30 protein-coding genes are annotated in these 55,028 nt (G+C 69.3%); 21 read left to right on the top strand and 9 right to left on the bottom strand.

The annotated features are described in order from the left end of the window. The first annotated feature begins 155 nt into the window (after positions 1 to 155). Positions 156 to 12,575 carry a hypothetical protein gene (locus ACZ4O3_RS42245; protein ID WP_467727685.1) on the top strand — a complete coding sequence of 4,140 codons (12,420 nt, stop codon included), beginning with the start codon at positions 156 to 158 and terminating at the stop codon, positions 12,573 to 12,575. Between the two features lie 181 nt (positions 12,576 to 12,756). Further along, positions 12,757 to 13,170: a hypothetical protein gene (locus ACZ4O3_RS42240; protein WP_467727684.1), complete on the top strand. Its 414-nt coding sequence runs from the start codon at positions 12,757 to 12,759 to the stop codon at positions 13,168 to 13,170. Between the two features lie 770 nt (positions 13,171 to 13,940). Here ACZ4O3_RS42240 and ACZ4O3_RS42235 read toward each other — a convergent pair. Both ACZ4O3_RS42235 and ACZ4O3_RS42230 read right to left on the bottom strand, forming a co-directional pair. After that, positions 13,941 to 14,594 carry a helix-turn-helix transcriptional regulator gene (locus ACZ4O3_RS42235; protein ID WP_467727682.1) on the bottom strand — a complete coding sequence of 218 codons (654 nt, stop codon included), beginning with the start codon at positions 14,592 to 14,594 and terminating at the stop codon, positions 13,941 to 13,943. Between the two features lie 127 nt (positions 14,595 to 14,721). Next, complete coding sequence (locus tag ACZ4O3_RS42230; RefSeq protein WP_467727680.1) at positions 14,722 to 15,516, bottom strand: SDR family NAD(P)-dependent oxidoreductase; 795 nt, start codon at positions 15,514 to 15,516, stop codon at positions 14,722 to 14,724. Positions 15,517 to 16,054: 538 nt separating this feature from the next. On the opposite strand from ACZ4O3_RS42230, the gene ACZ4O3_RS42225 reads away from it, so the two are divergent. The 4 genes from ACZ4O3_RS42225 to ACZ4O3_RS42210 all read left to right on the top strand — a co-directional run bounded on the left by ACZ4O3_RS42225 (position 16,055) and on the right by ACZ4O3_RS42210 (position 18,108). Further along, positions 16,055 to 16,339 carry a hypothetical protein gene (locus tag ACZ4O3_RS42225; RefSeq protein ID WP_467727678.1) on the top strand — a complete coding sequence of 95 codons (285 nt, stop codon included), beginning with the start codon at positions 16,055 to 16,057 and terminating at the stop codon, positions 16,337 to 16,339. An 18-nt stretch (positions 16,340 to 16,357) separates the two neighbouring features. After that, the gene (locus tag ACZ4O3_RS42220) at positions 16,358 to 16,942 is read left to right on the top strand and encodes a prolipoprotein diacylglyceryl transferase family protein (RefSeq protein WP_467727677.1); all 585 of its coding nucleotides are present in this window, start codon (positions 16,358 to 16,360) and stop codon (positions 16,940 to 16,942) included. A gap of 273 nt (positions 16,943 to 17,215) precedes the next feature. Next, complete coding sequence (locus ACZ4O3_RS42215; RefSeq protein WP_467727675.1) at positions 17,216 to 17,596, top strand: hypothetical protein; 381 nt, start codon at positions 17,216 to 17,218, stop codon at positions 17,594 to 17,596. 131 nt (positions 17,597 to 17,727) lie between these two features. After that, positions 17,728 to 18,108 (top strand): hypothetical protein, encoded by a 381-nt coding sequence (locus tag ACZ4O3_RS42210; RefSeq protein WP_467727674.1) that lies wholly within the window; start codon positions 17,728 to 17,730, stop codon positions 18,106 to 18,108. Between the two features lie 397 nt (positions 18,109 to 18,505). Here ACZ4O3_RS42210 and ACZ4O3_RS42205 read toward each other — a convergent pair whose 3' ends face one another. Then, complete coding sequence (locus ACZ4O3_RS42205; RefSeq protein WP_467727673.1) at positions 18,506 to 18,946, bottom strand: SsgA family sporulation/cell division regulator; 441 nt, start codon at positions 18,944 to 18,946, stop codon at positions 18,506 to 18,508. 372 nt (positions 18,947 to 19,318) lie between these two features. Between ACZ4O3_RS42205 and ACZ4O3_RS42200 the strand changes: the two genes are divergently transcribed. After that, entirely contained in the window at positions 19,319 to 21,577 is a 2,259-nt protein-coding gene (locus ACZ4O3_RS42200) for an ATP-binding protein (protein WP_467727672.1), read from the top strand. Positions 21,578 to 21,927: 350 nt separating this feature from the next. Here ACZ4O3_RS42200 and ACZ4O3_RS42195 read toward each other — a convergent pair whose 3' ends face one another. Further along, positions 21,928 to 25,998, bottom strand: a complete 4,071-nt coding sequence (locus ACZ4O3_RS42195; protein ID WP_467727670.1) for a carboxypeptidase regulatory-like domain-containing protein — start codon at positions 25,996 to 25,998, stop codon at positions 21,928 to 21,930. Positions 25,999 to 26,494: 496 nt separating this feature from the next. On the opposite strand from ACZ4O3_RS42195, the gene ACZ4O3_RS42190 reads away from it, so the two are divergent. Then, a complete protein-coding gene (locus ACZ4O3_RS42190) occupies positions 26,495 to 26,770 on the top strand; it encodes a WhiB family transcriptional regulator (protein ID WP_467727668.1) in 276 nt (91 codons plus the stop codon). A gap of 72 nt (positions 26,771 to 26,842) precedes the next feature. Here the strand turns inward: ACZ4O3_RS42190 and ACZ4O3_RS42185 are convergent, their stop codons facing one another. Next, the gene (locus tag ACZ4O3_RS42185; RefSeq protein WP_467727666.1) at positions 26,843 to 27,496 is read right to left on the bottom strand and encodes a DUF6461 domain-containing protein; all 654 of its coding nucleotides are present in this window, start codon (positions 27,494 to 27,496) and stop codon (positions 26,843 to 26,845) included. A gap of 605 nt (positions 27,497 to 28,101) precedes the next feature. Between ACZ4O3_RS42185 and ACZ4O3_RS42180 the strand changes: the two genes are divergently transcribed. The 9 genes from ACZ4O3_RS42180 to ACZ4O3_RS42140 all read left to right on the top strand — a co-directional run bounded on the left by ACZ4O3_RS42180 (position 28,102) and on the right by ACZ4O3_RS42140 (position 41,326). Next, positions 28,102 to 29,064: an AraC-like ligand-binding domain-containing protein gene (locus tag ACZ4O3_RS42180; RefSeq protein WP_467727665.1), complete on the top strand. Its 963-nt coding sequence runs from the start codon at positions 28,102 to 28,104 to the stop codon at positions 29,062 to 29,064. A gap of 8 nt (positions 29,065 to 29,072) precedes the next feature. Beyond that, the gene (locus ACZ4O3_RS42175) at positions 29,073 to 30,143 is read left to right on the top strand and encodes a helix-turn-helix domain-containing protein (protein WP_467727664.1); all 1,071 of its coding nucleotides are present in this window, start codon (positions 29,073 to 29,075) and stop codon (positions 30,141 to 30,143) included. Positions 30,144 to 30,393: 250 nt separating this feature from the next. Further along, positions 30,394 to 35,412 carry an amino acid adenylation domain-containing protein gene (locus ACZ4O3_RS42170; protein ID WP_467727663.1) on the top strand — a complete coding sequence of 1,673 codons (5,019 nt, stop codon included), beginning with the start codon at positions 30,394 to 30,396 and terminating at the stop codon, positions 35,410 to 35,412. Beyond that, positions 35,409 to 36,671, top strand: coding sequence for a condensation domain-containing protein (locus ACZ4O3_RS42165; RefSeq protein WP_467727661.1), 1,263 nt, complete (start codon positions 35,409 to 35,411; stop codon positions 36,669 to 36,671). Before ACZ4O3_RS42170 ends, ACZ4O3_RS42165 begins: the two co-directional genes overlap by 4 nt. Positions 36,672 to 36,750: 79 nt before the next feature. After that, positions 36,751 to 37,959, top strand: coding sequence for a cytochrome P450 (locus ACZ4O3_RS42160; protein WP_467727659.1), 1,209 nt, complete (start codon positions 36,751 to 36,753; stop codon positions 37,957 to 37,959). Positions 37,960 to 38,247: 288 nt separating this feature from the next. After that, positions 38,248 to 39,246 carry an alpha/beta fold hydrolase gene (locus tag ACZ4O3_RS42155; protein WP_467727658.1) on the top strand — a complete coding sequence of 333 codons (999 nt, stop codon included), beginning with the start codon at positions 38,248 to 38,250 and terminating at the stop codon, positions 39,244 to 39,246. Positions 39,247 to 39,260: 14 nt separating this feature from the next. Beyond that, on the top strand, positions 39,261 to 39,740 hold the full coding sequence (locus tag ACZ4O3_RS42150) for a cupin domain-containing protein (protein ID WP_467727657.1): 480 nt from the start codon (positions 39,261 to 39,263) through the stop codon (positions 39,738 to 39,740). A 292-nt stretch (positions 39,741 to 40,032) separates the two neighbouring features. Continuing rightward, on the top strand, positions 40,033 to 40,824 hold the full coding sequence (locus ACZ4O3_RS42145) for an SDR family NAD(P)-dependent oxidoreductase (RefSeq protein WP_467727655.1): 792 nt from the start codon (positions 40,033 to 40,035) through the stop codon (positions 40,822 to 40,824). Positions 40,825 to 40,855: 31 nt separating this feature from the next. Next, positions 40,856 to 41,326, top strand: coding sequence for an N-acetylmuramic acid 6-phosphate etherase family protein (locus tag ACZ4O3_RS42140; RefSeq protein WP_467727653.1), 471 nt, complete (start codon positions 40,856 to 40,858; stop codon positions 41,324 to 41,326). Here ACZ4O3_RS42140 and ACZ4O3_RS42135 read toward each other — a convergent pair. The 3 genes from ACZ4O3_RS42135 to ACZ4O3_RS42125 form a co-directional block, all read right to left on the bottom strand. Continuing rightward, positions 41,277 to 41,480: a cold-shock protein gene (locus ACZ4O3_RS42135; protein WP_467727651.1), complete on the bottom strand. Its 204-nt coding sequence runs from the start codon at positions 41,478 to 41,480 to the stop codon at positions 41,277 to 41,279. The genes ACZ4O3_RS42140 and ACZ4O3_RS42135 overlap by 50 nt on opposite strands. Before the next feature lie 189 nt (positions 41,481 to 41,669). Continuing rightward, complete coding sequence (locus ACZ4O3_RS42130; protein ID WP_467727649.1) at positions 41,670 to 42,341, bottom strand: nucleotidyl transferase AbiEii/AbiGii toxin family protein; 672 nt, start codon at positions 42,339 to 42,341, stop codon at positions 41,670 to 41,672. Next, complete coding sequence (locus ACZ4O3_RS42125) at positions 42,338 to 42,694, bottom strand: hypothetical protein (RefSeq protein WP_467727647.1); 357 nt, start codon at positions 42,692 to 42,694, stop codon at positions 42,338 to 42,340. The genes ACZ4O3_RS42130 and ACZ4O3_RS42125 overlap by 4 nt, the downstream gene beginning before the upstream one ends. Positions 42,695 to 43,079: 385 nt before the next feature. Between ACZ4O3_RS42125 and ACZ4O3_RS42120 the strand changes: the two genes are divergently transcribed. The 4 genes from ACZ4O3_RS42120 (at position 43,080) to ACZ4O3_RS42105 (ending at position 46,837) form a co-directional block, all read left to right on the top strand. Further along, the gene (locus ACZ4O3_RS42120) at positions 43,080 to 43,742 is read left to right on the top strand and encodes a hydrolase (RefSeq protein WP_467727646.1); all 663 of its coding nucleotides are present in this window, start codon (positions 43,080 to 43,082) and stop codon (positions 43,740 to 43,742) included. Between the two features lie 49 nt (positions 43,743 to 43,791). Then, positions 43,792 to 44,361, top strand: coding sequence for a DoxX family protein (locus ACZ4O3_RS42115; protein ID WP_467727687.1), 570 nt, complete (start codon positions 43,792 to 43,794; stop codon positions 44,359 to 44,361). An 84-nt stretch (positions 44,362 to 44,445) separates the two neighbouring features. Continuing rightward, positions 44,446 to 46,140: an MFS transporter gene (locus tag ACZ4O3_RS42110; protein WP_467727645.1), complete on the top strand. Its 1,695-nt coding sequence runs from the start codon at positions 44,446 to 44,448 to the stop codon at positions 46,138 to 46,140. Between the two features lie 430 nt (positions 46,141 to 46,570). Beyond that, entirely contained in the window at positions 46,571 to 46,837 is a 267-nt protein-coding gene (locus ACZ4O3_RS42105) for a hypothetical protein (RefSeq protein WP_467727643.1), read from the top strand. 110 nt (positions 46,838 to 46,947) lie between these two features. Here the strand turns inward: ACZ4O3_RS42105 and ACZ4O3_RS42100 are convergent, their stop codons facing one another. Continuing rightward, positions 46,948 to 54,921 carry a hypothetical protein gene (locus tag ACZ4O3_RS42100; protein WP_467727641.1) on the bottom strand — a complete coding sequence of 2,658 codons (7,974 nt, stop codon included), beginning with the start codon at positions 54,919 to 54,921 and terminating at the stop codon, positions 46,948 to 46,950. Between the last annotated feature and the right edge of the window lie 107 nt (positions 54,922 to 55,028).

Genomic DNA, 55,028 nt, shown 5'->3' with positions numbered 1-55,028 from the left:
ACAACGAACTCAACACCACCCGCAACCACACCACCACCCGCACCACCACACCCGCCACGGGGCGTGTCGCCCCGTCGAGAGTCGGGCCGGAAGGGCCGGACGACCTCTTCCACATGCGACCCGTAACCGCCGCGGACGGGTACGGCGGTGCCGCCGTGCACGGCATCCCCCCAGAGGACATCACGGCGAAGGACATGACCGGGGATGTCGCCGCCGAGGACGGCGGCTGGCCCGGCGCCTCCCTGACCACCCACCCCATCACCACCAAAGCCGACTTCGACTCCGTCCTCCACCGCACCCCCGGGACGGCACCCGCTGGTGGGGCGACCTCCCGAACCACCACCGACCCGAGCACCATGTCGCGCCCTGGCACGAGCAGCACCTCAGGTGGCGCAGCTCCCCCCGCTGACGGCGATGGCGCACAGACCCCAGCGAGAGCCCACCGCCCCGTCGAACAACACGGTATCCGCACCACCGGCGGATCCGGCCCGTCCCGCACCACCGCAAGAACACCCGCAGCCACGACCACGAACAGCCCCAGCCCCGAAGCGGACCCCAATCTCGACCGCACCAGTCGGGGCGACGACAGCCCCACCGGCATCGGCCACCTCACCCGTGACGGTGGTCTGCCCGGTTTCGAGACAAAAGCACCCTTGGGCGACAAAACCTTGCCCTCTGGCCCCTCCAACGAGGCGGGCCCGGAAATGCCACAAGTCCGCTCGGCCCCGCTCATGCACACCTCTGCCAGCAGGTCCCGCACCGTGCGTGGCAGACGCGTGGCCGCGGATGCGTTCGACAGGCTCCACAGTTGGTACAGCGAGCAGTTGGCTGCGTCTGGAGACAGCACGCTCAGGCGGGTCATCGAGACCGCGGCCTACAAGGCCGGACATGTGTACGGCGACAGTGTCAGGAACGCCATCCTTGACGTAGCACACCGCGTGGGCGAGGACGGGCTGAGCTACACCGAGAAGCTCAGCCAAGCCCTCGAAAGTGTCGCGGACACCCTCGAGGAAAGTCTCGGAGGTCAGGACAACACCATCAGACTTGCTCAGATCACCACTGGCTTCATCCTCGTCGGTGGCCCTGCCCATGTACGCGATCAAACGATTGCAGACCTTGATCGGGCCGCTATCGGCCCTGGCATCATCGCTTCCGGTCCTGCCGACGCGCCTTCGAAACGGCCCGCCTGGGCGATCACAGACGCCGCGACAAGAACGGCGGCGGGATCATCCGGCATGCCCGCCACACCGCCAGGCGTGGGTCACTTCGCGTCGAGCATGAGCCCGACGGACCTCACAGAGGCGCAACGACTCGAGCGAATGCTGAACGACGAGTTTCATATCCGTTTGGATTCCGGAGCCGGAGTCTGGGCAGTGCTGGCGGACAACCCGGGCACGCCGGTCAACGAGACGGCCAAAATCCAGGCACTACCTTGGGGCCTGCAACAACTGCAGCAACTGGTCGATGCCTTGAGGAACTACGAACCACTCCTCGGCCCCCGGCGGCGCGCCGAAAGGGCCCCACAAGAGGTTCACACTGTTGGACTGGTGACCAGCGGAATACACCAAAAGGCGGCAGAGCCTCGCATCCTGGGACAGTTCTTCCCGAAACAAAAATTGATCAACTTCTACGCCCAGAGCAACTCGACGAACGCGCCGGGTCGGCTTGCAGGGATCGCCGTTCACGAACTGTCTCACGCCCTGGCCGAAAGAGAATATTTGTCTGTATTCAAAGAGCGATTCCGGAACGGAGTAGAAGATCCACTGGAGGACGGGCTGGAAATCGCAGCAACCCCCAGGAGGGACTTCGAACTCACCATCACGGCTTTCCTGACTCACCAGTACTTCTGGAGGGTGAAGCCCAAACATGCGGCTGCAGTCAGGGAGCTGATCGTAAATTACCCTGACGTATTTCGTCGAGTAGGAAACGAAACGCCATCACAGGCGGGCAAACGCATCGCGGCAGCGCTCGATCACACCGTGCAATGGTTCGGCACGCGGGCAGGCGCTTGGACCCCGGACGGAAGGCGAAACGAGGCAATAGAATCGCCGATCACCGACTATGCGAAAACAAACGCTTCTGAGGATCTCGCCGACACCAACAAGTTTGGCCGCTACGCACCTCAATATCTGCGGGAAAATGCACCACTCCGGGCCAATTTCGTATCCTGGATGAAGAGCGACTGGTCCACGATCGGAAGATTTGGCAGACTGGCCGCCGCCGTGATCCAAATGGATGGTTCCACAGGCGGGACTGCCAGGATCTACGCACGTGCCGCAACCGCGGTTGCGGCACGGAACAGAGAATTCGTTCCTGACACGCAAGAATTCATGAACCGGTTTTCTCGATTGTCGGGACAGCCGGATGATGAGGTCGTCGCTCTTCTGGCGGGGCAGGACTGGTCCGGTTACCAGGTTGCGGACGGGCTGAACCTCGCAGTGGCGACGTTGGGAGTACGACTTCGGCTGCCCAACAGTATCGGTGATTTCGTTTCCGATCTTGAGATACATGCGGCGTTGGAGCGACAGGCCCTGGCCGGATATCCCGAGCCGGAGCCGCAGGAGGTTGCTCAGGAGATTGCCCATCAGCACGCGCTTGCGGCGCGAATGTTCGGGGAAATATGGGACCAGAGGCTGGGCAAAGGACTTCCGCTGCCCGACAGCTCCGTATTCCTGAGGATGGTCTTTGACGGATTCTTGGATCTCAGCAATCACGATGTGTATGAAGGTGCCCTCTTCAGTCTCTTCGGTGCTAGCGAAAACTATCAAATCGTTGCCGTTGATCGCTCATATGCCACGCAAGCGGCGGATCTGCCGCGCCTTATTCTCGAGACCCGTCAGGCGCTCCCCCGCCGCATCAGCCCGTCGGTGTCTGATCGGGAGATCAGCGCTGTACTGGCTCGACATAGCCGACCGGGGCAAACTCCTGCGCCTCTGTTCGCAGCCCAGGACATCCAGCAGCAGCGTGATCTGCTGGCCGGGATGTTCGAGGAGGAGTGGCACGCACGTGCGGCTCGAGGGGAACACCAGCTCGATAGCCACAGGGTTCTGCATTCCGCAACTCTCGCTGTCACCGACCTCACCCAGCCGCACTACCACCACAGTCTCCGCGAGATCCTCCGCCAGGCTCCAGGAACCAACCACTTCCTGGCCTCATCACTGGCCAATGTCCCGCGCACTCTCATACTCACCCGCTTCGCGTTGGGAGCCGTGGGCCTTCCTGCCGTCACCGACACCGAGATCATTGCCGCCGCCGGCCGGGCCCCACACCTCGAACCCGCGCATCTCGCGCGCAAGCTGCTCGCAGCCCTCCCCCACCGCGCATCCCGGGTCGGCACACAGCCCGAGATCGCAGTGGCACACAAAGGTCGTATCCAGACCAGCCACGCACTCATGGGCGACGACGGAGGTGCCGGCCCGGATCCCGTCCACCAGCTCGAGCAGGCCCTCGAACCCGGTGCGGAAAAGGCCACGAACGGGGCCCGTGATTCTGGGGCGAACAGTGACCGGGGGCGAGTCGCGCCAGCCGCAGGTTCCCGATACGGCGACCCGATCTCCCGCGGCGTCAACAAAGTCGCCGAGCAAACGCCCGGCACCCTCCCTGCCCTCAGCAGCACCACCCACCCCCGACCATCTGATGGGGACCAGCAGGAAGGGCCCAGCACCTCCGCACCTCGCACCGCTGGCACCACAGAGTCGCCCTCGGTCCACGACCACCGCCTGCACCACACGCTGGCCTACATTCAGCGCCAAGGAATACGGCCGCACGTCCGCATCGAAGACAGCACCGTCGCAGCCCACCCCCTCCCTCATCGCGAGCACTTCGAACAACTCGTCGCCGACGTGGACAACGCTCTGCACCTCCACGACACGCCCGATCACGCCGCCGCCGAAGCCGCCATCCATCAATTCCGACAGGATTTTCCTGAGGCATCAGACCGGCGCGGCGGACTGGGCGGTGGAGGCTCATCAATTGAAGCCGAGATCAACAATGTCCTCTTCCCCCGTCCCCGCGTGCAACTGTCGGAAGACGCCGGGGATCTTCTTGCCACGGGACCCGGCGGAACGCGAATCATCACGGAAAGCAAGGCTCTCTATCTCGGGAGGGGAGGCGATATATATCGAACCAGAGAGGGCGCCAAGGAATCGGGGGGAACAGGAGAAGAACGAGAATTTACCATTCTGGAAATAATCCCCGGCATAATGGACAATATTCCGGGCGAAATGTACGAAAACCTCGAAGACGGGATCAATCTTTACGCTTCCCTGGAACAACGACTTAAGACTCATGTCGACAACGTGCTCCTCGCGGGCGCGCCCCACCCAGGCATACCCCTGAGGGAAATATTTCCGCGCGAATCGGGCTGGAATCTCACACCCATCGGCAAGCGGATGTCCGTGACTTCACGACCTATAGGCGACCCAGGAGGTGCGCACGTTCACCACAATATCGGCGTCCCTCTCGCCGGACTTCCAAGTTTTCTATCGGCAGTGCATGACGGAACCTGGCGCAACGAATCATACGGCTATCTCACGCAACGCCATTTGAGTGACGCCCTGGACTTCGCCACCAGGGTCGCGGGTCGGTACATGGCGTTCCTGGCAACTGGCTCCGTCCCTGACGTCGTCCCCGACATGAGCCATTTCGTCAATGCACCATTGCGCGATGTACAGGAACTCCGGGGCGTAGTCGCGCTCCACTACATCGTAGGGGCTGTAATTGTTAACTCAGCCAGAGATATCCACGGGAGGCTTACGAAGGCGCATGCGGCTGTCCTGCCGCGGCACGAACCCGATGACTTGTATATGAGCCTCAATCCACGCGCCCGATGGTTTCTCTCGCATCATAGCGAATCCATTATGCGCGAGTTCGAGAGCATTATCGATCATCGAGTTCCGGATCCGACACGAAGCTCTGAATCGGCGCTGGACATCGGGATTCCCGGCGATTCCGAGCTCAAATTGCGCGATTATTTCCTGAGTGGCCTGACGGAAAACCACCCGTCCAAGGTCCATATGAATGACATCATGAAGACGTACATACTCGGCGACCTTGATCGCATCGGTTTGACGGTACCCGGAACAAGCCGGAATGTGACGGTCGAACGGGCGGTCATAGAAGTCCGCTCATACGGAGAACGTCTCGTCCAGGCCGACGGGATGCGCGCCCATCATCTGCGCCTGACAAACCTGGCCTCAATCGCACACACCCAGACGTTGGAGATGTACAGGCAGGAAGCATCTCAAGATAATCCACACCGTCGAATACTCCTAGACGTCAGGGAGCGCCTCGGAGCGAACCGCAACCGTCTCACCTCCAACCCGATGGTCTACAAGGTGGAGGCACCCGACCTCGCCGACCAGCTCACAGCAGCCCTCGCCGACGCGCGCGCAAAAACCCACCCGAACCCGAAGGAGATCGCCCTTCTCGAAGCAGCCCTCGAACGAGCACGCCCCACTCCTACCACCGAAGTCGCAGCCGGCAGCGGCCTGCACGGTTCCGAGGACGCCTTGCGTACCCCGGACATCCCCTCACCCCGCGCCACCAGTGTCACCCCGACCACTCCCGGAACCGGCCTCGCCGACTTCCCCACCGAACTCGTCCCAGGTCACGTTCCCACCCCCGGCAGCACACCGCTGGCCTCCCCCAACACCTCACCCGTCCCCCACACTGACAACTCCCGCCTCCCCGCCGGCAGACAAGCACCACCACACAGCGCGGAAACCTCGCGGAAGGGGCCGGTGGCAACAGCCGCAGAGGCCTTCGACCCGACACCCGCCACCACGACCGCCGACGCAACCGGCCCGGTAACAGGCCCCGACCGCACGCGCGCCCAGCGCGGGACACCGCACCCAGATCACACCGGAGCGGACGCGGTGGGGGACGACGCGTTCGCCGACGCTCCCGCGGTGAACGGGGACCGGGTGGCGGCCGGGCCATCCGACGAGGTGCATATCCCCGTCGACGGCAGCGTCCCGGTGCCGCAGCATCCGGAACCGACGCTGTTGCCGTCTGCCGCGTCGACCGCCGGGCACCGGCTGTCGCGGGACGCGGACCTCCTCCATGAGGTCAACGTGAAACTGCGGCGGATGGGGCACGCCGCGGTGCCGGCCGCGAGGATGGAGGCTGCCCGTGCGGTCGTTGAGGCCGGTCGCGGGGCCGCCTTCACCAGGACCGGCCTCAAGGCGCAGGCCGATCAGCTCGCCGTCCACCTCGTCCGGTCCGCGCATGCCGAGTTCCCGGACAGCGTTCGGGTTGCGGACCTCGTCGACGACGGATCGGGTACGCCGGCGCCCGGCAGGCGGCACGCTCCGGATGACCTGCCTTCCGCGGGCACACGGCCGGATACGGACCCGGCGGAGGCTCTCGCCGAAGCCCGCCGCGACTTGGCCGCCGCCCAGATGGTCCGGGACGAGCTGCAGGCGCGGTACGTCAACGGAGTCGGGACCTCGGCGGAGGCCGACGGCGCGCGGTACGCCGAGTCGCGGGAGGAGGTGCGACGGGCCGAGGCCATGTTGGAGCGGGCTGAGGCGCACTGGTCGGAAGCGACCGGTGGCGCACCGCTCCCGGAAGCTCCGTCGTACCGCGGATACGGGCTCGGCGGAGGTGCACCTCGCCTGCCGAAGAGGCTGCGTTCGTTGCTGCCCGGCGGGGGCCGGACCAACGCGGTGTCTCCTGCTCCCGAAGGAATCGTGCAGTCCGTGCAACATGTTCCGGCCGCAACCCACACCGTCATCGGCCTCGCAAAGGGGCAGACCGGGCATGTGCTGGTGCCCAGCGGTCAGGATCTGACCGTGGCACGGTGGCTGGACGATCCTGCGACGGCCTACGGGAGGCCCGCCGGCAACGGCAGGGACGCCTACGCGAGCGACCTTCAGAGCCACCAGGATGTGCTCGACAAGGCACTCGCGCATGCCGGTCACGACTCCGCGCTGCGACCGGTCCTCCTCCGGCAGCAGACGTCCCTCCAGGAGAACATCGCACTGTTCCACGCTCTGGAAGGCCGCCACGAGCTGCGGAAGCTGCGCATGCCACAGCTCGCGGCGGTGGTGATGGCCGAGCGCAGGGCACTGCGCGGCCTGGCCGCGGACTCCGACCAGTTGGTCGCAAAGCTCCGCGGCGACCGGTGGGCCTGGGCCAAGGACTACCCGCTGGAAGGCGGGGAGGCCGACGAGCTCGTCGCGGCGGTCCACCGGCACCTGCGCGAGGACCTTTCGCTGACTATCAATGTCGACCTGAAAATGAAGATGCCGGACGGGAGCACGCTGCTGGACTCGATGACCGGGGGGCGGCACCTGCTGCGCAACGCGTGGGAGACGAAATCGGCCGACGCCGGCTATCTCGTCACACGCGGCCAGGCAGAGGAAGCGCTTGGCCTGCCGGCATCCGTGAAGCGCACGAGGGAGGCGTCCGGCAACTACCCCGGTACGCCCGGCCAGGCGTTCGCTCCCACGCCCGAGGACATGGCGGACCTGCCGAACTACGCCGCCCTCAACTCAAAGTACCGGCCACGCGGCCTGCCGCAGTACGGCATGGCCGTCCTGCACCTGAAGCGCGACGTGATGCAGCGGTCCACGTTCACCCCCTGGGACAGTTTCAGGGAAGAGTCCTCGGGCGCACGCAGCGTCACCGGGCACAGCAACATGCTGCCACTGCTCATCCACGGCCCCGAGCAGCTGATCCGGCTGGCCTTCGCCGAGGCGACCGACTTCCGGTACGACAGTGCCTTTCGTGCCCTCCGTGACGCGGGCACCCTGCCGGGACGCCTTCGCGGGTACTTCGAAGCGCAGATCCACGGCGGTGTCGAGCGGGACGCGCTCGACCGTGTGGTGCTCCTGGACGACGGACTCGACCCGACGGTGCATGAGCACAAGCTGCGGTTCGAAGAGTTCGCCCGTGACAAGAACCTGTCCATCACGGTCGAGCTCCATGACACGCGTTCCGGCCCCGCTCCCGCCCACGGCGCCGCAGCCGACAGGTCCAGGGCCGCCGTCCGGACGGAAACTGCCACCACGGCCACCGACGGCACTGACCCAGGAAGCAGGCACGGCCACACCAAGGACGGCCGCCGCATCGCGGCCGGTCACCTCACCACCGACGACATCGGCCTGCCCGGCTTCGAGACCCGTCTGCAGGGACCCGACACCGCCTTGGCCCGCATCCCGGACACCCCATCGAGCCCACCCAGCCACAGTCCCACCGACCTCGCACGCGACACATTTATCGCCGTCACCACCTACAACGAGCTGGTCGGACTGCTTGGCTCACCTCTTCCCGACCCGACCAAAGTCATCGGCATCATGAAAGCGGCAGCCGCCACAGCACGAGCCGAATTCGGTCACGACATCGCCGACGCCATCGCGGAAGTCGCCGCCATCATTTACGACCACGGACTCGGCCACAGACTCGAACTCAAAAAAGCCTTCATCAACCTTGCGCACCTGGCCGAAGAAACCCTCGGCAACCAGCGCAACTCCATCACTGTCTCCCGCAGGACAGCCGAGTTCCTTCTCGTCGGCCACCCCACCCGCACGCTCGGGGGAGCACGCACCAAACATCCCGGAACCATCCAGCACACTGACTCCGTACCCGTCACCACCGATTACGAACAGAACAACACCCTTGGTTCGCAGCATAACGGTGATCAAAATGCAGAACCCCCCGGCAGAGAGGAAGGCTTAGTCAACTCCCCAGAGCCCTTCGATCCTCTTTTTGACGGCGTGGAGGAAGAGGATGATCCGGTCAGCGCCGAGGAACTCTTCGATCCTTCTGCTGATATCAATGACGACGAGACTACCGTTTTCCACCTTCCCGACCTGCACGCCCCTCTGCCGGGATCCGGATCTCAGTCCTCACCCGCCTCGCACGTCCATGCCCCCGTCCCAGCGCTCGCAGTGTCGACCTTCATCGCCCCCGCCGGCACTCAAACAATAAACACCCTGGGCCCTCTCGCACACGAACGATGGATCACCGGCCAGGTCGAGATGGGATTCATCAGCCGCGGAAATATACTCGACCCCCTGGCAGGTGAGGATGCCCAGGATCTATACGGCGTCATCGCACAGAACCCCGAAGCATCTGTCGGCGACGTGTACGAGTACATCCGCAACACGTACGAAATAGAGCTTGACCCGAATGAGATCCGCATCCTCCGCCAGCGGTACCACTTGGAGGTCTATGCCCGTGTCACGCTCGATCTCGATACCGACATCTATCTGGCAGCCGCCCGCAAATATGCTGCCGTTCACAACGGCAGCATCCATGACATCTCTTTCTCACATGTCGAGAAAAACGTCGATGGCAATAACGTCGCCCTTGGAATATGGCTCCACCGGATCCGCAGCAACAAGATATCTATCGAGCCAGTCGTAGCCGCCGAACTCGACCGCCTCAACTTGCGCCGAGAACCCAAATATAGACCAAAAATACCCATCTCCCTACTATTGAAATCCGCCGAGAAAATTTATCAGGAAAAGGGAACTCTCAGATACGTCGGATATTCAGATGTCGTAAGGATGGCCGACCTGGACGTCACTGTCGGACGATGGCTTCATGGTATTCGCCGACACGGTAGGCAAAGCACCCATCCGAATAGGCGGATTATTTTGAATAAACTCGACGCGATGGGCGCGAACTGGACCGAAGCGGGTGGCAGGATTCGCCTATTCCTGGATGCTGCACGCCAAATTTACGAAAGAATAGGAACCATCGAAAACGTGCCGGCCAGCCATTTCGAGCGGGTGTCCGGTGAGAGAGTCCCCGTCGGGCAATGGCTGCACGGAGTGCGCCAAAGGGGAAGGACGAGCCCTAACCCGCGCCGGCAAGCGGTACTGAACGAGCTTGACGGAATGAAAATGCGCTGGGAAAAACTGGACAAGACCGCACTCCTATTGGAGGCCGCTCGTAGAGTCTTCAACAGAGAAGGAACTCTGGCAAATGTCACCGCCAATCACATTGAATCAGTTTCCGGCGAGCCGCTCCAAGTCGGACAATGGCTCTTCCGGATACGCCGAAAGGGGAGGGAAAGTGAGGACTCTGCATGGCAAATCGTACTGGACGAGCTTGACGGAATGAAAATGCACTGGGGAAATTCGAATGATGAGTCAACTGCACACGGCGACAGGCTCGAATCAAACACCCCAAAGAAGCGGAGCACCGCCCCGACTTTTTCCGAATATGAATTCACCGCAGCCATCAAGCATTGGTATTCTCTCCACCCCAAAGAAGTTCCCAAACAGCGAGCTTACCAGGATATCGGAGTCAACGGTAAGTCGAATTTGATTAAGTTCGGTCCGCGCCTCTATGACACTATTAAAAAGGCCTCCAAAGGGAGGGGGACGGGAGTGGTGTCGCGCGAGATTTTCAATATTCTCAGCGACAACAAGCACCCGGGCGTAGTTCACCTTACAGCGAAAACCGAGGCCGAGAGTCGGATCACCCATGCAGGAGTATCCCGCGTTCGACGATTGCCCGATACCGCTTCGGGCGGGAAGAGCTCCGAAGGGGCACGCCCACGCTTTTCGAATGAGGAGTACAGTGAAGCTGTTGCAAAATGGTACAGCCTAAACCCCGACCGAACTCCTACGCAGCGAGCTTTTCAAGACATCGGAGTCAGCGGTAAGTCCAATGTTATAGATTTTGGACCACGCCTTTACTCTACTATTCGATATGCCACCAAGACGAAGAAACCTGGAGTGGTGCCGCAGCGGGTTTTTGACATCCTCAGCGACAACAAACATCCGAGTATAATCCACCTAGTACCCGATGGTGTAGCAGAAAATAGAGATCGCAGCTCCCTCGAGCCCCCCGTTCAGTCTGTCGCTCCAGAGTCGGCAACAGGGTCTGGGTCCGGGGTGGCGCGGGGCGGCCAGAGCGGGTCGGCTGGTAGTGAGAGTGTGTTCACGCATTTTGTGTTCTTGAAGCTGCCCAATTCCGCGGGGCCATCGTTGTGGGAGGTATCGTATTTCTCCGACGGCAGTGTCAAGTTGTTCAATCCTCATACCCTGGAGCAACTCGGTGCCGCCCCGGAAGGGACACGCGTTCTCGATGCATTGGACGAGAGCGCCGACGAAGTAATCGCGGACCCTCCACCGGCCGTCCCGTATCCGGACATCGCAGCCGATGGGAATTGTCTCTACGCAACTCTCCTAACTCTTCTGAGGGAGGACGCAGGCCCGGCTGGGGTACTCCGGTTGCGGGCCCGTCTCGCTAACTGGATGCGCGCCAATGAACGCGAGGTGCAGCCGTGGATCGACCAGTGGCAGTTCGGCAGCGTGCGTGTGAGCTACACCGACGTCCTGCGCACCATCACCACCGACGGAGACTGGGCCGGAAGGGCCGGCGATCTCGTCGCCAACATCGCGGCCTCGGCTCTCAACGTCCAGCTGGGTATCAGGATCGTCGACCGCTACCGCGGCCGTCTGCGTGCCTACAACGTCATCGCCTACCCCATCCCACTCAGCACACCCCAGCCACCGCCGACCCATCACCTCTACATACGCCTGCAGGGCAACCACTACACCCCCCTCGACTCACAGCTCGCCACCCACCACACGGATCCGTCACACACAGCCGGACCACCCACCGCCCCCGAAGACACCGCCACGGAACCAGAAAGCGCTCCCTACGACACCCCTATGGACTTGGGCGGCGACTTCGACTGGCTTCTGGGCCACCAAGACCTTCAAGAGCCCCCCGGACAGGACCACTTGTTGGCCGCCCCCGAGCCATACAGCACCGCGGATCAGCCCCAGCCCACGTCTTTCCTCGACCTCCTCCACACGGTGCAACCTGAGCCCGACGCCAACTTCACCCCCCACACACCCGCCTCATTCAGCCTCGACTCCACCCTGGACTTCTCCGCACCGCTCAACCCCATGGGTCACATCACCAACAACGACAACGACCACATACCAGAGGACCTGCAGGCCACCGCGTTCCTCAACTCTCTGCTGGCCCTTGCGGACAATACTCCGGCAGAGTCCGCGACGGATGCATCCACCAACTGGCCCGCGCCGAATCTTCTGGGCGACTTGCACGACCCCACCCTGCTCGCCGTTCTTGCCTCCCTGACCGGCTTGTCGGACACCACCGTGATGCACAACATGAACGTAGCCCCGGGTACGCAGGCACCGCCTCCCGCAACCTCCGCGGCCGGAGACCACCATCCCGAGCCCACGTCCGATCCGAGCGCTCACTACCGCAATCCGCACATATACCGGGTCCAAACCCCTGATATCCGCGAGCAACTCCAACGAGCCCTCGACCGGGCCCGCGCATCGAACCCCCGCAATGAGCAGGAGATCACAATCAATGAGAGGGAGATCTCAGGCCTCGAGAAGGCCCTGAAACGAGCACGGCCCACAGCAGTCCGAGACACCTCCGAGACCCCGACCGGCCACGCCCTGCCTGAATTCAGCAGTGCCCTCCGTACACCGGACACCTCCCCATGGCAGGGCCCTGAGTGGGAGGCCGGAGCGACCACGGCACCAGTACCCGTCACACCCGAGACCACCACCGGCGCACCCGACTCCGACTCCGGCCTACCGGGCTTCACCACAATCCTCCGTCCCTAATCGGGCGACACGACCTCGGCCGCCCCCGAGTCAGCAGTCCTGGTGGGCCAGCCGACGCCGAGGTCGAGGAACGCTCCGCCAAGGATGTCTCTCGTGGCTACGGCGGTCAGCTCATCCATGCCGAGCGGCTGTCCCTCCCCTCGTAGCGTGAAGACCGTGACTGCAGGGGAAGTTGGGAGTCATGGCGGAGAAGCGACGGAAGTTCAGTCGGATCCGATGGCAGGACCTGGACCGGATCGTACTTTTCCATCTCCGCCCCGACGACGCGAAGGGCCTCACCAAGAAGAAACCGTCCAAGGCACTCGCCCACAAGTCCGTCCTGGAGAACTTTGCCCGCCACAATGGCTTCTCCTTCACCGTGGAAACAGTCCCAGTGCCCCCCGACAGACGGCGGGATCCGGCTCCCACGGCCGACCCGAGCATCTGCGAGGACTCGGACAGCACCACGTTCGACGACCTCCACTCGACTGCCTCGCTCCTCGACAGTGCCGGCGTACCCCGCGAGGACCTGTTCAGGACCGCGGCCACGCGCGCGGAGCAGAGCGCCGCCGGCACTGTCGCCGATCCCGCCCCGGGACCCTGGACCACACCGTGACGTTTTGCGCGATGACACCGACTGGTGTCGGCGTACACGTGGACGTGGCCCCGGCAAGATGTCCGTGAAGCCGGGGAGTGCCACCATGCGCCAATGACGCTCCGTCATGGGTGCGGCATCGGAGCAGGGCCATGTGGATGACGGCGTGGCGGAGCAGCGGGACTCTTGCGCGTTCGGCCATGAGTCGTGGAGCTTCACGTCGCGTGATGCAGCCCTCGTTGACACCGGAGTTGAACGGGCTGGTGATGCCGCGCACGACCGCTGTCTGGTCTTCGCGGAGCGTACTGGCCAGGCTGGCGAGTGCGGGAAGACGGGAGGATGCGAGGTGGTCGAGCCAGTCCGGCAGCTGGGTCGAATCGCGACGTCGAGCATGACGGCGAACCGCCGTGCCAGGTCGCGGGTTCGCTGCAGCTCCGGGCAGTGCTCAAAAAATCAGGCGGAAAGACTCGGCTGCGTGCAGGCTGCGGCGGGACCGCGCGGTCGTGATCCACCGGGCGACTTCGCGGGGTGAGGCGGCCGTTCGCGCGGAGTGCCGATCGAGAGGCCGCGGCGCAGCGGCACGATGGCTGTCTTGACCCGTTGGTAGTGGCCGCGGTAGCCCATGGCGACGGTCTCTCGGTGCAGCACCGTCGCGGCGTGCTCACCTTCCTCCCACCGCTGCCGACCTGCGCGGGGTCGTCACCGACGCCCGACGCTCGGCCGCGTGGGAAGACGTACGTGGTCACCTCCGCCGCCCTGGCGGCCGACGATCGGGGCTGCCGGCCTGGCCCCTACAGAACGCCCTGGCGCAGTGCGTAGGCGACGGCGTGGACGCGGTTGCGCAGGCCGTGGCGGACGATCATCTCGTGGATGATGTACTTGACGGTGCGTTCGGAGTAGTGCAGGGCCGCGGCGATCTCCGTGGTGCTGAAGCCGGCGGCCAGCTGCCGCAGTACCGCGAGCTCCCGGTCGGTGAAGGACAACTGGTCCTCACCTCCCTCGGAGGCCTGGTCGTTCCAGCGCCCGGTGCGGATCTGCTCCAGCAGTGGTCCGAGCATCGACTGGGGCAGTGAGGCGGCGCCGCGCGCGACGGCGCAGAGCATCTTGCTGATGTCCGCGAGAGTGGTGTGGTCACGGGACAGGAATGCCACGAGTCCCAGCTCCACCACGCGGACGAGCTGCTCGACCGTGGGTCTGTTCGCCACGAGGATCAGCCGCGGTGATTCGTCGGGGTTTTCCCGGCAGTAGCGCTGCAGGACCGCGAAGGTGTTCTCCGCCAGCTCGGCGGTGATGAGCAGGACCACGTCCGGAGTCTGTTCGTCCCCCGGCCCGAGCACCTGCACACGGTCGTCGCCCGCCACATGTGCCTCCACGCCCTGCGCGGTCAGTCTGTCCTCCGCAAGGACGACCACCCGCATGGGCCGCGGCGTTCCAGAACCGCTCACCGAACGTCCTTTCCGAGAGTCCGAGATCTCGCGTCGCGCGAGACCGCGCCGGCCCGCCCGCGGACCGCTCGGCGCCTGGGCCGAGGCGTCCGGTCGGGCGGGACGACAGGGGGCGTTCGTCGAGAGGTCAGAGGGTCTTGATCTGGCCGCCGTCGAGGACGACCTCGGCTCCGGTGATGTTGGCGGCGAGGGGGGAGGCGAGGAAGAGGGTGAGGTCGGCGACCTCGTGCGCCTCGGTGATCCGGCCGGAGGTGATGCCCATGCTCTGCGGTACGACGGTGTCGAGGGCTTCCTGCGCGGTGGTGCCGGCGGCCGCGGCGGTGGCGTCGGCGAAGCCGCCAGGAGCGGTCCACAAGGGGGTGCGGACCGGGCCCGGCGAGACGGCGTTGACGCGGACGCCCTGGGGGGCGAACTCCTCGGACAGCGTCTTGTTCAGGTTGGTCAGCGCCGCCTTGGCCGCCGAGTAGTCCACGACCATGGGGAAGGGCAGCCGGGCGTTGATGGAGCTGATGTTGACGATCGAGGCGCCTTCCGCCTGGAGCAGGTGGGGGAGGGCCGCGCGGCTGGCGCGGACGGCGCTGAAGAAGGTCAGGCCGAAGACCTTCTGCCAGTCCTCGTCGGTGACCTTGAGGAACGACTCGCGGGGCTCGGCCGCGCCGACGTTGTTGACGAGGATGTCGATCCGGCCGTGCCGCTCGACGGCGGTGCGCACGAGGGTTTCGGGGCCCTCGGACGTCGACAGGTCGACGGGCACGACGGTGACGTCGTGGTTCGAGGCGAGCGCGTCGAGCTCGGGGGTGGAGGTGCGGCTGCCGGCCACGACCTTGGCGCCTTCACGGACAAGTCCCTCGACGACCGCCAGGCCGATGCCCTTGCTGGCTCCGGTGACGACGGCGACCTTGCCCTGGAGGTGCAGTTCCATGATGTTCCTTTTCTGGATCGCTCAATACAGAATTGTGTTACAGGACGGTGAGTGGCGAGTGCGACCTCGGAGTCCGTCCGCGGTGCGGTCCGGTCCACCTTCCCGGCGGCCCCCAGGAGGGGGCCCGTACTTTCTGGAATGTTCAATCAAGTACGGGTCGGAAGTATTCCGCCCCCCACGGACCAGTGCGGCACGGCCCTCCCGAGAGGGGCCCGAGCCGGCGTGGCAGGGCCCGCCGCGCCGCCGGGCCCGACCTCTGGATCCAGCTCACACCGCACCGGACCGGCCGCCGGCACCCTTCTTCGCCGCCGCCGGTGGCCGACGGGTCCTCGGGAGGCGTACGGCGATCACCACAGTCATCGGTCGCTCGCATCCAGTCCGCCGAATTCTGCCCCACCGAGCCAAAGGCATTGACCGAACGGGCAGGCCGGAACCCCGCGAGGGGTCGATCGAACCGGGCGGGCCGTGTACTTAACCGTTATGCAGCCTGCTACCCCAGGCCTCGCCCCCACCGGACGACAGGGAGGTTCGAACAGGAATGGATGAGGCGAAGACGAGCACCGGCACTCCCGGGACCGAAGTCATGACGGAATCGCTCTACGACGCGACGACGTGTCCACGTGTCGACGAAGCGGCATCCGCGAGGGGGGAAGCAGCCGAACGCCATGTCTACAGTGCGCCGATCGAGCGATTCATCGCATCCACGCACACGGCGTCTCGCCCCGTTTCCCGCCATCCGTACTTTCTGGCGATAGATGTCGCGACCCTGTCCCTCATACCTTCATCCGTACTGGCCGGCCAGCTGCGCTCCGACCTGACGTGATGGAAGGTATCGATCGCGATGATTTTGGTGCACACCGTCGGATACAACGTCTATTTGCGGGCGAAAAAGAAGGTGACCAAGACCAGGGCGCGTTCGACCATACAGGACCTCGCCCTGGCGATCATCCCTCAATACTTACTCGCGTGCTGGCTCCTCGGTCAGCCGATCGGACCGGGAAGTGACTATCTCGGAATCTGCCTTCCCGTCCTTCTCGTGATCTATCGAATCGGCTGTCTTGTCGGCGGATGCTGCTACGGACGCCCCAACCCCAAGGGCATCAGGTACCGCCCGGAACTCGTCGGCGGCGCAGCCACACGCTTCCGGACCTATGACCCGGGGCCCTGCCCGCCAGGCCCCGTGACCCCACTGCAACTGGTGGACGCGGCAGCACATCTGGCGGCTCTGACGGCAGTGATCCTCATCGCCCTCTGCGACTCCCGCCTGCCACTGCTCCCCGCCTACCTGCTCGCCTACTGCCTTCTGCGCATCCCGCTCGACTCCCTCCGAGGCCACCGGCACCGACCGGTCTACGGCGCCCTCTCGGAGTCTCAGTGGGCGGCACTCATCGTCGCTTCCGCCTCCGCGATATGGCTCATTTCGTAGGTTCCCTCCCCCGCGGGGAAAGCATCCCGCGGGCGCTCGGATGTCGCACCGGAGACTGGATGATCCCCTGGATCGGCTTTAATCCGCACAACCGTGGCCTGAAGCAATCCGCAAGTGTTTCCGAAAGGGCAGACCCTTTCCCCGTATGGGCAGGTGAAGTACCCGGCCCTTACTGGTGATTCTATGCTCCGTCGGCAAGAGGGCCGTCGGAACGGTTACCTCGGAGTACGCCGGAAGGAATCGTTCGCCGGCGTTCATCGCGAAGGAGAGCAAGTGCGCTTCCTCAGAAATGCCAAGCGGGTTGGTATCACCGCGGCCGTCACCTGCGCCATGGCCACGGGCCTGCTGGCCGGCACGGCGGGCCCGGCATCCGCGTCGACGATCAAGAACCAGTGGATCCAGCTCTGTGCACAGGGCAACTACCCGGCCCAGGTCGAGTTCCCCTACCGAGGGGGATTCTCGAGCTTCGTCGTCTCTCCCGGACAGTGCCAGTGGTGGAACTTCCAGGACCTCGGCACCTGGGAACCGGTCAACGTCGTGGACGTCTGGTCGGGCAGGACCGTCGGCACCACGTGGTACAAGGGCGACGTCTCCGGACTGGGGATTGGAGCGGAAGGCTCGGAAGGCGGCAGCCAGTGGATCCAGACCTGGTGACCACGGGCACATCGGAGCCGCTCGGCTGACGCGTCCTCGCTCTGGACTTCGTCACCACGAGGGCCCATGGGAACGGTCCGGTACCGAGTCCCTCAATCAACCTCTCCCAGTACTCTCCTCGGAGGAACCAAGTGCGCTTCGCCAAGAAGACCCGCCGGCTTGCCGTCTCCGCGGCCGCGATCTGCGCCACGGCGACCAGTCTGCTTGCCCTGACGGCCCCTTCGGCGTCCGCGTCGACGATCCAGAACCAGTGGGTGCAACTGTGCGCCCAGGGGAACTACCCCGCCGTGCTCCAGTTTCCCTACCGAGGCGGCATGGAAAGCACCGGGGTCAACCCCGGACAGTGCAACTGGTGGAACTGGCAGTCCATCGGCACCTGGGAACCGATCAACGTCATAGACGTCTACTCGCACAGGACGGTCGGTACCGTTTGGTACAAGGGCGACGTCTCCGGAGTGGGCATCGGGGCCGAAGGGTCGGACGGCGGCAGTCAGTGGATCCAGACGTGGTAGTCCTGCGGGGCCTGAACGCGCCAGACCGCGCGAGCTGCCGCGGCACCCGCCTGTCGTGACCGACTGCCCACGTCGTTCGTGAACGGTCCCGCAGCGGCGAGCGCGTGCTGCGCGGGTGTGAACAGACGCCCGACTCCCGAGTCGAACCGGCGCTCCGCCGGCGGGAGAACGGGCCAGCCGTTCGCACGGTTCGCTCCGCCCGCGCTCGCTGCAGGACCGGGGTCCGGACTCGTGATCGGCAGGGGTCCGGACGACGGGTCCTGCGGTGCTGCGAGTGCGCCGAGAGCCTGGGACGGCTCCCGCCCCCGCCGCCGTACCCGTCATCTGCCGTGCGGTGCGGTCCGCGACCGCAAGACGCCTCGCGTCCGACTCCGGCGGAAAGGCGCCCGCCGGTCGTTCAGTCGTCGGCCGCCAGAAGGAGGGTCGCGATGTGATCGATGTCGACGTGGCTTCCCTCCGTGCCCGTCGGCACGAGTTCCTGCGCCCGGTCCAGGAAATCGGCGACGGGCGAGGCCTTCATGTCGAGCACCGCCGAGCCGAGTCGGGACCTGACGACAATGCGGATGACCGGACCGTGCGACGAGCGCCGGGGGGACACCAGTACGTCCCCTTCGCCCACCGGTCGGCGCATTCCCTCTTGCAGAAGGCTCAGCGCGAACACCCAGTTGACCGTACCGCTCGAGGTGGCCCCGATCGACAGGCGTACGGCGTAGGGGTCCCCACAGTGATAGTAGAAGGCTGCCGGGAGTGAGACACGCGGTTCACCTCCGACCACCACGTGCACTTCGAGCTCACAAGTGGCCGTCGTCTCGGCCGCGCTTGAAAACGGTTGAGTCATTTCCTGCCCGTTCCACAAGGTCTGGGGGATGGCATCTCCTGCCCGAAAAAAGCCTAGAGCCGCCCGCAGAAGCCACTTGCCGGGAAATGTATGAGAGGTTGCCCAGGAGAGAACCGAGCGCGAAGGGACCTCCAAGGCGCGCCCTTACGTCCCTCGGCCCGCACAGGAGTTCCACAGACACCCCAGCTCCCGGCGGCAACCTGTCCCGCTCACCTCACCCGGCATGGACTTGTGAATATCCTGTAGCCGCGTACCGCTCATGATCGCCAGGCAGCGTACGTCTTCGCCGGCTCCGACAGGTGGTCGCATGGCGACGAGACGGACCGAGTTGGTCCGGGCACAGAGGTACGAGGCACACGGGGGGTGGGTCGGGTGACCGACGTGAACGATGTCGGGTTCGGGGCGCTGCTCAGGCAGTTGCGTCTGGAGTCGTCGCTGACGATCGAAGCGCTGGCCGAGGCTTCGGGGGTGAGCGGCCGCGGGATCGGAGATCTGGAACGGGGACGCCGGGCGACTCCCCAGCGAGGCACGGTCGCGGCGCTGGCGACGGGGCTGAACCTGCACGAGGCGGATCGAGAACGGCTGTTGGCGGCGGCCCGCATCGGCCGCAACCCGCGCCAGAGCCCGGCCGACGTACGGGCCTTCCCGCGGGGCGTCGACGACTTCGTAGGCCGGGAGCAGGAACTCGCCCACCTCACGGCGCTGGCAGGACAGGCGGCCCTCGGGCGCTCACAGGTCGTCGCGGTGTCCGGGCCGCCGGGCACCGGGAAGACCACGCTGGCACTGCACGCCGCACGCGAACTGGCCGATCGTTTCCCCGACGGGCAGCTCGTGCTCGACCTGCGCGGCATGGACGACGAACCCCCCATGCCGGCGGAGCTCATGCTGCGCGTGCTCAAGGCCGTCGGCGTCGCCGACCGGGACCTGGCCAAGGCCGGACCGCAGGGCCATCCGGAGCTGTACCGGCAGGCGCTGGCCGGGCGATGCTGCCTGCTGGTGCTGGACAACGCCCGTGACGAGGCCCAGGTCCGCCCCCTCCTGCCGAGCGCGGGAGGGGCGATGGTCCTGATCACCAGCCGCAGGATGCTCACCGGGCTGGAGGACGTCGAGCGCCTGCCCATCGGCGAGCTCTCCCCGTCCGAAGCCGCCGTGTTCCTGGCCGGTGTGATCGGCAAGGACCGCGCGGACACGGATCCCGACGCGCTCTCCGAGGTCGCCCTGCGCTGCGCGTACCTGCCCCTTGCCCTGCGAGTGGCGGGCAACTGGCTTGCGACGCGCACCGGTTGGACGGTTCGCCGCCTGGCGGACCGTCTCGCCCTGGAGGAACGCCGGCTGGACACCCTGGCCGCGGGCGACGTCCGCGTGGCCGCCGCCTTCGACCTGTCCTACCGGCAGCTCACCCCCGGCGCCGCCCGGCTCTTCCGCTTCCTCTCCCTGGTCGACGGCCCCGACGCCAGCGTCGCCATGTGTGCCGAACTCACCGGCCAGGAGTACTTCGACGTCGAAGACACCCTGGAGGAGTTGGTCGAGACCGGTCTGCTGGGGTCCGACCAGGACCGGTACCGCCTCCACGACCTGCTGAAGCTGTACGCCCGCGACCGGCTGGGGGCCGAGGAGTCCGACAAGGCGGCCGAAGCGGCCCGGTCCGCGCTGCATCGCTGGCTCCTGGAGACCGCGGTGATGGCCGGCCGCTGGTTCGAGCCCGACTACGGTGCCCCGCCTCCCACTTGGCAGGGGACCGTCGATCTGGCCACGGCGGACCGCGCCCGTCAGTGGCTGCAGACGGAGAACATCAATTGGCTGGCGGCCTACCGTTCCGCCGCGCACGCGCAGGACCACGCCGCCGTGGTCGAGCTCGCGGAAGCACTCCACTGGTTCTCCGATCAGTGGATCTTCTGGGGACACTGGCCGGAGGTCTCCGCCACCGCCGCCGCCAGCGCTCAGGCCCTGGGCGATCCCCTCCTGGAAGCCACCCACCTCAACCTGCACGCCTGGGCCCTGCTGATCTGCGAAGGCCGGCACCACGCCAGCATGGAACGGTCAGCCGAGGCACTCGAGGCGGCCAGGCGCGCCGACGACCTTCCCCAGCAGGCGTGGGCCCACAGCTACACGGCCTGGGCGCTCAGCCACCTCGGCGACTACGCCGCGGCGGCACCGCACAATCGCGACGCGGCCAGACTGTTCGAAGCCGCCGGTGACCTGCACGGGACCCTCCACGCCATGTGCAGCCACGCCGACACCCTGCTGCGAGCGGGACTCTATGAGGAATCCATCGCGGAGCACCTCCGTACGCTCGCCTTTCTCGATCAGGCCGGCGACGGCATCGAACCGCACAGTGCCGCTTTCAACCGAACGAACGTGCAGACGTCGATAGGCCAGGCCCAGACCCTTCTCCAGAACTGGGCGAAGGCCGCCGAGCACCTGCGCATCGCGGTGGACCTCGCCCGCGCGAGCGCGAATCCGGGCCTGGAGAGCCGCGCGTTGATCCACCTGGCTGAAGCCCTGCGGGGCGGCGGACAGCGGGAACGGGCGCGCGAGATCTACGTCCAGTGCGTCGCTCTCGGGGAGGCCGCCAACCCCGAGCACGTGGCGACGGCCCGGGAGCGTCTGGCGGAGCTGGGCCACGGTTGATCCCGTCCTTCGGCCGTCGGCAGCGGTGGTCCGTCCTCGAAGGGGCCGGTGCGGTGGCGCGCTCTCCGTGTGGAGGCGGGTTCGGATGGAGGCGGCCGAGTGGGAGGCGAGAGGCGCTTCATCCCACTCGGCTGCCACAAGGAACGCTACGTCCCCACCGCCCACTCAGTGCGTCCAGAAGTGCGCGTCTGCTGGTCCACGAGCGCATCGCTCCTCACCCGGCGAGCCCTGACGTCCTCCGGTGCCCGACGTCGACGGCTCCGGTGAGAGGGCCGAACAGCCGACGGCCGGCCGTGAGGGACGAGTTCGTCCGTCACGGCCGGCTGTCAAGTCAGGCCCGTGCGCAGCGATCAAGGGGCTCTCTTCAGTGTGAAGTCGCCGACGGTCGTGCCCTTCTTCACCAGTTTCACCCGAGTGGTCCGCGACGCGTAGCCCTCCATCGACACGGTCACCGTGACCGGGCCGTCCCGGGCGTCGAGCCACAGCGAGTAGGTTCCGTCCTCGGCGGTCGTCAGGGTATGGCTCGACTTCTTGCCGACGAGCTGGACGGTGGCCCCGGCGAGAGGGACCGTGCCGCCCTCCCCGTCGTCACCGAGCACGGTCCCGGCGTATGCGCCCCACCCCTTGCGCGGGTTGACGGTCATCGTCACCGGGATCGGTGCGACGTGGTACGGCGTGTCCGTTTCGACACTCAACTGGGCCTGGTAGGAGCCTGGTCGCGTGACATCGGAGACAGAAGCATCCAGAGACACGGTCACGGTGGTACTGGCCCCCGGCCGCAGTGTCGCCGTCTGCCCACGCAGACCGAGCCAGGCCACGTCGTCGATGCGGTCGCCCTGGTCGTAGCCGGGCAGCACGCTGGCGGTGGCGACCGGTGCCGCATTGGCCGAGCGTCTGCCTCCGACACTGTAGAAGCCGGGAGCCGCACCGCCGCGGTAGATCGCGGAGACGGCGTTGGGCAGCGCGCTCCAGGTGCCGGCTCGGGGATCGTAGGCGAAGCTCTTGTTCGTCACCGCGGTCCCGGTCCTGCCGCCGATGGTGATGAACCGTCCGTTCGCCGCCGCGTAGTTCGGTCCCCACACCGCGAGGGGCATGTCCGCGATCGGTGACCAGGTGTCGGTCACCGGGTCGTAGACGTAGGCGTGCTTCGTGATGGTGTTGTCGGGGGCGAGGCCGCCTGCGCAGTAGAGCATGCCGGAGATCTCACCGCAGGCGGTCCAGGCGACGGTCTCGGGGTACGGGGCCGTCGCCGACCACTTGTCGGTGCGGGGGTCGTAGGCGTACACGTCCGTCGTGCCACCGCAGGTTCTGCCGCATCCGCCGACGACGTACAGCCTGCCGTCCACGACCGCGCTGCCCGAGGCCGCGTACGGCTTGGGTGAGGACGCTCCGGTGCTCCAGGTGTCGGTGGCCGGGTCGTATATCTCCAGCTTGGGATCGGGTGTGCCGTCGTTGCGCCAGCCGCCCACGGCGTAGAACTTGCCTCCGATGAATCCCTTGGCCGGTGCGTCACGTTCGTCGGCCGCCGAGGCCAGTTGCGACCAGGCGTCGGTGCCCGGGTCGTAGACGTACAGGTCCGATTTGTAGGTGGCACCGCTGGTGAAGCCGAAGGCGGAGTAGAGCCGGCCGTCGTACGCGGCGACCGCGTTGTCCATCGTGGCCGTCGGCAGGTCCGCCACCGGCTGCCAGGCCGCGCCGTCGGCCGGGGGCGTCTGCGTCCCGGAGCCGCCGAGCTGCTCGCCGACGGTGAAGGTGGCCGGTGCCTTCCCGGTGTTCTTGATCGTCACCTTCGCCGTCGCCCGGCCGTCCCAGGCCACGGTCTTGTCCACGGCCGTCTGCTTGAGGGTGAGCCTTCCGGCCTCAAGGGCGCGGTCGCTCTCGGTCACCCTGTCGGGCACCACGCGCGCCGCCTTGGTCCCGGTTACGAACCTGCTCTTGGTCACCGTGAAGGACTGTCTGCCGGACGTGTCGGAGAAGAGCCAGTAGAACCCGTCGCCCAGCCGCGGGTCGTTCGGGGTCGCCGTGGTCAGGGCGGACTGTCCCGCGTCGTCGGCGTTGCGGACGGCCGCGTTGACGACACCCGCACCCGTGTTGGCGTCGGTGACGACACCGGCCACCAGCCCGCCGCTCACGGGGGTGGCGGGGCGGTCACCGACGAAGAGGTTGTCCACTTCCCAGTAGTTGTCGCTGCCTGCGACGAAACGGAACCGCACCTGGACGGCCTTGGCCCCGGCGTAGGCGGCGATCGGTATGTCTATGTGTCCGGGCTGGGTGAGCGCGGTGTACGTGCGCAGATTGGTCCACGTGGCGCCGCCGTCGGTGGTGATGTCGACCGTGCCGGTCTGCGTGGGCGAGGCGAAGTAGGCCATGTCGAAGGAGATCCGCGGCCTGGTGTAGTCGCTGAAGTCGTAGACCGGGCTGACCAGTGACGAGTCCTGGCGCTTGCCGAGGAAGTCGAGGCTGTTGGCCTGAGCGAATCCCCCGCTGCCGGTGGTCATGTTGCCGTGGTGGGTGGGATCCGAGAACTGCCAGCCGCCCGTGGTGCCGGGGGCGTTGACGACACTCCAGCCGTCCGGCGGGGAATCGGTCGCATCGAACGCTTCGGTCCGGCCGACGGTTCCCACGGCGTAGCCCGCGAACGTGTCCTTCTCGCGGTCCACGGGAAGCGCGGCGTCAGCCGTTTCCGTCGAGGATCCGACGGTGATGTCCTTCGTGACCGTCTGGTAGCCGGGGTACTGGGCGACGATCTTCAGCGTGTAGTCGTGGCCCTCCGGCAGCTTCAGCTGGTAGACGCCGGTGTAGGGGTCGGTGAAGACCGGTGCGCCGGGCACGTCCTGCGCGGTGACCGTGGCGTAGAGCGGGTAGCCGTGGCCGGAACCGTCGGTGATCCTGCCGGTCACGGTCCTGGACTCGGCGGCATCCAGCGAGATGTCCTGGGTGATCGAGTCGCCGTCGGCGACGCTGACCGCCGCGACGGTCCTGCTGCGGTAGCCGTAGGCGTCGGCACGCAGATCGTAGCTGCCGGGCGGAAGCGTGAACGAGTAGTGCCCGTGGGAGTTCACGGTGACCTGGTAGCCGTCGGCCGAGACGGTGGCCCCGGTCAGCGGTGTTCCGCCGGCGTCGGTGACGGTGCCGCTGACCTTGCCGTTCGGGTAGCTGCGGAAGGCGGCCAGGCCGTTGGGAGTGCCAAGGCCCGTCGGCCCGTCGTAGCCGGCCCGCGCGGTGCAGAGATAGGCCGGGGTGCAGATGCCGTTGGTGCCGCTGGTGACGTCGTTGAGGGCGGAGGGCTTGAAATAAGGGTACGAGTTGGGGTTGCTGCCCGCGGCGGGAACGCCGGCGGTCGCGTACACGCCGGTGATGATGGGGGCGGAGGCGCTGGTGCCGCCCATCACTCCCCAGCCGTCGCCTCCGTAGGTCTGATAGACGGCCAGACCGGTGCGGGGGTCGGCGACCGCCGCCACGTCCGCCACCGAGCGCCCGTCACAGCCGGTGTCCGTCTGGAATCCGGGCTTGGGCTCGTAGACCGAGCATCCCGACCCGGACAGGTTCCACACCGACTCCGACCAGCCGCGCGAGGTGGACGAGCTCGGTGTGAGCGTCGTCCCGCCGACGGCGGTCACGTACTGCGAGGCAGCCGGGTAACTCACGCCGTACCCGAGGTCGCCGGTGGAGGCGACCATCGCGACGCCCGGGTGGTTGTAGTGGGCGTCGTAGTCGGTGGTCTCCGCCGGATCCTCGCCTTGGCCGGACCCGCCGGTGTAGTCGCTTCCATAGGAGTTGGAGACGTACTGGGCTCCCTGCGCGACCGCCTGGTCGACGGCGACGAAGATGTCCTCGAAATCGGAACTGTCGGCTTCCACCAGCAGGATGTGCGCGGCGGGCGCGGACGCGGAGACCATGTCCATGTCGAGGGAAGCCTCGCCGGCCCAACTGCTGTTGGGTTTGGGGTAATCGGTGCCGCCCCGCTGATCGATTTTACGGAAACAGCCGTTGGCGGTCGTGCATTCGGGCAGACCGTACTGCGAACGGTAGACGGCCAGATCGGACTCCGCCGTCGGATCGTCGTAGGCCACCACGATGGCGACCGTCCGCCCTTCGCCCCCGCTCGCCGGCAGGTCGTACGCACTCTGCAGATCCGACGGCCCGTATCCGGAGGGTGCCGAAGCCTGGACCCCGTGCTCGGTGCCGGTGTCGGTGCGCCGCAGCGCGAAACACCCGACCGTGCCGGGCCGCGGCACGTTGCACACGGACTCGACGGACGCGCTGGTGTCCTGCACCGATGTGCCGGTGCCGGGCTCCGCCGACGCGGTCGCGGCGAACGGCAGGCCGGCGCCGAGCACCGTCATCGCGAGGGAGGAGACGATCGCCAGCCTCGCGGGCCTCGGCCTGGGTCTCGCGGTGAACAGCCTAGATATTCGCAACGTGCGACTCCTGTGCGCTTGTACCTGGGACCAACCCTGTGAACACCGGTTGACTACGAACCCCTGTTCGCAAAAGACGTTTTCGCAGATGAACTGATGAAAGGTCAAGCAACAAGCTTCATAGGCACGTTCCGGGCATACGTCATCGCCTCGGCTGCGGTGGATCCGACTCGAGGAGGAGCCTAGGAGTCGCGGTCCCGCGCCCTTGCCTGTCCGCGCACCGGCCTTGTTCTGTCCGTGCACCCGGGGGTGGGAATCGGAGGTCGGCGGCTCGCTGCTCGTCGCCGCGAGTGCGGGGGGAGGTGCCTTTCTGGGCAAGGGGCCGTGCGTTCGCCGACTCGAACCCCGAGGACGAGTTCGTAGGGTTCGGAGCGACGGTCCCGCTTTCTCGCATGCGCGCTGTGGCCCTCGTCCGTTGAACTGCGAGCCGTGGTCTTCCCCGTCGGGATGCGCACGGCTTCGGAGGGCTGCTCAGCCGCTCATCAAAGGGGTGAGCATGAATACCTACACCAAGCCGCTTCTTCGGATGTGGGCGTGGCAGATGGACGCCGCCTGCCGCGGCATGGACAGCTCCGTCTTCTTCTCGCCCGAGAGCGAAAGAGGCCGAGCCCGTCAACGGCGGGAGGAAGCGGCACGGACCATCTGCCGCGCATGCCCCGTGCACGTTCCCTGCGGCCGCTTCGCCCAGGCGTCGCAGCAGGAGTACGGCGTCTGGGGCGGCTACACCGAGAACGAGCGGCGCTCCGCCATCGATGTGGGCGAGCGGACGTGACGCCCTCGCATCCGCGACGGCTGCCGTCGCCCGCGCCCGCCCGCGACTTGGCGCGCCCGCCCGCTGCGAACGTCAGTCGCCGGCGTTTCGCTGTGCCATGACCAGCGGTATCCGGCGGATCTCGTCCAGCGTCAGCACGGCCCCCGCCATGGCACAGGCGACCCGCATGCCGATCAGGCTGTCGACCTCGCCGGGTTCGAGGTCCTCCCAGGCGGCTATCCCGGCGGCCTCGAATGCGGCGGCCAGTTCGGCGGGCATGCCGGGAAGTCTTTCCTCCAGGCTGAGTTCGTCGATGACGACTTCCTCGACTTCCTCGCCGTCCACCGCGTAGTGGAGACTGGCGTGCCCGTTGATGGCGGACACCGTGGTGACCGCCGTCCGCCCCCCGCGGGAGAGGACTTCGGCGGTGCCGTCGAAGGTGTATCCCAAATCGTCGTAGACGAAGGTCCATGACCCGATCCGGCCCGCGAGCAGTGTGGCGGCGTCTCCCCCGTCACCGCGGTAAGCCGCGCTCGGCAGTGACGTGTACCGGTTCGGCTTCTTGTCGGGAAGGACGCACCGCCGGATCGAAGCGGGCTCGACGCGAAGGGCCTCGAGCGCCAGCACGGGTCCCATGTCCCGTACGACATGCAGACTGTGGTTCGGATCCTCGCCGGCGAGGTCGCGTATCCAGACCGGCAGCCCTTCCGAATCGAGCGTGTCGCGCGGGAATCCAGGCGTGACCATGAGCGACCTCTCAACCCTCTTCATCGTGTCCCGGCGCACCGGAGGAGGTGCCGCAAGGCGCTCTGGAGAGATCGCGCGCCGGTCGAGCAGGACGGCAGAGAGGCGGCACGCAACTCGACGGTGATCATTGGCCGGTATACCGGACACCGTCAATGTCCCGCACCAAGATCTGCGCGAAAGCGCACCGACCGCGCTGCGGAGGGCAGGATGTGCCCCGGCGGCTGGCCTGCCGGATCGGCTTCGGGTGAACTGTGCTCAGCGTCGGTCCCGGGGGGGCTGGAATCCTCCCCGGAGTCCGTCGACGATCCTGTGGGACCGCCCGGGTCCACGAGCCGGGCCATGGGGCCCGGTCGGGGCTCGCGCGCCGGGAGCCGTTCGCCCGCCGGACACGGGCGTCGGGCGTGCGGAAGCGCCTGCGGGGCAGTGCGCCCCGAGAATTCTTCCTGCACTTCTTCCTGGTACCTCTCGCGCAGGTGCGATGTGCTGACACCGCTCGCCGTGAGCCCTCGAACCGCCGTGATCCTCCACGGATCAGGCGGCCGGAGACCGCTCGCGCCCGACGGCCGTGTCGGCCGCGCGTCCGTACGACCTGCCAGGGAGTCGCCGTGTCCGTGGTCCTCTCCACCGCTCCGCTGTCCGCACCGGACCGAGCCGACTTCTGGCAGGACGCCGTGTCGCGGACGTTCGTACCGCTGGACGTCGATCTGCACGAGGACGAGCCGGCGACGGCGACGATCGTGAGCCGCCGGGTGGGGTTCATGCAGGTCTCGACCGTCACGGCCGGACCGCAGACCGTCACCCGAAGGCCCCGCATGATCGCGAGGGACGGCCGGGAGACCGTGACGCTCACGCTGATGCACCGGGGGATGGCCGAACGCTCGCAGGACGGCCGCGACACCGTCGTGCACCCCGGACAGTTCGCGCTCTCGGACTCCCGGCGCCCCTTCAGCAAGGTGCTGCGGCAGGCGTTCAGCCTCACTTCGTTCCACTTCCCCCGATCCGCCCTCGGGGTGAGTGATCCCGAACTGCGGGGCGTGACCGCCACCTCGTTCGGCCGGGACGAGCCACTCGCGGCGCTTCTCGCCGGGCACCTGAGGCGTCTGGACGTGAGTGCGGAGTCGGTCGCTCCCGCGCAGGCCGACAGGCTCGCCGCGGTGACGTGCGACCTGCTGGCGTGCCTGCTCCAGGAGAGGCACGGACGGCAGGTTTCCCAGGAGCCCGCCGCGGTCCAGGCGATGCTCCTGCGCGTCAAGGACTACATGGTGCGGAATCTCGCCGATCCTGACCTGTCTCTCGTGGAGGTCGCCTCCGCTCACCAGGTGTCGCTCAGGTATCTGCACAAGCTCTTCGAGACGGAAGGCGTCACCGCGGCGCGGTGGATCCAGCAGCAGCGTCTTGAGCGCTGCCGGAAGGAACTGGCACGGACGACGTCCCATGCCCCGACGGTGGCGACGGTGGCCCACAGCTGGGGCTTCGCCAGCGCCTCCCATTTCAGTCGCGTCTTCCGGCTCGCCTACGGGATCTCCCCACGGGAACTCCAGACGGCCGCGCGCAGGGGTTCGAGATGACACAGGCCATGCACGTTCTCACTGCCGCTCGTCAGGTGAACGGCGCCCGGATCGGCCACGAGACGGCCTGCGGGTCGCCGCGTTCCCCGATACCGGCGCCCGATCCCCTCCGTGCGACCGAGGAGCCACCCCCACAGACGGAGGGCCCCTGGCACGAGGCGCTGCACGGCACGCTGGGCATGGTCGACGCCGAGGCGCCGGACGGACCGCACGGGTCGGCGATCCGGACGTTCGGGCTGGGCCACATGAAGCTCGCCACCTTGGAGGGCGGCGGGATGCGGCTGCGTCGTCCCCAGCGGCCCACCACCGAGGACGACGGCCTCCTGGTCGTCATGCTGATGGACACGGGCGCCGCCGCGGTGGAGCGGGACGACCGCCGGGTCGTCCTCAAGGCCGGGGACATGGCCTTCTACGACCTGGCACGGCCCATGTCGCTCGACTTCACCGGCGTGTACCGCGCGAAGTTCCTCGTCCTGCCTCGCCGGCTCATCGGCCTGAGGGAGGACCACCTGCGACGGATCGTCGCGACGCCCATCCGCCCCGACACGACCATGGGCTCGATGGCCGCCGCGTTCCTGGCGCAACTGGTCGACACGGCGGCGGACTGCCCGGCAGCGGCACGCGTTCCTCTGGCGAGCACCGCCATCGATCTGCTGACCCTCCTGGCCGAGGAACAGGTGAGCCTGAGGTCGCAGGGCTCCGCGGGTCTCGACCGTCTGCTGGAGATCAAGAGGTTCGTCGAACAGCACATCGACGACCCGGATCTCACCCCGCAGACCGTGGCCCGCGCCAACTCGATCTCCGTCCGTTACCTCCACAAGCTCTTCCAGGCCGACGGCGGAACCATCGGGCAGTGGATCCAGCGCTGCCGGCTGCAGAAGTGCCGCAGCGAACTGGCCGGGCTGGACGCCACCAGGCGCTCCATCTCCGCAGTGGCCCACCGGTGGGGATTCACCAGCGCGTCCCACTTCAGCCGGGCGTTCCGTTCCCTCTACGGGATCTCGCCGGCCGAGTGGAGGGACCCGGGCGTGAAGGTCTCCAAGAAGTCCGTGGCAGCACCGGGTACGGTCGCCGCGTAGCGGACCGCGGGCCCGCCGTACCGGCCGCAGGCCCGATCGGGCAGTGCGCTGACGGACAACGTCACGTGCGCTGACCGCGATCTCGGCCTGGACGGCCGGGGCTAGCGTCGTGGAGAACCCGTCGCAACGCGGCTCCCCGTGCGTCTCGTCGGCACCCCGGTCGACACTCCACCCGCATGCCATGCGGCGTTGCATGAACCTCACAACCTGCGTCCCGCCGACAGACGGTCGACGCACGGGAGTACGACACATGCACACGTCGACACCTGACGCCGCCCACGCCCACCCCTACGACCGTCTCCTCGACAGCCTTCGTGGCGCCGCGCCCTGGGCCACGGGCCGGACGGACACCGCGCCTCGGCCCGTCCACCAACCCGAGGACAGCGTGACGACCGAATGGGAGTCGGTGGGCGCCCTCGTCGCACGGCGGTGCGCGTCCGCCCCCTCGGACGTAGCCCTTCACACCGACGACGGCGACCTCACCTACGGGCAACTCGACGCCCGGGCGGACGCCACCGCCACCGCACTCCGGCGAGCCGGTATCGGCAAGGGGGACATCGTCGCCCTCGTCTTCGAGCGGAGCACGGAGTTCGTGGTCGCGGTGCTCGCCGTGTGGCGCGCCGGAGCCGCCTATCTGCCCCTCGCCCCCGGCCATCCCGAGGCATGGCTGAGCGAAGCGGCGCACCGGGCGAAGGTCTCCCTCGTCCTCGGCCGGCCGATCCCCGGCCATCCGAGCCTTCAGGACGTGCCCGACCAGGCCGGCCCCGTGCCGGACGTCAACGCCCCCGGCGACCTGGCGTACGTGATCGCCACGTCCGGGTCGACCGGCACGCCGAAGTTCGTCATGATCGAGCACCGCGGACTGGCCCATCTCGCCCGGGCCCAGCGGGCGTTCTTCGGCCCGCTGTCCTCGCACACCCGCGTGCTGCAATTCGCGCACCCCTCCTTCGACGCCGCCCTGTTCGACGTCGTGCTGGCGCTCACGAACGGCGTCCGCCTCGACATCCCCGACGTGTCGGTCCACTCCGGCGAGCCCCTCGCCCGCGTGCTCACCGATCGGCGCATCACGCACGCCGTCCTGCCCGCGGCGGTGCTCCGTACCCTCACGCCGGGCGGATTCCCCGACCTGGAGGTGCTGATCAGCATGGGTGACGCCTGCCTTCCCGAGACGGCCCGCAGCTGGGCCCCCCACCTCCGCTTCGTCAACGGCTACGGCCCCACGGAGACCACGATCTGCACGACCCTGCACACGGTGACCGGCGCCGAAGGCCCCCGCGTACCGATCGGCCGGCCGATCGCCGGTACCCGCGTCCTCGTACTCGACGACGACCGGCGACCGGCGCCGCCCGGCTCGGCGGGCGAGATCTGCATCGGCGGCCCCGGCGTCGGACCGGGTTACCTGGGCGATCCCGAGCTGACCGACCGGCAGTTCGTCGAGGACCCCGGCGCGGGCCGGCTCTACCGGACCGGCGACCTCGGACGGCTGCGTCCCGACGGAACCCTTGAGTTCCTCGGCCGGGCGGACGACCAGGTGAAGGTGCGCGGCGCGCGGATCGAGCTCGGGCAGGTGACGGCGGCGCTCGCCGCGCGACCCGGTGTCCGTGACGGGCTCGTCCTCGTCGACCGGGCCGGGGAGCCGCGGCTGCTCGGATACGTGATCGGTGACGTGGATCCCGCGTCGCTGCGCGAGTCGCTGGCCCGCGAGCTCCCCGGGTACATGGTGCCCGACCGGATCACCGTGCTGGAGCGCTGGCCGCTCACGGTGAACGGCAAGGTCGACCGGGACGCGCTGCCCCACCCCGGCCCGGCGACCGGGCGGGCACGCGGGCCGCGCGACGCGACCGAGGCCACGGTGATCGAGGTGGCCGCCGAACTGCTCGGTGTCGACGCACAGCTCGTCGGCGTGGACGACGACCTGTCGTGGTGGGGCGGCAACTCGCTCTTCGCCACCCAGCTGGTGGCACGCCTGCGGACCCGGCTCGGGGCGGAGGTCCCCCTGAGCACCGTCCTGGAACGCGCCACACCGGCCGCCATCGCGGCCGGCGTCGAGGAACACGCCCGGGACCTCGGCCCGCGGCGCGGTGGCCTCCCGCCGGAACCGTCCTTCGCGCAGCGTCGCGTGTGGCTGATGGAGGCGGTCAGCCCCGATGCGCGTGCCTACGTCAGCCAGTCGGTGTTCCGGCTGAGCGGCCGCCTCTCGCCGGCCGCCCTCGAAGCGAGCCTCACCGCGATCGTCCGCGCCCAGGACACGCTGCGCAGCCGGTTCCTGGTGGACGACGGCGAGTTGACCTGCGTACTCGACGATCCGTGGCCGGTGCGGCTGGAGGTCTCGGACTTCACCGGGCGGGCCGACCAGGCGGCGGCGGTCGGCGACGCCGTACGGGAGCTGGTGGAGACGCCGTTCGACCTGGCCGTGGAACCTCCTTTTCGCTGGGCGCTGTTGCGGCTGGCCGAGGACGAGCACGTCTTCGTGCACATCGAGCACCATGTGATCCACGACGGGTGGTCCCTGCGTCGCTTCGTACGCGACCTCCTCGACGGATATGCCGAGTACCTGACGCACGGCGCGGTGACGCGTGACGCGCCACCGGTGAGCTACTACGACTACGCGCGGTGGCAGAAGGAATGGCTCTCGTCCCCGCAGGCCGCCCGGCAACGGGAGTTCTGGCGGACGGAACTGGCCGGAGCACAGACCGTGCTGCGCCTGCCGCGGCGCGTCGCGACACACACCACGCGGTTCCTGGGCCGGGCGCCGCGCACCGAGATCGACGCGGACCTGGCCCGACGCCTCTCCGACCTGGCCGACCGGTGCGGCACGACCCTCTACATCACCCTGCTCAGCGCCTTCTTCGTGCTGCTGCACGCCTACACCGGCTCACGGGACCTGCTCGTCGGATCGGCCGTCGCCAACCGCCGCTGGCGGCAGACCGAGGACGTGCTCGGCATGTTCGTCAACATGGTCGTCTTCCGGGGCCGCCTCGACGAAGGGTGCACGTTCCTCGACGTCCTGGAACAGACACGGGAACGGTCCCGGAAGGTCTACGAGCACCAGGAACTGCCCTACGACCAGATCTTCGAGGCATCCCCCGCGGCCCACGGCGACAGCGCCCGCCCCCTGACGCAGGCGGTGTTCAGCTTCCACGACTCCCCGCTCGGCCCGCTGCGCCCGACGTCCCTGGGCGTCGACCTCATCGAGGGCCTCGGCAACGGGTCCGCGAAATTCGACATCTCGGTCGTCGGGGTCCCGCGCTACGCCGAGCCGGGGCGCATCGCGCAGCTCGCGGGCGGCCTGGTGACCGTGCCCGCCTCCGGTGAGCGCGTGCTGCCCAGTTCACGGGACGCCCTGGAAGGCATCACGCTGGCGTGGGAGTTCGACACCGATCTCTTCGACGACGTGTTCTGCACCCACATGCCGAAGGTGTACGAGAGACTGCTGCGCGCCGTCGTGGACGAGCCCCGGGCCCCGATCGCCCGCCTCGACCTCGTCGCCGACACCACCCGCGAGGAGCTGCTGCGATGGGGGCGGGGGCCCACGGTCGAGCCCGCGGCCCGGTGGTTGCCGCACCTCGTCGGCCGGTGGGCACGCCAGACGCCGGACGCGCCCGCGGTCACCGGTCCCGCTCCGCTGACGTACGCCGAACTCGACGCCTGCTCCGACCGGGTGGCCCTGCATCTGCGGGCCGCCGGCCTGGGGGCGGGCGATGTCGTGGCCGTACGGGTGCCCCTGTCGGGTGACCTCGTCGTCGCCCAGCTCGCGGTGATGAAGTCGGGGGCCGCCTTCCTCCCGTCGGACCCGGATGATCCGGTGTCCCGGCTGGCCGCGCTCATGGCCGACTGCAAAGCGCGGGTACTCCTCACCACCGAGGCCCTGGCCCGTGAGGCCGTACCCGAGGGCGTGCGCACCGTCGTCCTCGAGGCGGTCGCCGACCACGACGGCCCGATCCCACCAGGGCAGGGATCGGACGCCTGCTACGTGATGTACACCTCCGGCAGCGGCGGCGTACCGAAGGGCGTCGTCGTCGAGCATCAGCACGTCACCTCCCGGTTCGCCGACCCCGAGGTGGCCGGCTTCCGGCCGGGTGACAGCTGTCTCGCCCTGGCCTCTCCAGGATTCGACATCTGCGTCCTTGAGGTGTGGGGGACACTCGTCCACGGCGCGAGCGTGCGCTTCCTGCCCCGCCCCTGGTCCCTGTCCGACCTGGCGCGCGCCCTGACCTCGCCCCGGGTCAGCCATGCCACCTTGTCCACGGCCGTCTTCAACACCGTCGTCGCGGAGTTCCCCGAGGCGGTCCACGGACTACGGCATCTCGGTGCCGGCGGTGACGTCATGGCCGTGGAAGCCGCCCTGCGGCTGCGTGCCACGGCCCCCGGGAACGCGACGAACTACTACGGGCCGACCGAGACCACCGTCATGGTCACCGCCATGCCCCTCAAGGACTGGCACTTCGGGACCCAGCCGCGCGTGCCGATCGGGCGGCCGCTGCCCAACACCCTGGTCTACGTGGTGGACGACGACCTGAGGCTGGTTCCGCCGGGCGCCGTCGGGGAGATCTGCGTCGGCGGACCGGGCGTCGCCCGCGGGTACACCCGGCCGTCCGACGCGTTCGTGCCGAATCCGTTCGCCGAAGGACGCCTGTACCGCACCGGTGACCGGGGCCGCTGGCTCGACGGCGGCGTGCTGGACTTCGTGGGCCGCGACGACGAACAGGTCAAGATCCGGGGCTTCCGGATCGAGCCCGCCGAGGCACGCGCGGCTCTCCTCGCCCTGCCCGCCGTGCACGACGCGGTCGTCCTGGCCGACCGCGGCCAGGACACGCTGGTGGCCCACGTCATGAGCCCGCGGACCGGAAGCGACATCAAGCACGCGCTGGCCAGGATCCTGCCCCGGCATCTCGTGCCCGCGGCCGTGGTGACCCACAACTTCTTCCCTCTCAACGCGCAGGGAAAGGTGGACCTGCCCGCGCTGGCCGCGGTGCCGCGGCCGGAGCCGTCCGGGCCGCCCAGGCGGTGGCTCAACCCCCGGGAGGAGATGATCGCCTCCCTCGTCGCCGGGGTGTGCGGTGGTTGGCCGGGCGCCGACGAGAACTTCTTCGACGCCGGGATGCACTCGCTGCAGGCGCTGCGGCTGGCCCTGCGCGCGTCGGCAGCGACGGGCCGGGACGTGGGACTCCCCCTCGTGCTCGCCCATCCCACGGTCCGAGGGCTCGCGGCCGCCGTCGCCTCGGCGCCCCCGGCGGCCGCCGGCATCCGCAGGCTGCCGCGGCCGTGACCCGTTTCCCCTTGTCGCCCGCGCAGAGACTGGTCCGCGCCCTGCACGACGCCGACCCCACGCGACAAAGGCAGAGCACCCGCCGGGTCTTCGACGTGCGGGGCCCGCTGGACCTGGAGGCGTTCGGCCGGGCCGTGGACGGGCTCGTCCGGCGGCACGAACCACTGCGGACCGTCTACCCCGGCGGTACCGGTCAGGTCGTCGAGGCCGAGGCGCCCCCCGTGCTGCGCGTGGGCGGGCGGCGCAGGCCGTGGGCGGGCTTCGACCTGGAGCGCGGACCGTTGCTGAGCATCACCGTCCAGCCGCTCGGCCCCGATCACCACGAGATCTCGTTCCACGTGCACCTCCTGGCGGCCGACGGCTGGTCCCTGGACGTGCTCTTCGACGAACTCGGCACGCTGTACCGGGCCGAGCGGCTGGGGATACCGGCGGATCTGCCACGCCTGACGGTCCAGTACGTCGACTGGGCGTCCTGGCACGCGGCGCGTGTCACCGCCGAGCGCCGCGCCGAGGTGGCGCGCTGGTGGCGCGCCGCCCTGGACGGCTACCCACGCCCCCGCCGCCGTCAGCCCACCGCCGTACCGCCGGAGGGAAGGCGCCGGGCCGTCACCCTGGACCCCGGCGCGATGTCGAAGATCCGCACCCGGGCCAACTCCCGCGGGCACACGGCGTTCATCCTGCTGGCCGCCGCCTGCGCGGTCGCCCTGACCTGCCGGGACCACGAGGACCGCCTCCTGCTCGGACTCGCGGTGGCCGATCGTGAGCATGTCGCCGTCGAGCGGGTACTGGGGTTCTTCGTCACCCTGACCGTCCTGCCGGTGGATCTGCGCGGCGACCCCTGTTTCTCCGCGTTGATGCGCCGCGTCACCGAGGCGACCGCCGCCGTGTACGCGCACCGCGACCTGTCGTTCCCGGACATCGTCGCCGACCCCGTGGCCGGACCCCCTACCCGGGGCGGCTCCGCTGTGCCGATGCCGGTGGTCTTCGCCCATCATCCGCCGGGCACGGCCGGCACCCTCTCGCTCGACGGCGGCGTCATCGCCGAACTCCCCGTCCTCGACACCGCGAAATTCCCTCTGACCCTGCGCGCCCAGGACACCGCCGACGGCGCCTGCGACATCTGGGCGGAGTACGACCCCTCACTCCACGGCGACGACGACATCGACGCGCTGCTCGCCAGGTACACGGCGGTTCTGTCAGCGGTGGTGACCGGCGCGGATCCGCGGGTCTCCGTACTGCGCTCCGGCACAGACGCCTGAGACGCCCGAGGCCGCGGGCGTCGATGCGCCCGTGGCCCGTCCTGCCCCCTGTCCCGACTGCCGAACGAGGCGAAGCCCTGTGCCCGAACCGGACGTGATCTCCTCCTACCCGCACGCGCGGGACCCGCGCCGCCCGCTGGACCCGCCCGCGGCCTACCTGCGCGCGCAGAGCGCCGACGCACTGCCGCGGGTCGGAATCTGGGACGGCGGCCGCCCCTGGCTGGTGACCCGCTACCAGGACGCCCTCCAGGCCCTGTCCGACCCGCGTCTCAGCGGCGACTTCCGGCTTCCTGGTTTCCCGCTCGCCTCGGCCTCCAACGCGGCCAAACTCACCGGGGTACTGCCCTACGCACAGCGGGCCAACGACGTCCACCGCGCCCAACGTGCCATGCTCATCGGCGAGTTCACCCCGAAGAAGATGGAAGCCAGACGCCCCCGCGTGCAGCGGATCGTCGACGAGACCCTCGACGCCCTGCTCCAAGCACCCCGCCCGGTCGACCTGATGTCGGCGTTCGCCGTGCCCGTGGCGGTCCGCGTGATCTGCGACGTGCTCGGGGTCGACGCCGAGGACGACCGGCGGATGCTGCACGACCTCTGCCGCACCGTGGCCTCGCACACCGCGGGAGCCGACGAGGCGGCCCGGAGCTGGCTGGCCCTCGCGTCGTACTTCCGGAACCTGGTGGAGACTCAACTGCACGAGCCGGGGCCGGGCCTGGTCGGCCAGGTGGTGGTCGCACGCGTGCGCTCCGGTGAGCTGAGCGCAGAGGACGCCGTGGCGATGACGCAGCTGCTGTTCCACGCCGGCCACGGCACGACCGCCTACATGATCGGTGTCGCGGTGGTGGCGCTGTTCTCGCACCCGGCCCAGCTGGCCGCCTTCCGCGCGACGGACGACCTCGCCCCGGCCGTGGCCGAACTGCTCCGCTACACCACGATCGCCCACAACGCGAGCCCGCGCGTCGCGACGGAGGACACCGTCATCGGCACCACCCTGGTCCGGGCCGGCGAAGGCGTCCTGATCCAGCTCGACGCCGCCGACCGCGACCCGTCGGCCTTCGCCGACCCGGATCGGCTCGACATCCGACGGACACCGTCGCGCAACCTCGCACTGGGGCACGGCCTGCACCACTGCCTGGGCCACGCGCTGGCCCACATCGAACAACAGGTGGCCCTCGGCACCCTGTTCAGGAGAATCCCCGGCCTGCGGCTCGCCGTCCCGGTACGGGAACTGCGGTTCAAGGACAACGAGAACCTGGTGGGCCCGCAAACGCTGCCGGTGACCTGGTAGCCGCAGGCCCCTGACGGCTGGTGGTACCCGAGCCGTACCACCCACTGGGGTACCACCCCGGTGCGATCCGACCACCACCGCGGGTTTCGTGGACCCATCGGATCAGCGCCGGCTGCTTCATCCGGGCGGCCGCTGTCGCTCATCGAATATTCCAGCTCACCGACCACCGGGTGACCGACGCCACCGGCGCCGCGATCGTCACCGAACGGCGCCCGCGCCGCATTCCTCTGACGCGTCGTCACCGACGGCGTCCCAGCCCCGCCGCCCCTTCCCCTCTTGGAGACATCAGTGCAGTTCCGTCTGTCCCGCTCCCGTGGCCTGGCGGCCGCGGCCCTCGCCCTCTCCGTCGGCCTCGGCACGGTCACCGTCACGGCCGCGGCCTCCGACACGCCGCCCGCCTCGTCCTCGTCGCCCGGCGAGCGGGTACCGGCCGGGTTCAGCGAGCACAAGGTCAAGGTCGCCGGCACCGGCATCGACTACGTGATCGGCGGCCACGGCCCCACCCTGGTCCTCATCCACGGCTACCCGCAGACCTGGTACGAGTGGCACGACATCATGCCCGCCCTGGCCAAGCACTACACGGTCATCGCACCCGACCTGCCCGGCGCCGGCAAGAGCGACGCCCCGGCATCCGGGTACGACAAGAAGACCATGGCCGCCGACCTGCACGCGCTCCTGGTGTCCATCGGCAAGGACAAGGACGTGAACGTCGTCGGCCACGACATCGGCACCATGGTCGCCTACGCGTACGCCGCCCAGTACCCGCACAGCGTGAAGAAGCTCGTGCTCAGCGAGGCCCCGATCCCGGACCAGGGCATCTACGACTTCCCGTCGCTGACCGCGCAGGGCCCCGGGGCGTGGCACTTCGGCTTCTTCTCCCTTCAGACCGGTCTGCCGGAGAGCCTGATCCAGGGCCGTGAGCTGACCTGGACCACCGGCTTCATGCGCGGCATCGCCGTGCACAAGGACGCCCTCACCCCCGACGACCTGAAGGTCTTCGCCTCCTACCTGAGCGACTACGCCCACCTGGAAGCGTCCTTCGCCTGGTTCCGGACCTTCCCGCAGGACATCTCCGACAACGAGCGGTTCCAGAAGAAGCCCCTGACCATGCCGGTGCTCGCGATCGGCGCCGACGGCAGCCTCGGCTCCTCGGTCGGCAAGCAGGTCCGCAAGTACGCCACCCACGTCACCCCGGTGGTCGTCCCCGACTCGGGCCACTGGATCTACGAGGAACACCCGAAGGAAATGACCCACCTGCTGCTGCACTTCCTCGGCACCTCCCGCTGACCTCAGGAGCGCACATGACCGACTTCTTCCCGACCTTCGGCCCGGCCCCCGAGCGTGCGCCGTTCTGGTTCCTCGGCGGGCAGGCCCGGATCCTGCTCCCCGGCACCGCGACCGACAGCAGGCTCAGCCTCATGGAGTTCGCCGATCCGATCGGCCACGCGCCCCCGCACCACGTCCACGAGGACGAGGAGGAGGTCTGGTTCGTCCTCGACGGCGAGGTGTCCTTCTTCGTCGGCGACCAGCGCCACGACCTCACGCCCGGACAGGTGGCCTACGGGCCGCGCGGGGTCCCGCACAGCTATCTGGTGCGCTCGCCCGAAGGCGCCCGGATCGCGGCCCTGTTCAGCCCGGCCGGCATCGAGGAGTACTTCAGGGACAACGGCACCGTGGTGGCCGAGGCCGGGGACCTGCCGCCCGAGTTCGACCTCGGGGCGGTCGTGGCCTCCGCCGAGGCATTCCACCTGCGGGTCACCGGGCCGCCGCCGACCCTGTGAGCCGAACCGAATGAGCGTGTAAGCCAATCGTTCCGCCGGGATCTGAACCCGCCTGCCCGGTCCGGCCCGGGCCGCGCGGACTCCGAGGGGATCGCTCAGCCCATCGGCGGCGGTGAGCGGGACGGCACCCGCTCACCGCCGCCCCGGGATGCGCCCGACACCACCGCGTTCTACCGTCGCGACGTGGGCTGCCCTGCCGAGAGCAGCCCCGCCGGACGTGCACCGGGACGGTGCCGCGACGGTTGCAGCTCAAGATGCCCGGACGACTTCTACCAGCCCAGGAGGCACTCCCATGAGCGCAGCACCCCGCCGCACCGTACTCGTCACCGGCTCCACCTCCGGCATCGGCGAAGCGATCGCCATCGCCTTCGCCCGCGACGGAGCCGAAGTCGTCGTCAACGGCCGTGACCCCCAGCGCACCAAGGACGCCGCCGAACGCGTCCATTCCGCCGCCGGCAACGGTGAGGTCCGCGCCGTCGCCGGCGACGTCGGCACCGCGGAAGGCGTCCGCGCCCTGACGGACGCCGTGCCGGACGTGGACGTCCTCGTCAACAACGCCGGCATCTTCGACGCGACACCCGCGTTCGAGATCACGGACGAGCAGTGGATCCGCTACTTCGAGACCAACGTCCTCAGCGGCATCCGGCTCACCCGCCACTACGCTCCCGGCATGGTGCGGCGCGGGTGGGGCCGCGTCGTCTTCATCAGCAGCGAGTCGGGCATCGCCATCCCCAGGGAAATGATCCACTACGGCGCCTCGAAGACCACGCAGCTTGCCGTCTCGCGCGGTTTCGCCCAGGAGACGGCCGGCACCGGCGTCACCGTCAACGCCGTCCTGCCGGGCCCCACCCTCACCCCCGGCGTCAGGGAGTTCATCGCCAGCCGCTTCGGCGACGACGTCCCCTTCGACGAGGCCGAACGCCGCTTCATCGCCGAGGAACGCCCCACCTCGCTCCTGGGACGGCTCATCCGCCCGGAAGAGATCGCCAACCTCGTCCACTACGTCGGCTCCGACGCCGCGTCCGCCACCACGGGCGGCGCCCTGCGCGTGGACGGTGGCGTGGTCAACGGCATCATCCCCTGACGTTGACAGACCGTCGTGCACGGTGGCCCCGGTGCGCGGACCACCGTGCGGTCTGCTCGGCCACCGCACTGTGGGCCTGAGCGCTCTGGGCACCAAAGCCCGCAACGCCCGGACGGCCGAGCTGAACCGGATGCCGGTCACCGAACTCCTCGCCGCCATGAACGCCGAGGACCGGACCGTCGCCCTCACCGTCCGCACGGCTCTGCCGCGGATCGCCGACGCCGTGGGCCTGATCACCGGCTCCCTGCGGCGCGGCGCCCGACTCATCCACCTCGGCGCGGCACCAACGGCAGGATCGGGCTGCTCGACGCCGTCGAGTGCCCCCCTTCCGCACGACCCCGGCCAGGTCCTCACCCTCCTCGCCGGCGGCCCGAACGCCTTCGCCGCCGTCGTCGAGGGCGCCGAGGAGGAGGGGCCGGCCGACGCCGGACCCCTCTTCCTGACGGAGCGCGTCAGCCGCGGACGATGTTCTCCGCCTGGGGGCCCTTCTGGCCCTGGGTGACGTCGAACGTGACGGGTTCGCCCTCGACCAGCTCGCGGTAGCCGTTGCCGGAGATGTTGGAGTAGTGGGCGAAGACGTCCGGGCCGCCCCCGTCCTGGGCGATGAAACCGAAGCCCTTCTCGGAGTTGAACCACTTCACGGTGCCGCCGGCCATGCTGCTCGTCCTTCGATCTTGCCGGAGGTGCCGGCCGGAGTGAATTGCGGCGCCCCACCTCTGCGGGAGGACGCCCGGCGTCTGTTGTACCCCACGCACGGCCGAGCCGTCCGGTCACCCATCCACGAGCCGCGCGCCGTATCCCGTGCGACCTCGGCGCGACGGCCGTCACACGGCCGCCGGCCTGCCTCAGAGGTCGTCCGGATCTGCCTCGCCGTGCAGGCGCGTGCCGATGTCGGCGGCCCAGCGCAGCGCCCACGTTCTGAGGGCGTCGATCTGGTCGGGTTGGAGGCCGTAGTCGGCGTAGTCCTGGTCGTCCCACCACTCCGCGCCGGCGAGGCGGTCGTGGAGGTCCTCCAGGCTGAAGGCGTATCGCGCGTGCCGCCGGCCCAGGTTCTCGAGCTCGGCCGTGGAACGGTGCCCGGAGGCGGCGTGGACGTCGATGAGGTCGCGGACGGCGCCCCGGTCGGCGAGTGCGCGCACCTTCGTTCCGATCACGTCGTCCAGCGCCAGTACGGGTCCGTACGGACTGGCCGCCGGCGGCTGCCAGAGGACTTCCTTCAGGACGTCGACCTCGCACTGCTCGCCGGTCGCCGCGTCGGTGGCGATGAGCCTGCCGGACAGCGCGCCGATCTCGATCTGTGCGACCTGCCAGCCCCGCTCGGTGAGTCCCTCGCTCACGACCTGGACGATCTCGCCGATCGGTGCCGGGTTCTCGGTGGCGACGTCGAGGTCCTGGGAGAGGCGGTCGACCAGGCCGTGCGCCTGGACCGCGTACCCGCCGGTGATCACCAGGGGGTAGGGCGTGCCGATGTCGAGGACGTCGGCCAGCAGGCGGCGGTGCAGTTCGGAGAGGTTCACGCGGCGGCGCGGCTCCGGTCCGTCGTCAGCTCGGGGAAGCCGCCCTCCCAGGCGTCGCGCAGCGGGCGGCCGATCAGCGTGCGCAGGACGGGCCACTGCGCGAGCAGCAGCTCACGGTTCAGGAAGGAGACCAGGTCCTCGCGCTGTCCCTCGGCCAGGACCGTGCGGTACAGGCTCATGCGCGAGCGGGGCTGGTCGAGCCCGTAGGCCCGTCGGCCCGACCAGACGACGTGCAGGGGGAGCTCCACGGTGCCGGTCGTCGGCCCGCCGAGCTCGTCCAGGGAGGCGGGCAGGCGGCGCACGTACTGTTCGCGCAGCATCTCGAAGGCGCTCGGCGTGGAGAGATCGGGCATGCGTCCAGTATTGCCTCTCCGGCGGCGCGACGACACGACGTCGGACGCACCGTACCTTCCCGCTCCGGCACATCGAGCTGATCACCGCCTCCTCCGGGAGGAGGGGCCGGGCCGGACTTCGGTGTCCCCCCTGACCGGCTCACCGCCGACCGCGGCGCACGGAACGGCAGTGCGTTGTCGGGACACGGCCAGTGCCCTGCCGGAACACCCGGGCACTTCGGCGCCGCATAGCCTGCGGCGAAGCGGCCGCGGGGCGCGAGTGCTTCGGGCCCTCCTACGGCGCGGACATCCCTCCCCTCACGGTTCGGACCGATCCCTCGGTTCAGGGCCGGCGTGGCAGGTGACGCCGTCCGCGATCGCGTCCCAGACGGAAAGGCTCACTCTCATGGTCGACATCGCCGAGGTCACCGCCGCCCCCAGCCCGGACCTGCTCACCCCGGACAACTGCGCGGTGCTGTTCGTGGACCACCAGCCGCAGATGTTCTTCGCCGCGGGCAGCGGCGACCGCACCGCCATCATCAACTCCGCCGTGGGACTGGCGAAGTCCGCGAAGGTGTTCGACGTGCCGGTCGTGCTGAGCACGGTGGCCGCCGAGTCCTTCTCCGGACCGATCATGCCGCAGCTGGCGGCCGTCTTCCCCGAGAAGAAGGTCATCGACCGCAGCACGATGAACGCCTGGGAGGACATCGCCTTCGTCGAGGCGGTCAAGGCGACCGGCCGCGGGAAACTTGTCATCGCCGGTCTGTGGACCGAGGTGTGCGTCGTCCTGCCGGTGCTCTCCGCCATGGCCCAGGGCTACGAGGTCTACGTGGTCACCGACGCGTCCGGCGGGGTCAGCCCGCAGGCCCACGAGCATGCCGTCCAGCGCATGGCGCGCAGTGGCGCGGTTCCGGTGACCTGGGTGCAGGTGCTGCTGGAGCTGCAACGCGACTGGGCTCGCACCGGCACGTACGCCGCGGTGGGCGACGTGGTCAAGGAGCACGGCGGCGCCTACGGCCTCGGGCTCCTCTACGCCCAGACGGTCATCGGCGCTCACGCGGCCGGCTGACCTGTTCGCCCAGGCCGTCGACGGCACGTCAGGAGAAGGCGGGAACGTGGTGGATACCGGACTGTTGGTGCTCCGGCTGGTGGCGGGGCTGCTCATCGCCGGGCATGGGGTGCAGAAGGTCAGCTTCCGGCTGGGGGGCAGCGGGCTGGCCGGTGGAACCGAGGAGTTCAGGAACGACGGCTTCCGAGGAGGCCGGCTCACCGCGCTCGCCGCGGGCGGCAGCCAGGTGGGCGGCGGCCTGTTCCTGGCGGCCGGTCTGCTCACGCCCCTGGCGGCCATGGCCGCGATGGGGGTGATGACGGTCGCGAGCACCGTCAAGTGGCACAAGGGGCTCTGGGCGCAGAACGACGGCTACGAGTACCCGCTGTTCCTCGTGGCCGTCTCCGCGGTGCTGGCGCTCACCGGTCCCGGGCGCTGGTCGGCCGACCATGTCGGCGGCTTGTGCCCGTGGCCTGTGTGGGTCTCCGTCGCGGCCATCGCGACCGGCCCGGCCGGCGGACTCCTCACGCGGGTGTTCCTGCGCCGCCCGCCGGGCCTGGCAGGGGGATCCCACAGCGCTTCGCCGACAGACCAGGGACGGGTCACCGCCGGACGACAGGGGCACACCTCCGCCCCCTGACGTGAGCACCTGCCGTACGAGTACGGCGCCTGACGCACGGCCGGATGCGCGGTCGCCCACGTCCCGAATCCGGTGGGGACCAGCATGACCTCCGCACTGTCACCGAAAGGCCGCCCCGAGCGGGATTCGCCCTGGGCCCCGCTCGCGGCGCGCGTCTTCCGCGCGCTGTGGATCGCGCAGCTGGTTTCCAACGTCGGCACCTGGATGCAGACGGTGGGAGCCCAGTGGCTGCTGGTCGGGCACGGCGCCGCGTTGCTGACGCTCGTCCAGACCGCCTCCAGCCTCCCCGTCGTACTGCTGGCTCTGCCCTCGGGGGTGCTGGCCGACCGCTACGACCGTCGTACGGTGCTGCTGCTCGCCCAGTCGGCCATGTTCGTGGTCTCCACCACGCTGACCGTCCTGGCGTTCGCGGACGAGCTGGGCCCGGAGCTGCTGCTCGGCCTGACCTTCCTGCTGGGATGCGGCACCGCGCTGATGGGCCCGGCCTGGCAGGCGATCCAGCCGGAACTCGTGGAGCGCCGCCAGCTGGGGCAGGCCGCCGCGCTCGGCGCCGTGAACATGAACCTCGCGCGCGCCCTGGGGCCGGCGGTCGGCGGAGCGGTGGTCGCGGCGGCGGGCACGGGCTGGGTGTTCGCCTTCAACACCGTGTCCTACCTCGGTGTCGCCACCGTCCTCGCGCTCTGGCGGGGCTCCCGGACCTCAGCGTCCCCGGGGCCGGGCGAGAAGCTCCTGACGGCTCTTCAGGCGGGCCGCCGCTACGTGTGGTACGCGCCCGGAGTTCGCCGAGTCCTGTTGCGCACGCTGCTGTTCGTACCCGGCGGTGCCGCGCTGTGGTCACTGCTTCCCCTGGTCGCGAGCCGTTCTCTGGGGCTCGGCTCGGGAGGGTACGGACTGCTGCTCGGCGCGGTCGGTGCCGGAGCCGTCGGCGGGGCCCTCGTACTGCCGGCCCTCCGGCGGGCTCTCGGTACCAACGGCACGCTGGCCGCCGGCGCCCTCGTCTTCGCCCTCTCGCTCGCGGCGCTGGCCGTCACCCGGCTCCCCTGGCTCGCGGCGGGCGCGCTGCTGCCCGCCGGGCTGGCCTGGATCGGTGTGCTGTCCACCCTGAACGCGGCTCTCCAGACGCGGCTGCCCGGCTGGGTCAGGGCCCGGGGATTCGCCGTCTACCTCCTGGTCTTCCAGGGCGGGCAGGCGCTGGCAGCACCCCTGTGGGGCGCGCTGGCCGATGCGGCGGGCCTGACCGTCTCGCTCCTGACCGCCGGTGGACTGCTCGTGGCCGGCGCGGTGACCGTACGTCGCTGGCCTCTGCACGGCACGGACAGCATCGATCCGACTCCGTCCGACCACTGGCCGGTTCCGCCCCTGCTGTTCGAGCCCGGACCTGCCGACGGCCCGGTACTGGTCTCCGTCGTCTACCGGGTCGGCTCCGGGAACAGGGCCGCTTTCACGGGCTGCATGGACGATGTCGCGCGCTCACGGCGCCGCACGGGAGCCCTGGTCTGGGGTCTCTACCAGGACGGCAACGATCCGGACCGGTTCGTCGAGAACTACCTGGTCTCCTCCTGGGCGGAGCACCTCGCCCAGCACCACGGCCGGACAACCGCCACCGACCGCCGTCACGAGGAACGGGCCCGCGGACTGCTGGTGGCGGGCACCGTCCCGGAGGTGACCCATGCCTTCGACGCCGCCGGAGGTCCTGTCGTACCGGAGACCCGGGCGGAGACCGGCGCCACCGCCACCGCAGGCGTCCAGCCCGGTGCCCCGCTCGGTGACACGCCGTAGTGAACACCGCGTGATCCCAAAGGCTGACGCGGCTGCGACGGCGGTCTCGTCCGCCGGCAGCTCGGCGTCGGGAGTCGGTGCCGGCCTTCGTGCCCGACCCGGTGAACCTCGTCTGCCGCGGACGGTCGAGGTCATTCACGGGCTTCTCCTGAACACGCGCGGACCCGGGGGCCTCAGGTCTGCCCAGGCTGCATAACGAGAGGGTACAGATCCTCCGGGTTATATTAGCCATTTTATGCCGCTATAAGACTTGAAAGAGGGTGACACTGAGGGTCGAGCTCGCATTGATCTTCTTTCGCTTCTACTTAACATGTAGGTAAGTGATTGATCGTGCGCTCCCCTGCGAGGGCACCCGTCATGCAGGAGCGACCGTTCGACGCGGCACGCCGTCGGCGCGTGCCGCACGAAGCGCCGAGGTGGGGACAGATCCATGTATCCGATGCCGGTCCGCTACAGGAACGAGGACAAGGTCGGCCATCTGCTGAAGTGGGCCGCCGGGTGGGAGGACGAGTCCCCCGGTGAGAGCCTGTGGTCGTACTCCCTCAGGCTCGGGGGTTCCCACGCCCTGCTCAACGGATGGCTGAAGAACCCGAAGCTCCTGTCCGCCCTGACGTACGAGGAGCGGAAATTGCTGGACGAGGCCCGTCGCAGAGCGAGCAACGCCCGACGGCGCACGCTCGCCCCGACGGGCGCATGAGGCGGCGGCGGACGACACCCTCGCGCCGCACACCCGCGCCACGGCAGCACACCGCGACACACTCCCGGGCCACGCGTCCGTCTCTCCCCCCTCGCGGCCCGCGCCCGCGATCAGTGGTGGCCGCCGCCCGCGAGGCCGTGCTCGGGGGCCGGACGCTTGCCCTCCCTGACGGCCCGTCGCCTGGCGTCGTCCGACAGGGGGACATCGGCCGGCGTCGCGTCTCTCCGCCTCGGCAGCGCGGCCAGGTAGGAGTCACCACGCCGGTAGACGACCATCGCGGGGCGGCCACCGGAGTCCTCCACGGTGTGGAGCACATGCGAGCCGTCCTCCTCCACCACGATCAGGTGACGCCGTACGGCACGCGCGGCCAGAGCGGCCGCCATGGCCGCTGTCCGCGCGTCCCACCTGCGCGCCATCACCAGCGTGGTCGCGAGCAGGGCGCGCGTCTGCTCCGCGGTGAGCGCCCCTCTCACCTCCTCGGGCAGACGGCCCCCGTCGCCGCGGATCCGCCGACGCAGTCCCGGGTCGCGGACGAAGGCGGCCGGCACCACCCTCTCCACCTCCTCGACACGGAACACCGCCCGCCGGTACAGATGCGGGTCCTGCACCAGGCCCGCGCCGGCCGCCCGCAGAGCCAGATCCATCGGGTCTCCGGTGCGCTCCCCCGCCAGGCCCACCGCCGCCCAGAAACCGTTGCCGTCGACGGGACGGCCGTCGCGGGCCGCGCCGCCGTCCGGTCCGGGACGCAGCAGGGCCCCCTGTGCGTCGACCCGCGGCAGGTGCAGGTCGTAGACGCGCGACCCGGCATCGGGGCCGGTCACGGTCAGCGTGCGGTGGTCGCCGGACGCGTCGAAGGACAGGCCGTCCTCGGCGATCCCGTCGCCGGGCCGTGGCCGCCACGGCGCGGTCGCGTACGCCTCGCGGGCGTCGGCGGGCGGCGCGTCCTTCCGGGCGGCCGGCGCGGATGCCTTGGCCGGGGCGGCCTTTGCCGCCTTCGCGGCCGTCGAGGGGAGCGCCGGTGCCTTGGGCGGGGTGAACGTCACCGGGGCCGGCTCGGTGGTGCCCTGACCGCGCAGCCGAGCCTGCTGGTCGGCGGTCAGCTGGTGCCAGGCGGTGTGGCGGTCGGCCGCCCGGCGCAGCCGGACGAGATCCTGGTGCAGGATCCGGCCGTGCTCGTGCAGAGCTCGCACGGTCTCGGCGACCGTCTCCACCGAAGCGCCCGCCTCGGCTTCGGCGGCCCGGGCCGCGGCGAGTTCGTCGGCAGCCGCCCGACGGGCCCGCTCCAACCGCTCCCGGGCCTCCTCGATGAGGGCACCGCGCAGCGAGGCCCAGCCCTCGTGCGCGGCCTCGGCATCGTCCTCGGCGTGCTCGCGCAGCAGTGTCACCAACGCGTCCTGCGCCTCCCTGACCGCCGGGAGCGCGTCCACGTCGCGCCGCTCGAGTTCGTCGAGGCGCGTACGTGCCTCGGTCAGCGCCGTCTCCCGCGCGGCCCCCTCGCCGAGCCGCAGGTCCCACAACGCCTTGTCCGAGGCGGCCAACGCGGCGCTCGCCTGCTGGACGGCGTCCCACGCCTGCCTGGCCGGGGCGGGATGGCTGGTGTCGGTGAGCAGCCCGAGCCGGCGGGCGACGTCCTCACGCACCCAGGCCAGGGCCACGGTGTCGGTCTCCATCGCCAGCGGCTCCCGCCGCGCCAGGTGGAAGGCGCCCCGGACGCGCGCCATCACGGCCCCGTCCTTCACGTCGTGCTGAGCCTGCGCGACACTCAGCCACCGAACCGGCAGGGCGAAGAGATAGGCACGCGGCTTGTTGTCCGGTTTCACGTTCACCGAGCCCTGCCCGTCGAGCGACAGCCCCGCGGACTTCGATTCGGCCGCCGGGACGCTCGCGTTGCCGCCCTCCTGGACCGAACCGCCCGCCGTCGGACCGGCCGGCCCGGCGTCCAGCCCGTGCTCCGAGGTGCCCGCGTGAGCGAACGTGGACGCATTGCCCTGGGCACTGTGGCGGGGACTCTCGAACTTCACGCCGTCCGCCACCGTCAGCAGCCGGGCTCCGGAGAAGTCCGGCCTGGAGTACAGGTCGAGACGGCCGCTGACGCCCCCGAAGAAGCCGCGCTCCTCCAGCCCGGCCACCTGGTAGCCGTCAGGCGTGAGGGTCTGCGCGAAGAAGGCCGTCAACGCCATGGCCGACGTGCCGGTCTCCAGACTCTCCCGCGCTCCGGTGCCGATCTTGGTGAGGGGCGTGTCCTGGGCCTTCGCGAACAGGCTCTCGTCGTCGATCTCGGCATCCCTCGGCAGCCTCAGGGTGGAGTCGTACGCGGCGCCCAGGGCGAGGATGTTCGCGGAGTGCAGCTCCTCCAGGCCGAGGAAGCCGCGGACCGCGAAGCCCTCCGCGGGCATCGTGAAGGGCCCGGCGCCCTCCGCGGCGTGTGCGACGTCGTGCCAGCCGCCGGCGCCCGTCACCGCCGGCACCGCCACCCGGCGGGTCCGGCCCGGCGGGACCAACTCGGTGGGAGCCAGCGGATCGTTCTCCCGGGCGGGATCGGGGCCGGGCCACATCAGGCTGAGCGGGAGGTGCCTGTGCAGGAACCCGCCCGGCTCCTGGATGGTGTGCGACGCGGCCTCAGCCGTGTCGTCGTCGGCGGAGATCCGCACGTCGATCCGCACGGCGTACTCCTGCGCGACCGCGGCGTGCAGGTGACCCGCATGGGTCACGATCGTCGCGAAGCCCGTGGACTCGCTCTGCGTCGCCGTGGTCGCCCACGCCGTGGAAGCCGTCTGCGTATAGGCGGGTCCCGCCGAGGTGACCGTGGCATTGCCGGTGGCGGCGCGTGCCGCCACGGTGAGGCCGATCGCCACACGTGCGCTCCGGCCACGACCGTGCTGCGCCGTCTCCGTCGCCTGAACCTGCTCCTCCAGTTCCACTCCGTGGTCCAGACCGTGGAAGTGGCGGTTCTCCGTAGGGATCAACTGCACCCGGAGATGCACCTCACGTGAACGGAGCCAGGTCCGGAGCGTCTCGGAACCCCAGCGGCCAAGCCGCGCGGGGATCGCCACGCCCGGCCCCGCCATCTCGTTGTTCAGGGCACGGATCACTCGCCCGGACACCAGCTGGCGCAGATGCTCGAAGTCGTCGTCCGGCAGGCCCAGCGGGCGAAGCACCTGATCGAGCCGGCTCATTGCGGCCGCGGGGTTGAGGGAGTTGGCCGGCCAGCCGCCGAACTGGACCTGGCGCAGCCACGGCAGCTCCGTCCATGCGTGTTCGTCGTAGCGGGGCACGCCGCCGTAGGCGTCGCGGACCAGTTCCAGCTCGTACGCGGCCTTGCCTGGAATGATGCCGACCCATCGCGACAGGCGCTTCTCGCCATAGGCGTCGGACAGCGTCGTGGGCACCAGGGCACCGTGCGTGCCCTTGCCGAGTCTGCTGGAGGCCGCCGCGTACGTGTGCTCCACCGGCGCGCTCACCACGACCTGGTAGCCGCCCACGTCCTTGCGGTTGATCGTCCAGGTGGCGTTCCGCTGGACGAACCCGGACGTCGTCGTGCTGAAGCGGGCCCCGAGCTGAAGACCGACGGTGGCGGCGACCCGGGTGTCCCTGTAGGACGTCAGCTGGTTGACGCGGACGCCGGCGTCCACCGTCCTGGTTCTGGTCTGACGTCCCGACGCCAGCTCCGACGCGCCGGCCGCCGCTTCGATCTCCATCTTCAGCGGCCGGCTGAGGGCGGTCAGACCCGGCAGGTCCGCGGTCGGCGCCTCGATCAGCCTGGTCCGGTAGGCGAGCCTGGTGGTGCGGTCGAGGTAAGGAGCCGCGGTGAGCAGGGTCCAGTGCCCGCCCAGGGGCGCGGAGGTCGCACCGAAGTTCGCGATCCGGCTCTCCAGCAGGACCGGCACCTCCGACTCCTTGCCGCCGTCCGCACCCCGCAGACGGAACTGCCAGGATCCGCCCGACGCCCGGTCCAGCACCGTCCGGGCCAGGTCGAGCAGTTGCGGCCCGTCCGTGACATCGAGCGTGGTGTGGGGGTGGCTCAGCACCGACCGTCGACCGTCCGCCGCGGAACCGGTGCCCTGCGCTGCCACCTGGTCCAGCCACGACCTGGTTCCCAACGCCATGGCGCGGGCGTCCGCGGCGGTCATGACCTCCGCCGGGTGCCGCACCACTCGTTCGAGGCCGACGGTACCGGTGTACTCGACCGGCACGCTGAGCACCACCTCCCCCCGCGCCGCGACCTCGTCGCCGCCCGGCGTCTGCGGCCCGAGGAGCGTCCTCTCCGGGTCCGCCGCGACGAACGCCTGCGTACCCAGGAGATAGCCGGAGGACAGACCGCGCATCCACTGCCGCGGGCGCCAGTGTCCGCTGCCCTCGACCGTGAACCGGACCTCGTAGCGGTACCAGTCCGCGCCACCCGTGGTGATCGAGGTGACTTCGTCCCCGCCCGAGAGGGCATAGCCGCTCTCCACCTGGGATCTTCGGCCGTAGCGCACGCCCGCGGCGGCCGTCTCCGCGTGCAGGGGCATGCCCGCGGTACCGGCCGTACCGTCCCGCAGGGACACCGCGCCTTCGACGCCGACCTGCCAGGAACGGCTGCTGCCACGCTGTCCGCTGATGCTGTCGCTGCCCGGCGCGCTGAAACGGCCGCGCTGTTGCGTACCCCGGCCGAGGTACTCCCCGCGATGAAGCGTCGCACGGACCGAAACGTCGACGTGCCTGCGTCCCAGGGGAGTCCACTGGGCCAGCGAGATCCGCAGCCCCGTGTCCAGCATCGAGCCCAGGTTCGACGCCAAGCTCTGATGGGAGAGCCGGTCGTACACCTCACGCGTGTTGTGCAGCACGGACAGGAAGTGATCGGTGCCGCGCCACCGGGGATTTCCGGGATACAGCTCGGCCGGCGGTGCCACCAGGCCGGGGTAGGCGCGGCCGAGGCGGCTCAGCACACTGTCGGCGAAGAACTCGGCCGGCCGCGCCCGACCGGGGTCACCCTGCGCCGGGGCAGCGTCCGGGAACCGCACCTCGTGCACCCGGCTCACCCCGAGCGAACGCTCCGTCACGAGCAGGGGGACCGGCGCCGGTCGCTGTTCGAGGGCGGGGATCCCGGCCAGACGCCGTACCTCACCCTCGGACAGCCGCACCAGCGCCCACACCCGACCGGTCTCGCTCCGCTGCTGCTGCGGCGCGTTCTTCCGCAAGGTCCGACGGCCTGAAACGCCCTCCGCCGGCTCGGCCCCCGCCCGCCCGTGCACCCGGGCGGGGGCCGACATCACAAGATCCTGCTCCAGCAGGTACAACGCGGTCGGGGTGCCCTTCCGCTGTGCGCCGACCTTGATCCCGGCTGCGTTGCCCAAAGCGGTGGTGCGGGACACGGACGCTCCGTAGCGGCCGTTGAGCCCCGCCTGCAGGCGCAGCGCGGCGCCCGTCGGAGCCGACACGTGGAAGCCGGGCCCGGCGGCCCCGCCGACCTCGACGCTGCGCGTCACTCCGGCCGCCCGCTCGCCGCGCACCGCCGACTGCGCGATGTCGCGGATCTCCGCGGCGGTCGTCATGTCGCCGATCCGCACCAGCCGGTGAGGCTCGACTTCCATCCGGAGCAGGCCCAGTGGGTCCCTGCCGTGTGCACCGCCGTACAGCACCGGACTCGTCACCGGCCCCATCAGCAGGGCACGCATGCTCTGCCGCAGAGCCGCGGGCGAGACGAGTTCGGCGACCTGCTCGGCTCCCTTCGCGCCGGCCTCCAGGCCCATCAACGCGAGGGCCGTGTCCGCGACGGGATCGACGAGGATGACGTCCTCGACACTCACCTCGTGGAAGCGGGTGGCGCTACCGGTGAGCTCGATGGTCTCCGGGAAGGCCGAGTCGGTCCCGGACTCCGCGGCGGTGAGCGAGTCCGCGAGGCGCAGGCTGAGGCCGTCCCGCACCGCGAACCGCAGCTGAGCGGACTCCCGGAGCGGCCCGTCCTCCGCGACCGGCCTTCCGTCCAGCCCGACGTGGCGGCCGGAGCCGTCCGTGATCCAGAACGCGTAGCCCAGCGCGTCCAGATGAACGTGCGAGCCGTCCGTACTGCGCGTCTCGGTCTGATTCATCACCTGGTGCTGAAGGGTGTGCCGTGCCGACTTGCCCCAGGCGATCTTGATGAAGCCGTGGAACCATCCGGCGGCGACGCCGCCGGCCGGGCCCAGGGCCGTGGACAGCCCCAAGCCCCACGCACTGCCGTTGACCCGGGAACGGCCGCCGCCTTGGAGGTACCGCTGCGCAGTGTCGATCTTGGTCGGGTTGTCCAGCCACCGCTCCGGCTCCCCGTACGGCAGTGCGGTCATCCAGAGCGTGCGCGCGTGCCCACGGACCGACTCGTAGGGGAACGATCTGGCGACGCCGACGAACTCTCTCGCGTCCCCGCCCAGAGCATGCAGCAGCTGACGCAGAAGGGGCGGTCCCTGGCGTGCCTCGAGCCCTTTGCCCGGCGCGGGCCGCACCTTGGCGTTCGGTTCGAGCCAGGCGGCCACCTCCCGCACGACCAGCTCGGCACCGCGTGCCTCGTGCCGGCCCGCACCGAGCACGAACGGCCGGGCCGCCTCGCGCCGGCCCGGACCGAGCGCGAGGCGTGAGGTCGTCTCACCCGTCATGTAGGCGGGCAGCCGGGAGCCGTCACTGAACGGGACCGCCCCGGTGGCATCCGGTGGCGGAGGCAGCTCGCGGTCGATACGCGGTGGCCGGCGCTGATCCAGGTCCGCGATCGACACCAGCCGGGACGCTTCGGCGGCGGCACGCACGGGGGACGGCCCGGACGCGCCGCCGGACGACGGCCCTTCCTGCGAGGTCACGGCCCGCGAACCACGCCCGGTGGACGAGGAGGCGTCCGTGCGGCCCGGCCCCGCGCCTCCGCGTACACCGCCGAACTCCACCCCCTTCAGACGCCGTGCCGTGGCTTCCGCCCGCGCTTTCATGTCCATGCGCGTGAAGGCCGCGCCCCGCGTGTGCTCCAGCGCCTGGACCGCCGCCCGCACGCGTTCCTCCGGGGCCTCGGCGGCACCGAGTTGTCCCAGGTGCTTGTTGACCCACTCCCGGAAATCCTCCGGAACGGCAGCGTCGCGGACGGCGATGATCGCGCGATCGGCCCCCGCGGCTTCCTTGGCCGCCGGCCGTCCGCCGCCGTCCGCGTCGCCCGTTTCGAGCACGACTCGGCTCTTCAGCCGGGCTGCGAGGTCCGGCACACGTGCGTCGAGGCTCCGCTCGAAGGCCGCACGGATCCGCTCGGCCCATACGGTGCTGGTCCGCAGGGTGCGTCCGAAGTGGGGCTGCCTCGCCACGGCGGCCGGACGATGGACGGTATAGGTCACTTCGGGCAGCGGCCGACCGGTCCGGCCCCTCTCCATGACCTCGTGCGCCACCTCGGCGGCCAGCGCGTCGATGCGCGCGATCTCGTCGGCTCCCGGCCTCGCTTTCAGCAGATCGAGTTCCAGGGCGAGCGGGCGCGGCACTTCAGTGGTCCCGGCAGGGCCGTCTGAGCCGCCAGGATGGCCATGCCGTGGGATCGCCGGTGCCGGAGGCGCCGACACATCCGTGATCGGGTGAGCCGCGCCCGCCGGCTCCGCGGCGGAGACGAACACGCGACGCGGGCCCGCGCTCGTCGCGGCGCCGAGGGTCCGCACACCACGGCGTGCCGAGGACTCCGCCGACGCCGTGTGTCTTCCCACCGCGGCGGAGGGCGTCGTGCCGCCGTGCGGGGACGGGATCTGGGTGGCGTGCGGGAGCGTCGTCGCACGATCGCCGACCGATGTGACACCAGTGGTGGAGGAGACGGCCGGTGTGGGGCGGCGGAGGACGGTCGTGATCCCGGCCAGGCCGCCTTCGGAGGCCGGTTCCCGAGGACCGACAGCGGCAGTGGCACGGACACCGGTGCCGGTGCCGGTGCCGGTGGGAGCGGTGTTCGGCCCGACGGCGGTGATGCCGGTGGCATGCGCTGCGGTGGCCCGAGCGTCGAAGCGCTGGACTACGTCGTGCAGGTGCAGTTCGTCCTTGGTGAGTGCGGGAGTCTCGGTGCCGAGGGACGCGCCCGGCCAGGCGCCGTCCTCGGGGGTGAGACGCCCGGGTTCCACCGGTCTGGTGGGGTGACCGGCCGTGGTGGTGCGGCCGGCTGCGGCTGTGGTGGTGCGGGTGGCTGGTGTGGTGGTGGTGTGGTTGCGGGTGGTGTTGAGTTCGTTGC

Source organism: Streptomyces sp. NPDC026515, assembly GCF_055567595.1.
Note: the sequence above shows the minus strand (reverse complement) of the source record. Positions and strands in the feature narration are given on the sequence as shown.

What these genes read in the sequence shown, in the direction of transcription:
- ACZ4O3_RS42240 (WP_467727684.1), top strand. Translation starts at nt 12,757, where the DNA reads ATGGCGGAGAAGCGACGGAAGTTCAGTCGGATCCGATGGCAGGACCTG.
- ACZ4O3_RS42185 (WP_467727666.1), bottom strand. Translation starts at nt 27,496, where the DNA reads ATGGTCACGCCTGGATTCCCGCGCGACACGCTCGATTCGGAAGGGCTG.
- ACZ4O3_RS42120 (WP_467727646.1), top strand. Translation starts at nt 43,080, where the DNA reads ATGGTCGACATCGCCGAGGTCACCGCCGCCCCCAGCCCGGACCTGCTC.
- ACZ4O3_RS42125 (WP_467727647.1), bottom strand. Translation starts at nt 42,694, where the DNA reads ATGCCCGATCTCTCCACGCCGAGCGCCTTCGAGATGCTGCGCGAACAG.
- ACZ4O3_RS42190 (WP_467727668.1), top strand. Translation starts at nt 26,495, where the DNA reads ATGAATACCTACACCAAGCCGCTTCTTCGGATGTGGGCGTGGCAGATG.
- ACZ4O3_RS42175 (WP_467727664.1), top strand. Translation starts at nt 29,073, where the DNA reads ATGCACGTTCTCACTGCCGCTCGTCAGGTGAACGGCGCCCGGATCGGC.
- ACZ4O3_RS42220 (WP_467727677.1), top strand. Translation starts at nt 16,358, where the DNA reads ATGATTTTGGTGCACACCGTCGGATACAACGTCTATTTGCGGGCGAAA.
- ACZ4O3_RS42225 (WP_467727678.1), top strand. Translation starts at nt 16,055, where the DNA reads ATGGATGAGGCGAAGACGAGCACCGGCACTCCCGGGACCGAAGTCATG.
- ACZ4O3_RS42230 (WP_467727680.1), bottom strand. Translation starts at nt 15,516, where the DNA reads ATGGAACTGCACCTCCAGGGCAAGGTCGCCGTCGTCACCGGAGCCAGC.
- ACZ4O3_RS42110 (WP_467727645.1), top strand. Translation starts at nt 44,446, where the DNA reads ATGACCTCCGCACTGTCACCGAAAGGCCGCCCCGAGCGGGATTCGCCC.
- ACZ4O3_RS42150 (WP_467727657.1), top strand. Translation starts at nt 39,261, where the DNA reads ATGACCGACTTCTTCCCGACCTTCGGCCCGGCCCCCGAGCGTGCGCCG.
- ACZ4O3_RS42205 (WP_467727673.1), bottom strand. Translation starts at nt 18,946, where the DNA reads ATGACTCAACCGTTTTCAAGCGCGGCCGAGACGACGGCCACTTGTGAG.
- ACZ4O3_RS42145 (WP_467727655.1), top strand. Translation starts at nt 40,033, where the DNA reads ATGAGCGCAGCACCCCGCCGCACCGTACTCGTCACCGGCTCCACCTCC.
- ACZ4O3_RS42135 (WP_467727651.1), bottom strand. Translation starts at nt 41,480, where the DNA reads ATGGCCGGCGGCACCGTGAAGTGGTTCAACTCCGAGAAGGGCTTCGGT.
- ACZ4O3_RS42170 (WP_467727663.1), top strand. Translation starts at nt 30,394, where the DNA reads ATGCACACGTCGACACCTGACGCCGCCCACGCCCACCCCTACGACCGT.
- ACZ4O3_RS42105 (WP_467727643.1), top strand. Translation starts at nt 46,571, where the DNA reads ATGTATCCGATGCCGGTCCGCTACAGGAACGAGGACAAGGTCGGCCAT.